Genomic DNA, 56,158 nt, shown 5'->3' with positions numbered 1-56,158 from the left:
GACCTCCTGGATCGTGTGGCCGCTGCAGGCAGTCCCGGTGACCGTGGCCCGCTCGATGCGCGACACGGTGAACCATCGCATCGCGTTGCGCAGTCGGCACCACCCGACCAGGTACCACTGGCCGTTCGTGGAGGCGAACAGCACGGGTTCGACGTCGCGGGTGGTCGTGGTCCCGCCCCTCGAGGTGTAGCGAAGACGAACCACCCGCTGCTCGGTCATCGCCTCCTCCAGCGAGGACCTGATCCTGCGCGAAGAGGTGGGGGGCGCATCGACCCAGACGCGGCCGGCCAGCTCATCGGCTCCCGCCCGGGCCCGGGGATCGAGGACGTCCAGGATCTTATGGATCCCGGCCGCTGCCAGATCGGCGTAGGGAGCATCAGGCGCGGCGGACACGGCCGCCATGAGCGCCACGGCCTGTGCCGGAGACAGGCTGACAGGCGGCAGGGACGCACCGTCGGCCAATCCGTAGCCACCGCCCGGACCGGGGCGCGACCATACGGGGGCGCCGCTGATCTCGAGCGCGGCGAGGTCCCTCTTGACCGTGCGCACCGACACGCCGAACTCTCGTGCCAGCCGTTCGGCAGAGCACCCCCGGGTTCCGTGACGGCGCAGCATCTCGGACAGGGCATGGAGGCGCTCCGCCCGCTTCACCGCCCCGCCCCCAGTAAATTCATGACACAGATAGTGACATACACCTGACCGCAGCGCCTGTCAGGGTGATGGCATGACACCTACGACGAGCAGTCCGACCATCCTTCTCATCGCCGGTCACTGGCTGGGCGCCTGGGCGTGGGATGAAGTCCTCGAACACCTGAGAACCGACCACTCCCGTGCCATCGCGATGACGCTGCCCGGCCTCGATGCGGACGATCCCGGGCGGGCGACGAAGACGCTCGACGATCAGGCCGCAGCGATTGAAGCCGTCCTCACCCGGGTTGGTGTCTCCGAGGATCAGCCGGCAACCCTCGTCGCCCACAGTGGAGCGAACGCCCCCGTCAGCCTCGTCCTCGACCGGCATCCCGAGCTCGTTCATCGGGTGGTGTGGGTCGACTCCGGCCCTGTGGCGACAGGAAGCGTCTTCGCCCCGGACCTTCCGAAGGGGCTGGAGGATCTTCCGCTGCCGTCCTTCGACGTCCTCGCACGGCAGGCGAGCCTCGACGGCCTGAGCGCAGAGGTCCTCGAGCGCTTCCGGGCACGGGCCGTCCCTGAGCCCGGCCCCGTGCTTCGCGGGCCCGTCGAGCTCACGAACGATGCCCGCCGCACGGTGCGGACCACCCTCGTGTGCTGCTCGATCCCGAGCGCGCAGGTGCTGGAGCTGGCCCGCGCAGGCCACGCCATGTTCGCCGAAGTCGCGCAGCTCGAGCACCTCGACGTCATCGACCTCCCGACGGGCCATTGGCCCATGTGGAGCCGTCCCCGCGACCTCGCCGAGGCCATCCACTCGGCGGGGTAGGCCGGGCGGGGCCCGACCGGTCCTCGCGCCCACATCACGAGCCGGACAGGACGATCGATCGATCGACGGGTCCGGTCAGGACACCTAGCGGATGCCCTGCGCATCGAGGATGGCGTCCTCTTCTTCTTCCGAGGACGGACGACGGCGCTGCCGGGCCGGGCGCTCGGGAGCGGTCCCGGCCTGTTCTGCATCACTCCTGCGCTGCTGGCGCGCGGCGTAGCCCAGCCCGACGAACGCCAGTACGCCGAATGCGAACCACTGCATGGAGTAGGAGAGGTGCGGCCCTTCATCGACGGAGGGCTTGGGCGCGGCCACCGGCGTCTGTGCCGCCGCCGGCCGCTCGAGTGCCAGGAGTCCGTAAGCGGCATCCTGCAACGGGTAGTCCAACCGCTCCGCGAGTGACGGTAGGTCGATCGACGCGACCTGGCCCTCCGGGGCGCCGCGGTTGACCGCGGGCTCGCCCGGCTTCATCCGGGCGGTGACCTCGACCCGGCCGGAGGGCGGTGCGGGGATCTCGTCCGGCCGTCCCGCTTCGACATTGCCGATGGGCAACCAGCCGCGGTCGATCACGACCGCTGTGCCGTCGTCGAGCCTGAGCGGCGTGAGTACCTCGTAGCCGGGCTGGCCGTTCATCGGCCGGTTCCGCACGACGACCTGCTGAGCGACGTCGTACGTCCCGGTGAAGGTGACGGGCGTCCACTCGCGGGCCGGGTCGTACCTGTCGAAGCCGTTCACGCCCGGCACGTAGCGCTCGGGCGCGGCATCGTAGTTCGCCTCGATGCGGTGGATGTTCTCCACGACCGCCTCACGGCGGTCCAGTTGCCAGCGACCGAGGCCGACGCAGCCGGCGGCCAGGACCAGGACCATGGCGAGCCAGCCGAGCCAACGCGCGGAGAAGAGGAAGCGGTACACCTAGCGGGTCTCCATCGGTCGGTCGGCGTTCAGGGGGAGCGTCTCCTTCCAGAGTCCGCGGTTCCGCAGGTACTCCTCGAACCACCCGACATGGGCGGGGCACGATGCCCAGGCCTTCCTGCGCTCCGCGGTATGGATGCGGGGGTTGTTCCACAGCACCTGCCACTCGGCATCGTTCCGGCAGCCCTTGCGCGAACACACAGGACTCCCGTGCCGCCCGCCCTGCGGTGTCGCGAACAGGCCGAGACCCGCGGGCGGCAGGCCGCCCGCGGGTCCCGGAACCGGTGGGACGTCAGGCATCGGCATTCGTGGGCCGGACCGGTGCGGCTGCATGCGAGCCGTACTGCGCCGGCCCGGTGTCGTCCAGGATCTCTCCGCTGAGGACGTCGTCGCCGTCCTCTGGATCGGAGGCCACCACCCGTGCTTCGATCTCACGGACCGGGGCGCGGTCGATCAGCGCATCGCTGTGTCGGATATTGCTGGTGTCGCTGCCGCCGTTGGCGACGATCACGGCGAAGTACGGCAGGAATACCGCTCCGGCGATCATCACCCACTGCAGCCATACGTAGGGCACGACGAAGACCAGGACGAAACAGACGAGACGGATACTCATCGAGACGGTGTACCGGATCATTCGTGTGCGCATTTCCTCGCTGTGTGATTCACGAGCGTCGGAGATGCTGTGGACGTCTGTGTTGTGCTTCGTTTGTTTACTCATCACACTCCAAGAAGACTCCCTCCATTGTCTCACTCCGGGTCCCGTTCCCGAAGTCGAGGGATGCGCCGCTAGGATCGTCGGGATAGTTTGACGGGTAGCCGCGGACAGGGTCCGAGGGGCGGTTGCGCCCCGCCGGATCGTCCGCCGGATCGCCGGGCTCGAACTGGACATCGAACAACGTGGACCCCTTCCGGCCCGCAGATAGAGGAGTTTCCCCTTGGCATCTGGTGCAGACAGCAAGACGACGGCGTCCGGCCGCAGCGTCCTCATTACGGGAGGCAACCGGGGTATCGGCCTTGCCATCGCCAAGGTATTCGTAGCCAACGGCGACAAGGTTGCCATCACGTACCGAAGTGGTGACGTCCCCGACGGGATGCTCGGCGTCAAGGCCGATGTCACGAGCGAGGAGCAGATCGACGCGGCGTTCTCGCAGGTCGAGGCGGAGCACGGGCCCGTGGAGGTCCTCGTCGCGAACGCGGGCATCACGCGGGACACGCTGCTCATGCGCATGACGGAGAGCGACTTCACCGACGTCATCGACACCAACCTCACGGGCGCGTTCCGCGTGGTCAAGCGGGCGTCCCGCGGGATGATCAGGATGAAGCGCGGCCGCGTCATCCTGATCTCGAGCGTCACGGGGCTGTACGGAGCACCAGGGCAGATCAACTACTCCGCGTCGAAGGCAGGGCTCGTGGGCATCGCCCGATCGCTGACGCGCGAGCTCGGCTCGCGTGGCATCACGGCCAACGTCGTGGCCCCCGGATTCATCGACACCGACATGACCGCGGAACTGCCGGAGGATACCCGCAAGAGCTACCTCGCCACCATCCCCGCCGGCCGCTTCGCCTCCCCGGAGGAGGTCGCCGGTGTCGTCTCATGGCTGGCCGGTGCCGACGCCGGGTACATCTCCGGTGCGGTCATCCCCGTGGACGGCGGCCTCGGGATGGGGCACTGAGGTCCAGCCAGCAGCAACCGCCAGCACCCAGCACACAGCACCGTCCAGTTCTGAGCAGAAGGAGCACCATGGCCACCCTCGAGGGAACCACAGCAATCGTCACCGGCTCGTCCCGCGGCATCGGCGCGGACGTCGCGCAGCAGCTCGCCGCGCAGGGCGCGGCCGTCGTCGTCAACTACCGGCAGAAGGCCCCGCGCGCCAACAAGGTCGTCTCGGGCATCGAAGCGGCGGGTGGCCGGGCCGTCGCCGTCGGTGCCGACCTGACCACACCCGAGGGCCCTGCGGCACTGGTCGACGCCGCCGTGTCCACGTTCGGCGGGCTCGACCTGCTGGTGCTCAACGCCTCGGGGGGCATGGAGACCGGCATGGGGGAGGACTACGCACTCAAGCTCAACCGTGATGCGCAGGTCGCCATGCTCACCGCTGCCGTCGAGGTCATGCCGGCGGGCTCGCGCGTCGTGTTCATCACGAGCCACCAGGCGCACTTCATCGAGAAGGTGGAGACCATGGACGCCTACGAGCCCGTCGCACGCAGCAAGCGGGCCGGCGAGGACGCCCTGCGCGCCCTCATCCCGCAGCTCGACGAGAAGGGGATCTCACTCGTCGTCGTCTCCGGCGACATGATCGAGGGAACCGTCACGGCGACCCTGCTCGACCGCGCGACCCCCGGCGCCATCGAGGCGCGCCGCCAGGAGGCGGGCCGCCTCTACTCGGTGGCCGAATTCGCCACCGAGATCGTCCGCATGGCGACGGCGGACGTCCCTACGGGCCACACGGAGTACGTGGGCGGCGCAGAGGACTTCCTCGCCAAGAGCTGATCCGCAGTGATCGCGGGCGGCCGCCGCCCGCGATGCGTGAAGGACCGACGCGTGAAGGACCAGGGGCCTGCCGCGAGAATCACGGCGGGCCCCACCTGCAGGGGATGCGACGGCCTGCTACAGGCCGGCGAGGTGGCGGACGACGTCGAGGTCCGGAAGATCCAGCGCCGCATGCGCCACCGCGCGGACGGCGGGCTTCGCGTTGAAGGCGACGCCGAGGCCCGCCGCGGCCAGCATGTCGAGATCGTTCGCGCCGTCCCCCACGGCGAGGGTCGCAGCCAGAGGGACGCCCGCCCGCGAGGCCTCGGCCCGCAGCACGCGTTCCTTCTCCCGGCGGTCGACGACGGGCCCGGCCACGCGCCCGGTCAACGTCCCGTCGACGATCTCGAGGTCGTTCGCGCGGGCGAAGGAGAGCCCGAGGCGCTCCGCGAGCGGCGCGAGGACCTGGGAGAAGCCGCCCGAGACGACGCCTGCCCGGTGACCGGCGGACAGGTAGGCCGCGACAAGCTGCTCCGCGCCATCGCTCAGTTCGATCCGGCCGACGACCTCGTCGATCACGGTGGCAGGCAGCCCCTCCAGCGCGCGCACCCGGTGGTGCAGGGACTGGGCGAAGTCCAGTTCGCCCCGCATGGCGGCCTCCGTGACGGCCGCCACCTCGGCTTCCCGGCCGGCGTGGGCCGCGAGCAGTTCGATGACCTCCTGCTTGATCAGGGTCGAGTCGACGTCCATGATCAGCAGCTTCGGTCCCGGCGCGTACACGGACTGCCCGACGAGGGCCGCCCCGATGCCCGACACCGCCGTCCACCCGGACAGCCCGGCCCGCACGGGTGCGGAACCGGCGGGGAGGGTGACATCGAACGTCAGGACCTCGTAGGTCGACGTCCCGGTGGCCCGTACGTCCTCGACGTCGGCGCCGAGGGTCCGCAGGGTGTCCGCCAGGTCGTCGCGGTGACCGTCGTCGAAACGCCGCCCGTAGGCGACCACCCTGGCCTTGTCCGCCATATGCCTGCTCCTGTCCGCGCCACTGTGGGCGTCTCCGTGTGTCCGTGCCATCGCGCGTCGGCGCGATCGGCGCGCAGCCGCCGGTCCCTGCCGCATGGTGTCTCCGGCGCCGGCCGTGAGAGGCGACACCCCGCCGGGACGGCCGGGCGCGGGAGGACGCCCGGTTTCGCCACGGAGCCGCTCCTTAGCCTAGTGTCTAGAAGCATGAGTGACGTTCTGGAACTGGCGGGAGTGAGCCTCGTCAGGGGCGGCAAGACCCTCCTGGCCGACATCGACTGGCAGGTCAGCGAGGGCGAGCGCTGGGTGGTGATGGGCCCCAACGGAGCGGGCAAGACCACGCTGCTGCAGCTCGCGGGGGCGCGCCTGCACCCGACGCGCGGCGTGGTCGGCATCCTCGACGAGGTCATGGGCGCCGTCGACGTCTTCGAATTGCGTCCGCGGATCGGCCTGGCGTCGGCGTCCCTCGCGTCGCAGGTCCCGGATCACGAGACCGTCCTGAACGTCGTCGTCACGGCGTCCTACGGTGTCACCGGGCGGTGGCGCGAACAGTACGAGCGCCTCGACGAGCGCCGGGCATTCCGCCTGCTCGATGCCTGGGGCATGTCCCGCTTCATGAACCGCACCTTCGGCTCCCTCAGCGAGGGCGAGCGCAAGCGCGTCCAGATCGCACGCGCACTCATGGCGGACCCGGAACTGCTGCTCCTCGACGAGCCCGCGGCCGGCCTCGACCTCGCCGGCCGCGAGGACCTTGTGAAGCGACTCTCGGAACTGGCCCGGGACGAGGATGCCCCGGCGATGGTGCTGGTGACCCACCACCTCGAGGAGGTTCCTCCGGGGTTCACGCATGCGCTGCTCCTGCGCGACGGCGCGGTGGTGTCCGCCGGGCCGATCGGCGGCGTGCTGACCGAGGAGAACCTGAGTGCGGCGTTCGACCTCGACCTCAGGGTGAGCGAGGACAGCGGCCGCTACAGCGCGGTCGCCAGGGCGTGAGCCTGCGGGGCGCCGACCGCCCTGCGGGTCCGACGGGACCCTGATGCCCCTCATCGACGTCGACAGCGTCGACGATCCCCGGCTCGCGGACTACCGGAACCTGACCGACGTGCAGTTGCGGCTCGCGAAGGAGCCCGTCGAGGGCCTCTACATCGCCGAGAGCTCGAAGGTCCTGCGCCGCGCCCTCGACGCGGGCCACGTCCCGCGCTCCTTCCTGCTGGCCCCCAAATGGGTCCCGGACCTGGCGGACGTCCTCGCCAGCTTCCCGTCGGTGCCGGCCTTCGTGGCTCCCGGGACCACGCTCGAGGCGATCACGGGCTTCCATCTCCACCGCGGCGCCCTGGCGGCTATGCACCGGCCCGAGCCGCTTCCGCTCGCGGAGGTCCTGGCCTCCGCACACCGGGTCGCGGTGATCGAGGACATGGTGGACCACACCAACCTCGGCGCCGTGTTCCGTTCCGCGGCCGCACTCGGCATCGACGCCGTCCTCGTGAGCCCGCGCAGCGCCGATCCGCTGTACCGGCGGGCCGTGCGCGTGAGCATGGGCAGCGTCTTCCAGGTGCCCTGGGTGAGGCTCGACTCCTGGCCGGGCGGCCTCGCCACCATTCGGAGCGCCGGCTTCACGGTCGCAGCCCTGGCCCTGGTGCCCGGCGCCGTGGCCCTCGGCGCCTTCGCTGCGCGGGAGCACGAGCGCCTGGCACTCCTCCTGGGCACGGAGGGGGACGGCCTGAGCGCTGGTGCGCTCGCCGAGGCCGACGTCGCGCTGACCATCCCCATGCACGGCGGCGTCGACTCGCTCAACGTCGCCGCCGCTGCGGCCGTCGCCTTCTGGGAGTGCCGGTACGACGACGCCCGGCCGGTGCTTTAGCGTCGGGGCGCCTCCTGCGTTAGTATTACAAGCTGGCGCCATCGCCAACTCAATTTTCCCCTGCCTGGCAAAATCCAGGCAACCAGAGAAGGTAGTCCCCGTGAAGTCTGATATCCACCCCAAGTACCAGTCGGTCGTGTTCCGCGATCTGGCCTCCGACAAGGCGTTCCTGACCAAGTCGACGGTCGGCTCGGCCAAGACCATCGAGTGGGAAGACGGCAACACCTACCCCCTCATCGAGGTCGAGATCTCCTCGGAGTCCCACCCGTTCTACACGGGCAAGCAGCGCATCATGGACTCCGCCGGGCGCGTCGAGCGCTTCAACGCCCGCTTCAAGGGCTTCGGCGCCAAGAAGTAGTCCCGCTCCGCACGAGCATCGGACCGACGGCCCCGTGCCTTCCGTCCCCGAAGAGAAGCCACGCCGGATCGGCGTGGCTTCTCTTTCTGTTAACGGCACCCGTCCAGCATCATCACCGGCCCCCTCCGGGGCCACCACCGAGGAGGGCCCCATCATGGCGCACGCACCGCACACCGGCCGCCTGCACGGCGAGTTCAAGACGCCGGGCGGCAAGCTCACGGCCGTGGATCTCGAGGTCCGGAACGGGCACCTCGCCGACGTCTCGGTGAACGGCGACTTCTTCCTCGAACCGGACGAGGCCCTCCTCGACATCAATGCCGCGCTCGAGGGCCTTCCCGCGGACACCACGCCCGGGGAACTGGCCGCCGCCGTGACGGCACGCCTGGATCCTTCGGCGGTCCTCTTCGGGTTCTCACCCGAGGCCATCGCCACCGCTGTCCGCAGGGCCCTGGGCAGGGCCACGGGCTTTGCGGACCACCAGTGGGAGATCATCCCGCCGACCCCGCTGTCCACGGCCATGCACGTCGCCATGGACGAGGTCCTGACACACGACGTCGGCACGGGCGCCCGCAACCCGACGCTCCGGTTCTGGGAATGGCAGTCGCCGTCCGTGGTGATCGGCAGCTTCCAGTCCATGCGCAACGAGGTGGACCCCGAGGGCGCCGACCGGCACGGGGTGACGGTGGTGCGCCGGATCAGCGGTGGCGGTGCCATGTTCATGGAGCACGGCAACGCCATCACCTACTCCATCTACGTCCCGCAGTCGCTGGTGGACGGGTTGAGCTTCGCCGAGTCCTACCCGTTCCTCGACGCGTGGGTCATGGACGCCCTGCAGAAGCTGGGCATCGAGGCCTGGTACCAGCCCCTGAACGACATCGCCACTGATCTCGGCAAGATCGGCGGCGCGGCGCAGAAGCGGCTCGCCAACGGGGGCATGCTGCACCACGTCACCATGAGCTACGACATCGACGCCGACAAGATGCTCGAGGTGCTGCGCATCGGCAAGGAGAAGATGTCGGACAAGGGCACGAGGAGCGCGAAGAAGCGCGTGGACCCGCTGCGCCGGCAGACCGGCCGGACGCGCGAGGAGATCATCGATGTGATGATGTCCACCTTCCGCCAGCGCTACGGCGCCGTCGACGCCACCCTGTCCGACGACGAGCTACGGCGCGCCGGGGAGCTCGTGCACAGCAAGTTCGGCACCGACGAGTGGCTCTACCGCGTGCCCTGAGCCTGCGCCCTCAGGGAGCGCAGCAGATGGTCCCGCTCCTCGACGACGATACGGCGGAGCGCGGCGGGGGCGTCGGTGTTCGCCTCCAGCCACGCATCGGTCCTCGCGATCACCGGATGGCGTTCGGGAGCGCCGTCGAGGTCCTGGTGGCCCGGGAACAGTCCGCGGACGATCCTGCTGGCCATCTCGATGCCACGGGATTCCCAGACCCCGCGCAGCGCCTCGAAGTACGGCTCCTCGTACCGGCCGAGCAGGTCGTGCGGACCGAGCTGGAAGCCCTCGATCGCCGCGCTGAGCAGTTCGTTGGACAGCCGCTCGCCGTGCACCGCCTCCTCCCACGTCGCCTTCTTGATGGCGGCGTCGGGAATGGCGGCGGAGGCCAGGGTGAAGCCCACCCTTCCTGACGCCGTCGCGTCCGCGGCCCGTTCGGCTTCCAGCTCGCCGGGGAGTACGCGCTGCTGGGCGGCCAGCGCCTGGAGGAAGAGCCAGCGCAGTTCGGCATCGAGGGGAAGCCCGGGGATCTTCTCCTCGCCGTCGAGCACAGCCCGGACCGCGTCCGCCGTGCGGGCCGAGGTCCGCGCGGCGGAGGCCAGCGCGCGGGCCCAGGCGAGCTGCAGGTCCGAACCCGCTGCCGCCGAGCACAGCCCGTCCCAGAGGAAGGCACCGACGCGGTCGCGCATCGCAGGACGCTGCTGCGCCGGGGCGAGACTCTCGATGGCGGTCCGTGCAGTGGCCAGCAGGACCTGCAGCACGCCCACCCCGCTCTCGGCGGGAGCGGCGAGCAGCACGGCGTCGAGGTAGGAGCCCACCGGCAGGCGCGCATCCCGCGTGCTGGACCAGAGGGCGGTCAGGGACGTCGCCCGGGCCAGCGGGTCCTGGAGTCGGTGCACTGACGTCAGCAGTGTCGCCAGCGACCGTTCGTCGAAGGAGAGCTTCGCGTAGGTGAGGTCGTCGTCGTTCACCAGGAGCAGATCGGGCTGGGTCGCACCCACGAGCGCAGGCACAGGCGTGTGTCGGCCCTCCACCGTGATGGCCTCTGCCCGTGTACGGACGAGCCGGCCCTCCGCATCGAACGAGTACAGGCCGAGCCGGATGCGGTGGGGCCTCGGTTCCTCGCGCTTCGTCACCGGATCCTGGGCGTCCTGCACGATGGTGACGTGGGTGAACACGCCGTCCTCCACGGCGACGTCCGCCTGCAGGGCCGGGACGCCGGAGGTCTGCAGCCACGAGCGCGACCACGCGGCGAGGTCACGACCGGTCGAGGCGGCGAGCACGTCGAGGAGGTCCGCGAGGGTCGTGTTCCCGTACTCGTGCTTCCGGAAGTACTGCCGGGCGGCATCGGTGAAGGCTTCGCGGCCCACGAAGGCCACGAGCTGCTTCAGGACGGAGGCGCCCTTGGCGTAGGTGATTCCGTCGAAGTTCTGCTTCGCGGCCTCGAGGTCGGGGATGTCCGCAACGATCGGGTGCGTCGTCGGGAGCTGGTCCTGCACGTAGGCCCAGGACTTCCGGCGGTTGGCGAAGCTGACCCAGGACGTGCTCCACCGGGTGGCCTCCGCCACCGCGAGCGCGCCCATGTAGTCGGCGAAGGACTCCTTGAGCCACAGGTCGTCCCACCACCGCATCGTCACGAGGTCGCCGAACCACATGTGCGCCATCTCGTGCATGATCGTGTTAGCCCTCGCCTCGCGCTGCGCCTCCGTGGCGGCGGACTGGAACACGTAGTTCTCGGTGAAGGTCACGAGCCCTGGGTTCTCCATGGCACCGAGGTTGTACTCGGGCACGAACGCCTGGTCGTACTTGCCGAAGGGGTACGGGTAGTCGAACAGGTCGTGGAAGAAGTCGAGGCCGCGCCGTGTGGTGTCGAAGATCTCCTGTGCGTCGAAGGATGGCGCGAGGGAGCGGCGGCAGAACAGGGCGAGCGGTACCTCGAGGCCTTCCGCCACTGTCCCTGCCGCGCCGGCCCAGGCGTCCGTCTCCCGGTGGTAGGGGCCGGCCAGCACGCTGGTGATGTAGGTGGAGATGCGGCGCGTGGGCTCGAACGTCCAGCGCGCGGTGGCGGCACCGGTCTCCTGGAAGGGCTCCACCTGCTTCTCGGCCCCGTTGGAGGCCACGATCCAGTCCGCCGGCGCGATGACGCTGAAGGAGAAGGATGCCTTCAGGTCCGGCTGCTCGAAGTTCGCGAAGACGCGGCGGGCGTCCGCCGGTTCGTATTGCGTATAGAGGTAGGTCTCGCCGTCCGCGGGATCCACGAACCGGTGGAGTCCCTCGCCGCTCGTGCTGAACAGGGACCGCCCGTCCACCCTCACGGTGTTGTGCTCGGCGAGGTCATCGAGCAGGATCCGCGCGCCGTCGCTGGCGACTGCGTGATCCAGGATCCTCCCGTTCAGCTCCAGTCCCGTGACCTCGCCGATGAAGTCGAGGAACGTCGAGCTCCCCGGCTGCCGGCACGAGAAGACCACGGTGGTGGTGCTCCGGTACGTCGGCTCGGAGGCATCCCTGGCGTTCGAGAGGTCCAGTTCGACCGCATAGCTCTCGGTTTCCAGCAGGGCCGACCGGGCGGCGGCCTCGTCGCGGCGCAGGTTCTCGTTCTCCATCCGGTCATTCAATCACGCACCCAGCCGGCTTCGTTTCGGGCACGTTAACGATGTGTGCACCGGCGTGTGCGGCTGTGTACCGAGGCGTGGTCCATGGCACTGTTGTCCCATGTCCGAGCTCTTCGCTGACTATGCAGCCGCCGCCCGCAAGACGCCCGCCTTCGACGAGATGTTCGACGTCGGGCACGTGCCGCGCGCCGAGTACGGGCAGGTCGCGGCCGCCCTGGACGAGCTCGACCTGGCCGCGGTGACCGCCCGGGCCGACTCGATGGCGCGCACCTTCCTCGACCGCGGCGTCACCTTCGACTTCGCGGGGGAGGAGCGGCCGTTCCCGCTCGACATCGTGCCCCGCGTCATCGCCGGCAGCGACTGGGAGGTCCTCGAGCGCGGCGTCGCGCAGCGCGTGAAGGCGCTCGAGGCGTTCCTCAGCGACGTCTACGACAGGATGGCCGTCGTGTCCGACGGCGTCATCCCGCGTCGCCTGATCACCTCCAGCGCCCATTTCCACCGCGAGGTGGCCGGGTTCGCCCCTGCGGGCGGCGTGCGGGTCCACATCTCCGGGATCGACGTCGTCCGCGACCAGCAGGGCACCTTCCGGGTCCTCGAGGACAACGTCCGGGTTCCGAGTGGCGTCAGCTACGTCCTGGAGAACCGCCGCGCCATGGCCAAGGGACTTCCCGAGGCGTTCGGCCAGCAGCACATCCGGCCGGTGGAGGAGTACCCCCGCCGGCTGCTCGCCGCGCTCCGCAAGACCGCGCCGCCCGGCGTCGAGGACCCCACCGTCGTCGTCCTGACCCCGGGCGTGTTCAACTCCGCGTACTTCGAGCACACGCTGCTCGCCGGCCTCATGGGCGTGGAGCTCGTCGAGGGGCGCGACCTGATCGTCCGCGGGAACCGCGTCTACATGCGGACGACGGCGGGCGAGCAGCGCGTCGACGTCATCTACAAACGCATCGACGACGAGTTCCTCGACCCCCTGCAGTTCCGGGCCGACTCCGTGCTCGGGTGCCCGGGTATCGTCAACGCGGCGCGTGCCGGCATGGTGACGATCGCCAATGCGATCGGCAACGGCGTCGCCGACGACAAACTCGTCTACACCTACGTCCCGGACCTGATCCGGTACTACCTGAGCGAGGAACCGATCATCGCCAACGTCGACACCTACCGGCTCGAGGACGCGGACGCCCGTGAGCAGGTGCTCGACCGTCTCGACGAACTGGTCGTGAAGCCTGTGGACGGCTCCGGTGGCAAGGGTTTGGTGATCGGCCCGGACGCGACGAGGGCGGAGCTCGATGTCCTCCGCGCGAAGGTCCTGCAGGACCCCCGCGGCTGGATCGCCCAGCCGGTCCTGCAGCTCTCCACGGTGCCCACCATGTCCGGCGGGCAGTTCAGCCCCCGCCACGTGGACCTGCGGCCCTTCGCGGTGAACGACGGCGAGGAGGTCTGGGTGCTGCCCGGCGGGCTCACGCGCGTGGCCATGAAGGAAGGCTCGCTGATCGTGAACTCGAGCCAGGGCGGAGGATCGAAGGACACCTGGGTCGTCGACGGCGAGGTCCGCGGGACCCCCGGCGACGCCGCGCCCCAGGAACGCGCGGTGGTCACTGTCCGTGAGCACACCAGCGTGTGGCCGATCGAGACCAACTGGCAGGACAAGCAGTCGGAGCAGCAGCAGCAATGAGCGCCGGCATCCCTTCCCCCTGGACAGCATCCGCGACCACCGCCACGAAAGGCAGGCCCCATGCTCAGCCGCATCGCTGAATCACTCTTCTGGATCGGCCGCTACGTCGAGCGGGCCGACGGTACGGCGCGCATCCTGGACGTCCACCTGGAACGCCTCAACCAGATGCCGCTGGCCCAGCAGCGGGAGACCTCGCGTCAGCTGCTCGGCGTCATGGGAAGCAGGCCGGAGAAGGACGCGATCGACCTCTCGGACCTCCTGCAGGCCCTGGCCTATGACCGGTCCAGCGCCACGTCCATCGCCGGCGCCCTCGGAGCCGCCCGGGAGAATGCCCGCCGTGCCCGGGAGACCGTCTCCAGCAGCGTCTGGGAGAGCCTGAACACCACCTGGTACGGCCTCACCCAGCATCGCAAGGACGTCGTCGGGACCTACCGCTTCTGCCACTGGGTGGTGGAGCGTACGGCGATGGTGCGGGGACTCTCGGACACCACCATGAGCCACGACGAGTCCTGGCAGTTCCTCGTGCTCGGCCGGAGCCTGGAGCGCGCCGACATGACGGCACGGATGCTCTCGACCCACGACGTGCACGCCGCGGGCCTGTCCTGGGTCAACATGCTCCGGTGCGCCGGGGCCTACGAATCCTTCCTGCGAACGCGCAGGGCTTCCTTCGGGGATCAGCAGGCGGCGGAGTTCCTGCTGCTGGACCGGCTGTTCCCGCGCTCCATCGTCTACGCCCTGAGCGACGCCGAGAAATGTCTCACCCAGCTCAACCCCGCCTACCAGCGGGTCGGGTTCATCAACGACGCGAGCCGGATCGTGGGCCAGGCGAGGACGTTCCTCGAGTTCCACCAGACCCAGGACCTGATGTCCGAGCTGCCCGAGCACATGGAACGCGTCCAGAAGGCCTGCGCGAGAGCCTCCGACGCCGTATCCCGTACGTACTTTTCCCAGGCGGACGAGCTGTCCTGGGTCGGAGAGGTCTCATGACACGCCTGCTGATCGAGCACCGCACCGGCTACGACTACCCCCGCCGCGTCCTGCTGTCCTACAACGAGGCCCGCATGACCCCGCTCACCGACTCCCAACAGGTCGTCCTCGAGTCCACGCTGAAGGTGAACCCCTCGAGCGCGGCGGTCTCGACCTACCGAGATTACTGGGGGACCCGCGTGACGTCCTTCGACGTCCATGCGCCGCACGAGCACCTCGAGGTCACCGCCGTCTCCACGGTGGAGGTGAGCAGGGTGGAGCGTGTGCCCGGCGAGGACGAGATCCTCACCTGGCAGGAGCTCGCGTCGCCGGCCCTGACCGACGAGTTCGCCGACTGGCTGAGTCAGACCGGTCTCAGCGAGCCCGGGGAGGAGGTGCGTTCGCTCGTCGCCGGGCTCGTCCGCGACCGCGACCCCCACCAGGCGGCACGCGCCGTCTTCGACTGGCTGAGGACCCAGATGGACTACGTGCAGGGGGCCACCGGCGTCCAGACCAACGCGCAGGACGCCTGGGCCGAACGCAAGGGCGTCTGCCAGGACCTCGCGCACGTCGCCATCGGCGCCCTCCGGAGCCTCGGCATCCCCGCGCGGTACATCTCCGGCTACCTGCACCCGCGGCGCAGCGCGGGGATCGGCGAGACCGTCGCCGGGCAGTCGCACGCCTGGGTGGAGTGGTACGACGGCGAGTGGCGCGGGTGGGACCCGACCAACAGCAGCCCGGTCAGCGACTTCCACGTCTCCGTGGCGCGGGGCCGCGACTACCGCGACGTCTCGCCGCTCAAGGGCATCCTGTCCGGTGGCGGGGGGTCCACGCTCAACGTGACGGTCGCCATCACGAGGGTCGCCTAGCCCCTCCTGCGTCTCGGCCGGCCGGAACGCAGGGAGGGGCCCCGGCAGCTGCCGGGGCCCCTCCCACGTCCGTCCCGGTCAGGCGGGTGCGACGAACTGACCCTTGCTCACGATCGTCAGCCCGGAATCCGTCACGGCGAAGCCACGGCGGCGGTCCAGGTCCGGGTCCACCCCGATCTGCGCGCCGGCGGGGATCCGCACGTTCTTGTCGATGATGGCGCGACGCACCACCGCTCCGGGCCCCACATTGACCTTGTCGAGGAGGACGGACCCGGTGACCTCGGCCGCCTCGTCGATGAACACGTCCGTCGCGAGGATGGACGTGTCCACGGCCCCGCCGGAGACGACGACGCCCGCGGAGACGATCGAGTCGTGCGCTTCGCCGGAGCGGCCGGAGGCACTGCGGACGAACTTCGCCGGCGGCGACACGCTCTGGCGCGTGTAGATGGGCCACTGCAGGTTGTAGAGGTTGAAGAGCGGCAGCGGTGAGATGAGGTCCATGTTGGCGTCGTAGTACGAGTCCATGGTGCCGACGTCGCGCCAGTACTGGCGGTCGCGGTCGGTGGCACCGGGGATGTCGTTCGTGGTGAAGTCGTACACCGCGGCGTCATTGCGCTCCACGAAATAGGGGATGATGTCACCGCCCATGTCGTGTTTCGTATCCAGGCGCGCCGCGTCGTCCTCGAGCGCCCTGACCAGGGCCTCGGTGGTGAAGACGTAGTTGCCCATGGAGGCGAGGAAGCTGTCGGGATCGTCGGGCAGCCCCGGCGTGCTCTTCGGTTTCTCCACGAAGGCCGCGATCCGCCCGCGATCGTTCTGGTCCACCTCGATCACGCCGAACTGGTCGACGAGGTTCATGGGTTGGCGGACGGCGGCGACGCTCACCGATGCACCGCTCTTCACGTGGGCGTCGACCATCTGTTCGAAGTCCATGCGGTAGACGTGGTCCGCACCGATCACGACGACGATGTCCGGCTGTGCGTCGTGGATGAGGTTGAGGGACTGGTAGATGGCATTCGCGCTGCCGAGGAACCAGCTCTTGCCGCGCCGCTGCTGCGCGGGCACGGAGGCGATGTACTGCTGGAGCTGGGTGGACATGCGCCAGGTCTCGGAGATGTGCCGGTCGAGGCTGTGGGACTTGTACTGCGTCAGCACCACGATCTGGAGGTAGCCGGAGTTGACGAGGTTCGACAGGGCGAAGTCGATGAGCCGGTAGCTGCCGGCGAACGGTACGGCGGGCTTGGCCCTGTCCGCGGTCAGCGGCATCAGCCGTTTGCCTTCTCCTCCTGCCAATACGACGGCAAGTACTTTCTTCGGTGCCACTTCTGACCCCCCGCTCTTCCTTGAGTGTTCTGCAATCCCGATTGGTCGTCGATCGAGCGTAGGTCCACATCCCGGAACCCTTCCGGTCACTTCACACTAGAGGACTCCGACACACTGCACTACGTTGATCTAGTGCGAGTAGACATTGTGACCAAGGAATTCCCGCCCGAGATCTACGGTGGCGCGGGGGTGCATGTAGCCGAACTCAGCCGTGTCCTGGCGCCGCAGGTGGACCTCCGGGTCCACGCGTTCGGTGCGCCGCGGGCCGAGGACTACCACGGCGCCTCGGTGCTGTCCTACGGAGTTCCCGAGGGCCTCACCGGGGCCAACGCGGCAGTCCAGACCCTCGGCACCGACCTCCAGATGCTCGACGCGATCGGAGGAGCGGACCTCGTGCACTCGCACACCTGGTACGCCAACATGGCCGGGCACCTCGCGTCGCTCCTGCATGGCATCCCGCACGTCCTGAGTGCCCACAGCCTCGAGCCCCTCCGGCCCTGGAAGGCCGAGCAGCTCGGCGGAGGCTACGCGCTCTCGTCCTGGGTGGAGAAGACCTCCTACGAGGCGGCGGCTGCGGTGATCGCCGTGTCGGCAGGCATGCGGGCGGACATCCTGCGCAGCTACCCGGACGTCGACCCCGGCAAGGTGCACGTGGTCCACAACGGGATCGACGTCGCCCTGTGGTCGCGCGACGCGGACGACGACGCCCTCCGGGCCCACGGCATCGACCCGAACCGCCCGAGCGTGGTCTTCGTGGGCCGCAACACCCGCCAGAAGGGCGTGCCGTACCTGCTCCGTGCGGCAGCCTACCTGCCCGCCGATGTGCAGCTCGTGCTCTGCCTCGGCGCCGCCGACACCCCCGAACTGGCCGCCGAGACGGAGGTGCTCATCTCGGACCTGCGCGAGCGGCGCGGCTCCGTGGTGCTGATCGAGAAGATGCTGCCGCGCCGCGAGGTCGTCCAGATCCTCAGCCACGCCACGGTGTTCGCGTGCCCCTCCATCTACGAACCCCTCGGGATCGTCAACCTCGAGGCCATGGCTTGCGGCGCCGCGGTCGTCGCCTCGGCCACCGGGGGCATCCCGGAGGTCATCGACGACGGCGTCACCGGCACCCTCGTACCCCTGGAGCAGGTCCAGGACGGCACCGGGACCCCCCTGGACCCCGAGAAGTTCGTGGCCGACTTCGCCGCCGCGCTGAACACGCTCGTCGGGGACCCGGCGAAGGCGTCCGCCATGGGAGCGGCAGGCCGCGAACGGGCGGAGCGGCACTTCGACTGGGGTTCGATCGCCGAGACCACCCTGGGCGTGTACCGCAGCGTCCTCTGACGATCGGGCCGAGCGGCGGGGCGTGCGTCGCTAGCGCTTCGCGCGCGCCTTGGCGGCTTTCGTGGTCTTCTTCGCCTTGGCCTCGCGGGCCAGGAGCGTCTTCTCGTCGATGGGAGCGTCACCGCTCGCGCGGCGGCGGCGCGTGTAGTCCGCCGCCTCCTCCTGCCGCTGCTGCTCCGCCCCGCTGGCGATGGCCGAGCGCAGGTGCTCCGGGCCGTAGCCGAAGGCCTCCACCAGATCGAGCACGTGGGGCCGGATCTTGGCCAGGAGGCGGTTGATGTAGCCGTCGAGGGTCCGGGCGCGCTGCGAGGAGAGACGCCCGTTCATGAGGAACCAGGCCAGGTCCTTCTCGATCAGGCACAGTCCGAAGAGGTCGCGCAGGCGCGTGAGGACCTCCCGGGTCCCGGGATCTTGGATCTTGCCGAGCCCGCGCGTGAACGCCTCCCACTGCAGGAGCTCCGCATGGGCGTGGGCCACCTCGATGAGTTCGTTCTGGTGCTCGTTGAAGAGGGAGGCCGACTTCTCCTGCGACATGCCCTTCGCGCCCCGGAGCACGGCGGCGAGGTCGGTGACCCGGGACTGCACGCGGTCCGAGAGCAACTCGCGCTGCGTGTCCTCGTCGCGCAGCGCGATTGCGGACTTCTTCTCGGACCCGGAGTCCGCGACGGTCTGGGCCACCCGGCGGAGGCCCGACCGGTGCAGCGTCTTCCCGGCGGCCTGCGAGACCGCGTAGCGCGCCAGCACACCGATGTCGACTCGTGTGAACTCCTTTGCGTAGTCCGTCAGGAGGCGCTTGGCGACGAGCTGCAGCAGGACGTTGTTGTCCCCCTCGAAGGTGACGTAGACATCGAGGTCGGCACGCAGCGATGCGAAACGGTTCTCGATCAGGAAGCCCTGGCCACCCGTGGCTTCGCGGCACTCCTGCAGCGTGTCGAGGGCCAACCAGGTGCTGAGCGGCTTGAGGGCGGCGGCGAACGTCTCGAGGTCCTGCCGGTCCTCGTCGGTGTCATGCTTCCCGGAGAAGACGTCGTCGAACTTCTCGAGGAGTTCCTCGTGCGCGAAGGACGCCGCGTAGGTCGCGGCGAGGCGCGGGAGGAGCCTGCGCTGGTGCCGCTGGTAGTCCATCAGCACCTCTTCCCTCAGATCCGAGGACGCATTGAACTGGCGGCGCTGGGTCGAGTAGGTGATCGCGGCGGTCAGGGCGAGCTTGCTAGCGGCCACGGCTGCGCCGTCGAGCGAGACGCGGCCCTGCACCAGGGTGCCGAGCATGGTGAAGAAGCGGCGGCCGGGGGACGCGATGGGTGAGGTGTAGGTGCCATCCGGGGCGACGTCGCCGTAGCGGTTGAGCAGGTTGGTGCGCGGCACGCGGACGCCGGTGAAGTGCAGGCGGCCGTTGTCGATGCCGTTGAGGCCACCTTTGATGCCGTCGTCCTCCCCGCCCACGCCGGGCCGGAAGGTGCCGTCGGCGTCGCGCAGTTCCACGTAGAGCCCGTGCACCCCGTGGTTCACGCCGTTGGTGATCAGCTGCGCGAAGACGACGGCGGCGCGGCCGTCGATGGCGCCGTTGCCGATGTAGTCCTTCCAGGCGGCCCGGAAGGGGGTGTCGATGACGAACTCGTCGGTGGCCGGGTCGAAGGTCGCCGTGGTGGCGATACTCGCGACGTCGCTGCCGTGGCCGGTCTCGGTCATCGCGAAGCAACCGGGGATCTCCATGGTCATGATGCCCGGCAGCCACGCCTCGTGGTGCATGTCCGTGCCCAGGTGCATGACGGCGGAGCCGAAGAGACCCCACTGCACGCCGGCCTTGATCTGGAGCGAGGGGTCCGCGACCACGAGCTCCTCGAAGCCGGCGATGTTGCCGCCATGGTCGTCGTCGCCGCCGAAGGCCTTCGGGAAGGCGCGGTGCACGGCCTGCTGCTCCACCAGGTAGTGGAGCTGGTCGAAGCAGCGCAGACGGTGGTCGGTGTGCGTCAGGCCCTCGATCTTCTGCACCTCGGGACGGCCGGCGAGGTCGCGGGCGATACGCCGCACGTGCGCCCACTTGCCGAGGAGCAGCTCGCCGAGCTCGGCGGTGTCCACGGTCGCGCCCTCGTCGTCCCTGATGTCGGCCGAGGCGGGGATCTGCTGGGGACGGGAGATGGTCTGGGTCATGGCGTGTCCTTCGCTGATGGGCGGATAGGGGTGGGGAGTACGTCGGTGGACGGCACGAGAGCCTCGAACCGGCTGATGCCGTCGAAGAGCCATCCGGAGATGTGCCGGGCCATCTGCTCCTCCGTCGGTTTGCCGGCTCCGTCGGGAGTTGCCAGCCATTGCTCGCCGGCTGCCCGGACCATCCCGATCGCTGCCGCGGGCCAGTACTCGGGCGCTGCGTCGTCGGGACCGGCCGGACGGTCGGGGGAGAGGAGGTAGGCGCGCATCGGCCGCGAGATCATCTCCGTGATCGCGGCGAGGAAGTGGGCGAGGGTGTCCTGGTCGCCGTCCTCGGCCGCGCTGGTCTCTGCGATGCCCACGCGGGTGACGAAGGCGTAGACGTTCGGTGAGGTCTGCGCCATCTGCAGGTAGGCCAGCACCATGGAGTGCAGCCCTTCGCGGGGGGTGGCAGCTGCTTTCGCCGCGTCGATCACCTTCTGCTGCATCTGGCCGATGACCACTTCGGCCATGGCCCGCTGCAGTCCGGTCTTGTCGCCGAAGTAGCGGTAGTACACCGATTTCGAGGTGTCGGCCGCGGCGGCGATGTCCTCCATCGACGCCTTCGGGCCGAGTGCGCTGACGGCGCGCCGTGCGGCCTTGATGAGCTGTCGGCGCCGTTCCGCCCGGTGCTCCTCCCAGCGGCTGGAACGCCCGTCGGGAGGAGCGGCCGTGACGCCGGACGCCTCGGAGGAGGCTCTCTTGAGGACGGGCGCAAGCTTCATGATACCCAGCGTATCAGGTACGCTAGGTATCGGTAATCCATCTCACGCACCAGGAGTCCTTCCATGACAGATCAGGCCGGGGCACAGAACGCTGCCCAGTCACTCCGCACGGCAGTCGTCATCGGCGGCAACCGCATCCCCTTCGCCCGATCCGGCGGCGCGTACGCCTACTCGTCCAACAAGGACATGCTGATCGCGGCCCTCGACGGACTCGTGGCACGCTTCGGCCTGCAGGGGGAGCGGATCGGCGAGGTCGCCGCAGGAGCCGTCCTCAAGCACTCCCGCGACTTCAACCTGACGCGCGAGGCGGTCCTCGGTTCCGCGCTGTCAGCGGAGACGCCCGCCTACGACCTGCAGCAGGCCTGCGCCACCGGACTGGAGACCGTGGTGGGGCTGTCGAACAAGATCAAGCTAGGCCAGATCGACTCGGGCATCGCAGGCGGCGTCGACTCCGCCTCGGATGCGCCGATCGCCGTCAGCGAGGGGCTGCGCCGCGTGCTGCTCGACCTCTCGCGTGCCAGGACCACACAGCAGAAGATCAGGACCCTCAGCAAGCTCCGTCCGAAGGACCTCTCACCGAACGCCCCCACCACGGGCGAGCCCCGCACTGGGCTGTCCATGGGCGAGCACCAGGCGCTCACGACGGCGGCGTGGCAGATCACACGGGAGGCACAGGACGAACTCGCCTACCGCAGTCACCACAACCTCGCGGCAGCCTACGAGCGCGGATTCTTCTCCGATCTCATGACGCCCTACCGCGGCCTCACGAGGGATGCCAACCTCCGCGTCGACACGTCGTTGGACAAGCTTGCGGCGCTCAAGCCCGTGTTCGGCAAGTCCCTCGAGACTCCTGCGACGATGACCGCGGGAAACTCGACACCCCTGACCGACGGCGCCGCCCTCGTCCTGCTCGGCAGTGAGGATTACGCCACCGCCAACAACCTGCCGATGCTCGCGAACATCGTCGACGCCGAAGCGGCCGCGGTGGACTTCGTGCACGGCGAGGAAGGGCTGCTCATGGCGGGCGTCCACGCCGTGCCCCGCCTGCTGGAGCGCAACGGGCTCACCATCGACGATTTCGACTTCTTCGAGATCCACGAGGCCTTCGCCGGGACGGTGCTCAGCGCGCTGGCCGCCTGGGAGGACCCGGACTACTGCAAGCGGGTCCTGGGACTCGACGGAGCCCTCGGCAGCATCGACCCCTCGAAGCTCAACGTCAACGGCTCCTCGCTCGCGGCCGGACACCCCTTCGCCGCGACCGGCGGCCGTATCGTCGCTTCGCTCGCCAAGACGCTCTCGCAGCAGGGTGGCCGGGGCCTCATCTCCATCTGCGCCGCCGGTGGGCAGGGCGTCGCCGCGATCCTCGAGGCGCGCAACTGATGGCCGACAAGTACCTGGACCTGGTCAACACCCCGCTGCCGGGGAGACTCGCCAAGGCCCTCGGGCTGCCGCGACCCTCGGTCCTCCGGCGCTACACGCCGGGCGAGGCCATCGCATCCCGGCCGGTCCTGGTCGCGGGCTCCGGCGCCGGGGCTGATGCGCTCGCCGAGGTGCTCCTGGGGTGGGACATCGACGTGCGGCGCCACGTCCTGCCCGGCGAGAACCTGAGTGCCGCCGTCGTCGTACTCGACGCCGTATCCGCGCCGGCGGACCTGGCTGGTCCCATGCTGGAGCTCGGGCAGGCGGTGAAGCTGCTGGTGCCGGGCGGACGCGTCGTCGCGCTGTTCCGTTCATCCGCGGACACCACCGATCCCGCCGCGGCTGCCGCCCGGCAGGGCATCGACGGCGCCATCCGATCGGTGGCGCACGAGGTGCGCGGGGGTGCGACGGCCAACGGCATCATCCTGCGCGGCGACGCGACGACCACGGACCCCACCGCCCTCGGCGCGCTGCGCTTCTTCCTTTCCGGCAAGAGCGCCTACGTGGACGGCCAGTTCGTCGAGGTGTCGGCCACTCCCGCCGAGAGCATCGCCGGCCTCGCCGCCGCGACGACCGCGGCGGGGGAGGGCGTGCCCGACCAGCCGCTGGCCGGCAAGACCGCGGTGGTCACCGGAGCCGCGCGCGGTATCGGTGCCAAGATCGCCGAGATCCTCGCCCGTGAGGGAGCCCGCGTGGTCGCGGTCGACGTACCGGCGGCCGGCGAGCAGCTCGCCCAGGTGGCCAACAGGGTCGGTGGCACGGCACTCCAGCTCGACATCACCGCTCCCGACGCCGCCGCCCGGATCCTCGAGCACGCCGGGCAGCGCTTCGGCATGCTCGACATCGTGGTGCACAACGCGGGCATCACCAGGGACAAGCTGCTGGCCAACATGGATGCATCCCGGTGGGACTCCGTCATCGCCGTGAACATCGCCTCCCAGCTGCGCATCAACGAGGAGTTCCTCGCCTCGCCGGTCTTCTCCGACACCGCCCGGATCATCAGCCTGGCGTCCACCAGCGGCATCGCGGGCAACCGGGGGCAGAGCAACTACGCGGCGTCGAAGGCCGGCGTGATCGGCATGGTGCGCGCGCAGGCCGCGGCGTTCGACGCCGCGGGCCGCACCATCAACGCGGTGGCCCCAGGATTCATCGAGACCGACATGACCGCGAAGATCCCGCCGCTGACACGCCAGGTGGCCCGTCGCCTGAGCAGCCTGCAGCAGGGCGGCCTCCCGGTGGACGTGGCCGAGACCGTCGCCTTCCTCGCCTCCGATGCCGCTGCCGGTATCAACGGACAGGTGGTCCGGGTGTGCGGCCAGAACCTGGTGGGGGCGTGAGCGGGACTGCTCCGGACGACGTGATGCTGCCCGGCGTACCGGCACTTCCCGGGCTGTACCGCCGGGCCCTCGCGCTCGCCGTACGCCGCAGGATCGGGCGGGTGGGCACGCCGTCCGTCCTGCCCGGCGTCCGGCACCGGGCTCTCGGAGTCCCCGTCGATCCGGAAGCCCTCGGCCGGTACCAGCAGCTGCTCGGATCCGCCGGACGGGACCAGCTCCCCTCGGCCTACCTCCACACGCTCGCGTTCCCCGTGGCCCTGAGCGTGCTCGCCCGGGAGGACTTCCCGCTGCCGCTGCTGGGCATGGTGCACCTGAGCAACGAGGTGCACCAGGAGCGGCAGGTGACCGTGTTCGAGGAGCTCGACGTCGTGGCCTGGGCGGAGGATCTTCGTCCCCACCCGGCCGGCACGCAGGTCGACCTCGTGACGGAGGTCGGCATCGGCGGCGAGCGCGTGTGGTCAGGCCGTTCCGTCTACCTGGCCCGGGGTGTCAGGCTCTCCTCGGGGGACGGGGAGCGGCACACCGAGGACCGCGCGGCGTTCTCGGTGCCCCGGCCGACGGGCGTCTGGCGGCTCGACGCCGGAACCGGACGCCGTTACGCCGCGGTGTCGGGGGACTGGAACCCCATCCACCTCAGCGGGCCGACGGCGAAGGTGCTCGGCATGAGGACGGCGATCGCACACGGAATGTACCTCGCCGCGCGCATGGTCGACCAGGCCGTGCCGGCCCCGTCCGGCGGCCTGCACTGGCGGATCGACTTCGCCGCGCCGGTCCTGCTGCCCGGCGTCGTGACGACATCGTTCACCCGCACCGGGGACGACTCGGGCGGACGCGTCGACGTCGTCGGCTGGTCCGCCGAGCGACGGCGGCCGCATTTCACGGGGTGGGTGCGCGCGGAATAGTTCCATGCCGTGATGACCCTGTCCAGAGAGGCGATGGTATTCGGGGGAGTTTCAGCCGAGGTCGCCGTTTCCGCTGGGCAGGGCGCCAGCCGTCAGGGCAGACTCCAGGCACCAGCCGACCACGGCCGGCACCACTGTATGGAAAGAGGAGTCTCGTGAACTCTAGAGGTCTCACAGGCGGCATGATCGCCGCTTCGGCCCTGCTGGCATCGGCGCTGATGGCAGCAGGGCCAGTCCAGGCCGCACCCGTCGTGGGAGCGGTCGGAACCGCCGTAGCGGGCACCACCGCGTCCCATGTGCAGGACGAGAGCCAGGCCGCCCTCGACGCCTACTGGACGGAGGACAGGATGAAGGGCGCGAAGCCCGCCAACACCATCAACTCCGGCTGGGCCGCGGAGGGCCGCTCGATCATGCCCAAGGCCGGGCAGGAGTCGGTCACCAGGGCTCCCAGGGAACCGGTCGTCGGCGCCCGCGCCACCGCGCAGGCGCCGGTCCCCCGCATCGGCAAGGTGTTCTTCACCATGAACGGCCAGAACTACGTCTGCTCCGGGAACGCCGTCCAGAGCGGGAACCAGAGCACCGTCGCCACCGCGGGCCACTGCACGCACGAGCTCGCCTCCGGCTGGGCCACGAACTTCGTCTTCGTCCCCGCCTACAGCAACGGGGCCGCCCCCTACGGCAAGTGGACCGCGCGCTCGCTGCACGCTGCCACCGAGTGGGTCTCGCGCAACGACATCAACTACGACGGCGCCTTCGCCGTGGTGAACACGCTCGACGGCCGGACCCTCGCCGCGACCGTCGGTGCTTCCAGCATCGGGTTCAACATGGCCCGCAACCTCACCTACAGCGCCTACGGGTACCCCGCCGCGTCCCCGTTCAACGGCGAGCGGCTCTACAGCTGCTACGGCACCGCCTCCGCTGACCGGATCGGCGGTACACAGTCGCAGGGTATCCCCTGTGACATGACCGGCGGCTCCTCGGGAGGTCCCTGGTTCGTCGGCTCGGGCGCAGCCGGCACGCAGAACTCGGTCAACAGCTTCGGCTACAGCACCCAGAAGAACGTCATGTACGGTCCGTACTTCGGCACTTCCATCCAGTCCGCCTACTCCACGGCGGCCGGCCGGTAGCCTCCGCCTGTCGTTCTCGAGCGATCATCTCCGGCCGGCGGTGCGCGGGCGGTTCCCTCCGTGGGGACCGCCCGCGCACCGCGGCTGCGGGTCAGACGACGCCCGCGACCACCGCCCTAGACTGGGGCCATGAGCGCTTCCACCCTCCTCGACCGCGCGGCTGCCCTGGACGCCGCCGATCCCCTCGCCCAGCACCGCACGCTCTTCCTCGGCACCGCGGAGGGGGCGGTACGGTCCTACCTCGACGGCAATTCCCTCGGCCGGCCGCTCGCGACGACCGTGGAGAGCCTCACCGCATTCGTCCAGGACCAGTGGGGCGGGCGCCTGATCCGCGGGTGGGACGAGGGCTGGCTCGGCCTGCCCGGACAGATCGGCGACCAGCTGGGCCGGGTTGCACTCGGAGCTGCCGCAGGGCAGTGCATCGTGGCGGACTCGACGAGCGTCCTGCTCTACAAGCTCGCGCGTGCGGCCGTCGCTGCGCGGCCGGAGCGCACCGAGATCGTCGTGGACCGCGACAACTTCCCCACGGACCGCTTCATCGTCGAGGGCATCGCGCGCGAACGCGGACTGACGCTGCGCTGGATGGACGTGGCCTACGACGGCGGTTCCACGCCTGCCGACGTGGCTGCCGTCGTCGGCCCGCAGACCGCGCTCGTCCTGCTCAGCCACGTCGCATACCGCTCGGGCTTCATCGCGGACGTCCCGGGAATCACGCAGATCGCCCATGACGCCGGAGCCCTCGTCCTGTGGGACCTCAGCCACTCCGTCGGCTCCGTCCCCGCGGACCTGGACGCGTGGGGCGTCGACTACGCCGCCGGCTGCAGTTACAAGTACCTGAACGGGGGGCCGGGCGCGCCGGCCTGGGCGTATGTGGCGGAGCGGCACCTGCCGGCCCTCGAACAGCCGATCCTCGGGTGGCTGGGAAGCGCCGATCCCTTCGCGATGGGTGCCGAGTACCAGGCGGCGGAGGGCATCCGGCGCCTCGTGTCGGGCACTCCGCCGATCGTGGGCATGGTGGCCATGCGCGAGATGCTGGCGCTCATCGAGCAGGTAGGCATGGCCGCGGTGCGGGCGAAGTCCGAGCTGCTCACGAGCTTCGCCGTCGAAGCGGTCGACGCCGTGCTCGCTCCCCACGGGGTCACGCTCGCCTCACCCCGGGACCCAGCCGCCCGGGGTGGCCACATCACGATCGACCATCAGGCGTTCGCGGGAATGGTCCCGGAACTGTGGGAGGAGGGTGTCATCCCCGACTACCGCAACCCGAACGGGATCCGGCTGGGCCTCTCACCGCTGTCGACGTCGTTCCACGAGGTCGCGGTGGCGATCGAGGCCATCGCAGCGCGACTGCCCCGCAGCGGGAAGGGGGCGGCGGACCAGCCATGGACCGCATGATGGACCGGATGACGGGCCGGCCGATGCACCGTTCGACGAGTTCGTGATGCAGGATGCGCTGGGCCCGTTCTGGGAACGGCTCATGGACGGCCTGGCCCGGGCGTCGCCTCCCGTGATCGGCGTCCCCGGTCTGGTGGCCATCGTGGTGGTGGCCATCGCGCTGTCGGTACCCCGGCGCTCCTGGCGGTTCTTCGGCCTCTTCGTCACCGTGGTCCACGAACTCGGCCACGCGGTCGCGGCCCTCCTCACCCTGCAGCGCGTCACCGGGATCACGCTACGCCTCGACCATTCGGGCACCACGACGAGTCTCGGTCCGCGCGGGTGGCGCGCCGCCTTCACGACCTTCTGGGGCTATCCCGTGCCCTCCGCCGTCGGTGCGGCGCTCGTGTGGAGTGCCGCCTACGGCTGGGCGCCCGCCGCGCTGTCCGTCGGCGCGCTGGCCCTGATGGCCGCGCTCGTCCTCATCCGGAACCTCCAGGGCGTCCTCATCCTGGGGATCACTGCGGCCGTATCGCTGGCTCTCGTCCGGTTCGGTGAACCGGCGTCCGCCGGGTACGCCTGCCTCGTCCTCGGGATCGCCCTGCTGGTGGGCGCCTGCCGGGACTGGGGCAAGGTGGTGCGCGTCCACGTCCGACGGCGGAATCTCGCCTCGTCCGACGCCTACCTGCTGGCTGGGACGACACGCATCCCCGCTCCCGTCTGGCTCGGGCTGTTCGCGCTCTCCATCCTCGGAGCGCTGGCCCTGACCCTGCAACCACTGGCCGTCATCGCGCAGGGTGCCGTTCCGGTCCGGTGACTGCTCAGTCGCTGCAGCGCCGGACGTGGCCCGAACTGTAGGGCGCCCCCTGCTGCCGGCACAGGTCGTCGAACAGTTCGTTGACGGCCTGGGCGATGCAGTCCCGCTCGTGTTCGGGCAGGTGGATCAGGCCGTGCAGATACGCGTTGACCTCGTACTCATCCACTCCGCCGCCCATGCTGAAGTAGTGGAGCCAGAGCTCGCCCGTCGAGATGTTCGCACGCTTCATCGCCTCGTACGTCAGGGCGTACTGCTCCTGGTCGGGGTTCGTGTGGTCCACGTCATCCATTCCCGGCACTGGGGCACCTCCTTGGTAGGGGTGGCTGGTGAGGCCAGCATACGCAGGCCGGACAGTCCCGTGAGCCCGGTCGGGAGCAGTTGCCGGTCCGTCCGTCTCCCGTGTAGGGAGCCTGCCCAACCCGCGCCGAAGCCGGCGCCCGAGTAGGGGCGGAGCGCGCCCGGCGTCTGCGCAGGCCTGCCGATTCAACAACTCGGGCGATCTCGTGGTAGTGTTTCTCTCGTTGCTTTCGCCGGTTTCTACGGTGAAAAACCACCCGCGCGGGTGGCGGAATGGCAGACGCGCTAGCTTGAGGTGCTAGTCCTCTTATTGAGGGTGGGGGTTCAAGTCCCCCTCCGCGCACAAAGAAAACCCCGGTTCGCCGGGGTTTTTTTGTGCCCTGGACCACGCGAAGTGCGATCTCGACCACGTGGATGCCGAAATTCACCACCCGTGGGAGCACGACTCGCATAGTTCTTCGTATGGCGAACATCGAGAAGAGATCCCGCAAGAACGGCCAGACGGCCTACCTACTGCGGTGGATCGACAAGCGGACCCGTGAGCGGAAGTCTCAACGGTTCGACGACGAGCACGATGCACGGCGAATGCTCCTGGTACTGGAGGCTCATGACCATGACACGGAGCAAGCGCTGGAGAACGTGCGGAGACACTACCAGGCGGTGTACACAGTAAGCGACATGGTGAGCGATCATATCGAGATGCGAACCGGCGCGAACGGCTATACCGTCCGGCGATACAAGGGCATACTTCATAAGCACATCGATCCAACGTTCGGCAGTCTTGCTGCCGCTGACGTCGACTATCGCGATGTCGTTCGGTGGATCAAAAGCTTGCAGGAAAAGGGTCTTGCGTCCAAGTCTGTATCGAATGCTCACGGTCTGCTGTCGGCTTCTTTCAAGTCCGCGGTACGCGAGAGAAAGAGGCCGGACAACCCTTGTCAGGGCGTGACCCTGCCGCGGGACAGAAGAACCGAAGAGCCGGTCTCCTTCCTCACACATGCGGAGTGGGCGCTACTGCACGGGCGTATTGAAACTCACTATCGCCCCCTGTTCCGCTTTCTAGCAGCTACCGGAACGAGGTTCGGCGAAGCTACTGCCCTCTACGCTCGAGACTTCTCAAAGGATGAGGACGGGCGAACTTCTGTTTCAATCACTCGGGCCTGGACTCGGGATGAGCAGAATCGGCCCGTGATGGGGCCGCCGAAGACGAACAAATCGAGAAGGGTCGTCACACTCGAAGACGGTGCTGCTGTCGCCCTGTCTGAGCTACTTTTGCAGTCCCATCAAACCGGCCAGCACGTCTTTTCGAGCATCACCGGTGGCCCAATTGACCACCGACGTGCGTGGGAGGCGTGGGATCGAGCCGTTAAGGATTCGCAGCGATCCGGGCTCTCTAAGCAGCCGCGTATTCACGACCTCCGTCACTCGAATGCTTCGTGGCTGCTGCAGGCAGGTCTGGACATCTTCAAGCTCCAGATACATCTGGGGCATGAGTCCATCACCACCACTTTGGACCGGTATAGTCACCTTCTCCCTGAGGGAAGGGCGGAAATTGCCGCTGCGATGCACCGCGCCTTCGGTGCTTGAGTCCCGCCTCGAACTGTATTTGATTTCCGCTCGTGTGCTTCGGGTTGTTCGGCCTTACTGCGCCTAGTGCTCGAGAGATGAAATGCAGTTCTGGTACGGCATACCAATGGGTGCTCGCGCTTAGGCGGGCACACTAGGGGAAGCGTTGGAGAGTGAGAGACTCGCGCTGACCGCGGGTACGTGTGGGACTGCTGAAGGTTTGGTTGATTCCTGACCTGTGAGGATGAGCCTCGCGGGTGGAAGGATGTTCATCATGCCGAAGGCTTTTCCCGAAGAGTTCCGCCGCGACGTGGTCGCAGTCGCCCGTAAAGGCGAAGCACCGCTGACCAGGATCGCCAAAGACTTCGGCGTCTCACCAGCCGCCCTGCATCGGTGGCTGAAGCAAGCCGACGAAGAGGACGATCCCAAGGCTCAAGCGGCGAAGGAGGAGTCCGCCGAGCTGCGCGAGGCCCGCAAACGGATCAGGCTCCTCGAGCAGGAAGCCGAGGTGATGCGCCGGGCCGTCGCGTATCTCTCCCGAGACGTCAACCCAAAATGATGTTCCCGCTGGTCCGTGAACTGGCCGCTGACGGTGTCCCCGTCACGGTGACCTGCCGGGTACTTGGCTTCTCCACGCAAGCCTTCTATAAGTGGAAGGCCAACCCAGTCCCAAACCGGGCCTGGGAGGAAGCGCATCTGATCAACGCCGCCTTCGCTGTTCACGCCGATGATCCAGCGTTCGGGTACCGGTTGATCGCCGACGAGCTCAACGCCGGCGCAACCCAGGTGGCCAGCGAGCGGCGTATCTGGCGGCTGTGCTCGGCCAACGGCATCCTTTCGGTCATCCACCGCAAGCGGGTCGGCGGACGCCAGGCGGGCCCGCCGGTCCACGATGACCTGCTCGAGCGGGACTTCACCGCCGCTGCCCGGGATACCCGGTGGGTCACGGACATCACCGAGCACCGTACCGACGAGGGCAAGCTCTACCTCTGCGCGATCAAGGACCTGCACTCGAACCGCATCGTGGGCTACTCCATCGACGGACGCATGAAGGCCTCCCTCGCCGTTGCAGCGCTGGCCCACGCCGTAGCGCTTAGAAACCCCTCGGGAACAATCGTGCACTCGGATCGAGGCAGCCAATTCAGGAGCCGGAAATTCGTCTCCGCGCTGCATACCAGCGGGCTGCAAGGCTCGATGGGCAGAGTCGGCGCGTGCGGTGACAACGCAGCCATGGAATCGTTCTTTGCCCTGCTGCAGAAGAACGTCCTGAACCGCAAACGCTGGGAAACCCGACAGGAACTCCGCCTTGCCATCATCACCTGGATCGAACGGACCTATCACCGCCGGAGACGGCAGAAAGCACTCGGCAAACTCACGCCGATCGAGTTTGAGACAATCAACAACATGGCGCTAGCCGCCTAGAAACTATCAACCCCACGAGTCAACCAAACCGTGGGCAGTCCCGAACGGCCTTCGGCGTCCGTATGAACGGCGACTACATTGTTATTGGACCCGTTCCGGCGCCTGCTTGACCGCCATCCAGAGCAGGTAGATCGCCGGATAGCCTGGCGAACGACGGCCACGGTTCAGGCGAGTGTAGGAGTACCCCAACACCCCGAAGAGGTGAAGGGGGAGCAAAACGCACTGTCGTGGCGTTCAGAGTAGTCAGTCATAGCGGCCGTCGGCTTGCCACACGTTGGACACGGCCAGTGGGGACCCGAGCAGGTCCGGCTGTTGTGTCCTTCAAATCCGCACGATGCGCAAGCCATGCTTCGGATCCTAAACTAATTTGTGCTCTACGCCCTTGCCAGGCACTCGGATGCTACGGGCGGTCATCTGATTCGCTTCGGATTGCGGCCGATGAGCCGCACGATGCTTTTGAAGGGATCGCCGGTCTTCTTTGTTCCGACGTAGTTGCCCTTCCTGTCGTACTTCTCCCAGAGCCCACTCTTCGTGTTCTGCTTTTGGTACCGATCCTTGATCAGTCCGACCCGCGTGCCCCTGCCCGTGTTCTTCGCCACGACGACCCCCTTCTCCGCGCTGATCATATCGGCAGGTGGGGGGCTGCGCAGCCCATCCTGTCGGTGCCAGACTGTGGCCGCTGGGGGGCTCTAACCTCTGAGGTCGAAGTCCAGGTCGAGGCACTCCGGGCTGGACAACTCGCGCCAGGTTGAGGTCACCTGTGCACTTGGCAGTGCTGCGGCGATCGGCATCCGGTCCACGGCGATCAACTGTGCCAGGTCCAGACCGGTCAGCGCGGCGATGTCGCGGATAGGGACCTGGAAGGTGCGGAACGGGCCCAGCGGGGGAGCGTCGCCATCATCGACGGCCCCCGGCCGTGGCACGTCCGGGAGGTTTTTGAGTTGCGGCGTCTGATCAACCACGTAGCCCGTGGCGGCCAGCGACTCGCTCTCGAGGAACACGGCGACCTTGAAGAACCGCAGCGGGATCTCCACGTCGCGATACATGGGGCCGACGTCGCTGAAGATGGGTCCGGTGAACACGATCAGGCGCCGGCCGTTGTCGGCGGCGTTCTCCAGCAGGTACGACTCCAGGCCCAGCCAGAGCTCGAGGCCCTGGTTGAACTTCGCGGCCTGCGGGGCGGCGTTGGTGTAGTGGAACGTGTCCTCGTTCGCGGTGGCGGCCTCGGCGCGGGTGTCGCCCCAGACGGCGGATGCCCGGCGCACGAGGTGCCCGCGGTCAATGGCATTGCGCGAGTAAACTCTCTCGCCGGTCTGCTGGTCCTCCGGCAGCCGAGGATCCAGCCGCCAGTCGATGCCGGAGCGGTCGAGATCCATCAGCTTCGCCCCGTCGATGCCAAGGGCCGTGATGGCAGTGAGGCACTTGTCGGGGCGCATCATGACCGAGAAGTGGGTGTAGGGCAGCAGGACCGTCTCGACGTCATCCAGCATCGGCACGGGCACCGGAATCCCCAGGAACTGCTCGTCGAAGCCTTCACGGCCCGAGAGATCCTCGGCGGTGGCTGCAGTAGCGATGCTTCGCGGTTCGGGCAGGGTGGCATCCATCGGCCGAAGATACCAGCGCCAGATGACGGGCGGGTGAACGCGCCCATTAGGATCACGCGCGGCAACTCCTTTAGCACCAGAATCAATTCTTTCGAAGACTTTGTCCTAGAAGACGGTAATGACTTGATCGCCGGGCGCAGCAACTGCCAGTGAGCCCGGGTCGTGAGAACGGTGCGCGGGGATAGCCCGGGCAGGGGCTGTGGCTGCTTCTCGCGGTGAGGGGCTGTTAGGGAGACGGTGAGGTTCCCATTGAGCGCCCTACACATGTCTTTCGTCAGTTTTGGAACACCCCGGGAAATGGACGTGAGACTTCTCCGGGAGAATTTCCCCTTCGGCCTGCCAAGCTAACCCCGGGGAATGACGGAAGGAATTGAATGAGCGCCCGTGACGACGACTTCATCGCTTCACTGGAGGCGGAGCTGCTTAGCGCCGAGTTGAATGTCGTGCTGGACCAAGAAGAATCGGATCGCGCATTCTTGGAGCTGCTCGAGCTGCTCGCGGGGGCTGTAGGGCGACCGGTCGGCATTCCGGGGGCACTGAACCCGAAGTTTCGTGTAGTTCTGCCGCGCGGCCACCGACCGTTCCAGCCTCCTGCAGATGGCCCAGTGGCGGAATAACCACCCAGCCGAAGCCTGTGATTCGGTGCAGGGTGGTGTCTCTTCACGTGGACCCTCGCCCTGCCCGCCCCGCTAGGTCTGAAACTTAGGCGACTGGTACTGGCCGTTGCCAACCCTAGCGGGGGACTGGCCGAAGTGACGATACGGTCACCCGCGCCATGACCCCGATGCTGGACGCAGCTGAGGCGGCGGCCATGACGAAGTACGCGAAACGCAAACTCTGCAATCGTGGGGGCTGAACAGAAGGACCGTCCAGGCGGTCCTTCTGGGCTTAGTTGCCGCTGCCACGTCCAGGTCGCGGAATTCGTCAGGAGGTCAGATGTCTTCGACGGTCAAGACGCTCAACGGAACCTTCAGTAGGATCGCGTTGTGATTGAACTGGGCATTCCGACCAAGAGACTGCTGAATGTTCAGTTCCAGTGGGGTGTTCAATTACCCGAACATCGAGCAGCTCGATCCGCCGAACCCAGGCGATCGCTGAGGCCAAGGGCGTAAGAGTCGCCATACGTCGATCTCTAGGTACCTCCGCGGCGAACCCCAAGGCCCCAGCGAATCGGTGCTCACCGCCTTCTCCTTGGCGCTCAATGTGCCGTCGACGACACTTCGCGAAGCCGCAGGCCTGCCGCCGGGGGAGCCCGACCCGTTCGTGCTGCCAGAGTCCGCTAAGCGCCTGAACTCACGGCAGCGGAAGCTGGTGCTACACACCGCGCGGGTATTGCTCGACGAGTAGGCGGCGGGCAGTAGATTTACTCCTGCGCTCGATTGTGATTGAGAGCACCAGCGTCAGGAGACGGTATGTATATCTGCTGACGCTCACCTGTCCCGAATTCATCGTCGCCTTAGCAACGCCGCGAGCTCTTTCGCTGCATCGCGTGACGAGCGGGAGGCTGGCGTCACACTGCCGGGCTGAGCGGATGAACGAACTATTTCGAGGACGTGTTCTTCCGTGAACCTCATCGTCCTGCCATCCAGTCTCAGATGGGGCCATTTTCCTTGATAAACCTTTTCACGCACGGCTCGAACCGAGATGCCTAGCCGGTCAGCGACCTGCTCAGGTGTAAGGAATCTGCCCTGCATCTCGGTGTACATTTACACGTCCTCTTCGTGGTTGCAGGCTCTGAAAGGCCTGATACCAATACCTATGCGGACCGACCCTTGACGGCCGAAGCTTCTACCCGCAACGCCGCGCTGAGTGGCCTCTTCGACGCGTTGCGTACAGCGGCGATGACCGGTCGCTTGGGCCCAGACGGGCGCAGAAGCGAAGGCGCTTAGTCGCGTGGTCGGCGTGGTTGAAGACGGCGTCGATTGAGGCAATAAGAAGGAACATAGGGTGCTAAATCCTCGTGATTACAGGCGTTCTGTCTCGAACGACACGCCGAGAAGGGGGTTCAAGTCCCCCTCCGCGCACAAAGAAAACCCCGGTTCGCCGGGGTTTTTTTGTACCCTCGACCGGGCGAAGGGCCATCCTGACCAGGCAGGTTCCGAGATCCACCGGCCCGCAGCAGCATTCGCGCCGCGCTCCTGCTGGCGGGCAGACCGCTGCTGGCCGTGGCCGGCACCACGGACCACCTGTCGCTCTACCCCTTCTCGCCCGCCGTCATCGGCACCGTGGCGGCGGAAGCCGTGCACCGGGCGGCCCTCCGACAGTGTGCTGTCGGTAGCCTGCACATCGAGCCTCGTGCGAAAGTGGCGCCATGACTCTGGATGATGAACTCGACCTGATCGTCGAGCGTCGGGACCGCGACGACATGCAACCGACCATCGATGCCCTGCTTCCCTACTACGCCGCCCATCCGGAGGATGCGCGAGTGCTGTACGAAGTCGGCGGCGCCTACGACACCGCGGGACAGGAAGGCATCGCGCGGGGGTTCTACGAGCAGGCTCTTGCTGCCGGTCTCGCCGGCGATCTGCTGCGCAGGTGCTACGTCCAGTACGGGTCGACGCTCCGGAACCTGGGCGAGTACGAGAAGTCGCTGGAGGTCTTCGCAGCAGCCCGCGCAGCGTTTCCCGACTCCCCGGCCCTCGGGGTCTTCCGGGCCATCACCCTGCATGCGGCGGACCGATCGCATGAAGCCGTCGCGTCGTTGCTCGATGTGGTGGTGGACTTCGTCCGCGCCCCGGACATCGAGCGGTACAAGCCGGCCATCAGCGGCAATGCGTCCTCCATCCGCGCTCTCGACGGCGAGCACTTGTGACGGGCTGTTCCCAGGACGGGACCACGGTGCACCCGTCACCAGCGAGCCTCGAAACGATGCCGGACGCAGGTGTCGACGAAGGCGCACGCCTTCCGTCACTGTTCACTCCTGCGTGTCGGTGTCCGGGTTGTACCACCGGACCTGGGTGCCGGCATGGTGAGCCCGGATCAGGGCCTGGTGCAGTGATCCGGCATGCTGGAGCGCCGTCTGGAGCTCGAATGCCGCTTCCAGTACGCCGTCGACGCTTTGCTTCTGATCCGCGCAGTCCGTGCCGGCCTGCACCTGCTGGTGCCACTGGCACAATCCATGCAGGACGTTCACCAGGTGCTGCTGCACATCGATCAGTTCCCCCAGGGTGGCATGGGACTCCGCCGGCCGGGCGAATCGTGCTCTGCAGTGGGACAGGTCGATGGCAGCGGCATGCAACGCCGCTGCGGCCCGATATGTTTCGGAGGGCGTTCCATCCGGGCCTTCCTGCGGACCTGCCTCTGGGGTGTCGCTCATGACTCCTCCTCCACGGGCCGGCGGAACCCACCTGCGGAGAAGGTGGGTCCTGCCCGTGGCGGTCACTCCAGAAGCCCTCACGGGCCAGTCCGACCGTGATCCCAGTCCACGATCGTCGGCGACATCACCACTTCCGTTCCGATGCGCGAGGTCACAGGAGCAGCAAGCGGGGTAATCTGCGGCCGCCCCGCCTTCCAGCGCTGTTGCCGGCGTGTCTAGCCTTCGCACTCGGCGCAGTACTTGTCGCCGTTGCTCTCGCGGGCGAGCTGGGTGCGGTGACGGACCAGGAAGCAGGACATGCAGGTGAACTCGTCCGTCTGGATGGGGACGACCTGGACCTGCAGTTCTTCGTCGAGGATCGCACCGGGCAGGTCGAACCCTTCGGCGGTGTCGACGTCCTCGGTGTCGATGGCGGCCGTCTGCGTGGTGGAGCTGCGCTGGGCCTGGATCGCCTCGAGGGATTCGTTGGCGGGCTCGTCTTCGGCTCGGACGCGCGGGGCGTCGTAGTCGGTTGCCATGGTTTCTCGGTCTCTCTGTCGTGGGGGCGTCGCAACAGGTTACCTGCGGCGGCGATGCCTGAGCGGGGCTGCCTCGACGCCCACGCCGGCGGCGCTCGATGTATCCTGTCCGGCGTCCGTAGCCGCTCGTGTCCGTCGGGCGCTGCTACTCTGGCGCCACCGGACCAAGGAGCGCAGTGGCAGAGTCGATCGACCCGCAGAACCTCACGCCCAGGCAGATCGAACTGATCAACGAAGGCCGGAAGCTCGAAGGCATCGAGCTTTCCCTGTTCGGCTACTTCGGCGGCCCCGAACTGCAGGGAGCGTGCATCGGGCGGATGCAGCTCGACGAGGACGGTCGGCTCCCGGCCTACAACTACGACTCGCCCGAGGACCGGCTGAGAGCCCTGGTGATCGCGCAACTCCTCCGCGGAGCCCTGCGCCAGGCGATCCCGCTCGTTCTGGACGGAGTCTTCGACGACGTCTTCGCGATCCGCACTCTCGAGGCTGCGGAGGGCGACGTCCAGGAGTTCATCACCTCGGCCGGGGCGCAGGTGGTCGACCTGCTGCCGCCGGCGCACCGGCGTTCCTACACTGCGGGATTCCTGCAACGCTTCGCCGTCGTCGTGGCCGAGGTGTCCTCGGATCTCGAGTCGGGCTGGCACGGTGCCCGCACCTTCGCGCATGAACTCGCCGCGTACTGCATCGCCAAGAAGGGCATCCGGCACGCGGATACCGAGTACGGCGCGAATCTGGGAGCGATCAACCTCGACCGCGCGACAGTCGGCCTCCTCGGGGACAGCTCCGTACTCGAGGAGGCCTACCGCCCGGCGGCCGACCGTGAACAGCCCGACCCCCAGGGCTGGTTCGTGCCCTATGACCCGGCGTCCCGCGTCAACGCCTTCCTCTACCCCGAGGGCATGCCCACCACCGAACAGGTCGACCTGCTCGAACACCAGCTCACGAGCGAGGTACCGGAGAAGTATCCGGGCCCGGCCCGTCGGCAGGCGCTTTCCAGCGGGCACCTGCAGGACATCAGCCCGTACGCCTCCCGCCACTACTTCCTGTGCCCGGTCGCCGTCGAGAAGGCGGTCGTGGACGCGCTCGGGTACTCGAAACTGCCGGCCGAGGCCGAGTGGGAGGACCTGCTGCTGCAGATCGCCTGGCACGGCGCCGCTGAGCACCCCACCTGGAGGAGCTACGACTATCTCGCCCCCGGTTTCGATGGCGAGCACGTGTACGTCGCCCTCGTGGCCGGCACCGACGAGAGTGAATCGCCGGTGCTGACCATCCAGTACCTCGGTGAGGTCGTCGATGACCCGGAATCCGCGGAATGACGGTCCCGGGCGGATCCGGCAGGCAGACCTGCCCGAGCCGCTAGAGCGGCAGCAGCCCGGCGGTGCCCGGAGCCCTGGCCGTACCCGGCCCGGTCTCTCGGTAGGCTGGAGGCGCAACCGCTACCGAGGAGGACCACGTGGGCATCTCACCCGAAGATGAAGTCGTCAGGATCTGCCAGGAACTGATCCGCATCGATACCTCGAACTTCGGGGACAACGTAGGCCCGGGGGAGCGGAAGGCCGCCGAGTACACCGCCGGGCTGATCGAGGAGGTGGGTCTCTCCACACAGCTCTTCGAGGCCGCGCCCGGCCGCACGTCCGTCGTCGCCCGCATGGAGGGCTCGGACTCCTCGCTGCCGGCGCTCGTGGTGCACGGCCACCTCGACGTCGTTCCGGCCCAGAAAGAGGACTGGACCGTCGATCCCTTCGGCGGTGAGGAGAAGGACGGCCTGATCTGGGGGCGCGGTGCCGTGGACATGAAGGACATGGACGCCATGATCCTGTCCGTCCTGCGCTCCATGCAGCGGGACGGCCTCACACCGAAGCGGGACCTGATCTTCGGGTTCTTCGCCGACGAGGAGGCAGGCGGAACCTACGGCGCCTCCTGGCTCGTCGACAACAAGCCGGAGGTGTTCGAAGGCGCCACCGAGGCCATCTCCGAGGTCGGCGGGTTCTCGGCGACCATCGGGGGCCAGCGCACGTACCTCCTGCAGACCGCGGAGAAGGGCATCTCCTGGCTCCGGCTCGTCGCTCACGGCCGCGCGGGCCACGGCTCGCAGATCAATACCGACAACGCGGTCACCGCCCTGGCCCGTGCCGTCACCCGCATCGGCGACCACAGGTGGCCCATCGAGCTGACGCCCACCACGCGGCAGTTCCTCGACGGCGTCACCGAGCTCACCGGCGTGGAGTTCGATCCCGACAACCCGGACATCATCCTGAAGGAACTGGGCACCGTGGCGAGGTTCGTGGGAGCAACCCTCCAGAACACGGCCAACCCCACCGTCCTGAAGAGCGGCTACAAGCACAACGTCATCCCCGGCACCGCCGAGGCCCTGATCGACGTCCGGACGCTGCCGGGCCAGCAGGACCAGGTCCTGGAGATCATCCGGGGCCTCGCGGGCGAGGCGGTGGACGTGACCTACGAGCACAAGGACACCTCGCTCGAGGTGCCCTTCGCGGGCAACCTCGTGGACTCCATGATCGACGCGTTGCACTCGGAGGATCCGGACGCGAAGGTCCTGCCCTACACGCTGTCCGGGGGCACTGACAACAAATCGCTGAGCCGGCTCGGGATCACGGGGTACGGCTTCGCACCCCTGCAGCTCCCCGAGGAGCTCGACTTCACCGGCATGTTCCACGGCGTCGACGAGCGGGTGCCGGCGGAGTCGCTCCGCTTCGGCGCGAAGGTGCTCACCCGCCTGCTGACCACGTACTGAGCTGCGGGCATCGGCCATGGCGACGACGTCGGAAAGGTCCTCCGGTCAGCTCCTGCCCCACGGGATGCTCGAGCGCTTCCGGGACAGGGCCGCGGGGTACGACGCCGCGAACTCGTTCTTCGTCGAGGACTTCGATGAGCTGAGGGCGTCCGGCTACCTCCGGATGCTCGTGGAGGCACCACCTGGTGATGCAGGTGGCATGAAACGGGCGTCAGGGGCGCAGCGGCTGCTGGCCGCGGCCGCTCCGGCAACCGCCCTCGGAGTCAACATGCATCTGGTCTGGACAGCGGTCGCCGGCCTCCTCGCGGACCGCGGCGATGCCTCGCTCCGGTTCGTCCTCGACGACGCAGCGCAGGGGGAGGTCTTCGCCTTCGGCGTCTCGGAGCCGGGCAACGACGCGGTCCTGTTCGATTCGCTGACCCGGGTGGACCGTCTGCCCGGCGGTGGCTACAGCTACACGGGCACGAAGGTCTTCACGAGCCTCTCGCCCGTCTGGACCCGGCTCGGGATCTTCGGCAAGCTCGCGGGGGAGGGCGGCGAGGAGGATGCGATCCTGCACGCGTTCGTTCCCCGGGGCACGCCGGGAGTGGAGACGGTCGAGGACTGGAACCCCCTCGGGATGCGCGCCACACAGTCCAACACCACCCGGCTCTCCGGGGTGCGGGTGTCGCCGGAGGCCGTCTTCCGGCGGGTTCCCGTAGGTCCCAGCGCAGACCTGCTGGTCTTCGGGATCTTCGCTTCCTTCGAAAGCCTGATCGCCGCGGTCTACCTCGGTATCGCGGACCGGGCGCTCGACCTCGCGGCACAGGCCCTGACGCGGCGTCGCAGCCTCGTGGCGGACCGTCCGCTGTCCGATGATCCGGTACTGAGGAACCTCCTGGCCGGAGCGGGAATGAAGCGGACGGCGGCGGAGGCGCAACTGCGCACCGTGACGGAAGACCTCGACGCCGGAACCGATATCGGTTCCGGCTGGTTCTCCCGGCTGGTCACGCTCAAGACCGACGCGGTCGACGCCGCGGTCGCGGCGACGTCGGCTGCGCTCCACGTCGGAGGCGGCTCCGGCTTCTCCGCGTCGTCCGAGGTGGTGCGTCTGCACCGCGATGCGCTGGCGGGCCAGTTCCACCCCTCCACCGAGGAAGCGGCCCGGGCCACGGTCGCCACGGCCCTGCTCGGTCCGCCGTCGAGCTGAGCCTCTCCGTGAGTCCTGGCGGTGCTTGTCGTCCTCCAGGATCCTGGCGGACGCTCAGGCGGTCCGCTCGACGCGCAACACCCGTCGCCTCAGCCAGTACCGCCTGCTGCCGCCCATGTAGATGCAGCTGCGCTCGAGTTCCCACTTGCCGTATTCGGCGTGTTCGGTGAGGAGTTTCCGGGCTGCCGGCAAGGGCTCGCCGGCATGGACGGTGAGTACCAGGTACTCGTACTGACGCCCATAGTCACGCTCCCGGACGGCCGTCGCATTCAAAAAATGTTCTCGCATATCCCTCCAATTCTGACCACTTTACCGATAGCGTCTAGGCCATGAGCATAGATCCGCGTGTCGCGCTCCAGTCCCTCGTGACGGCCTTGGAAGAGCATCTCGCAGCCTCGTCCGCACGACGGCGGGAGGATGATCCGGCGGTGGAAGCGGCGTATCTCGCCATTGCGGACGCCTTCGAGGTCTATGAGGAGGCCCTGTACGACGCCTTCGGGGAAGTGACCCCGCTCGAGATATACGAGGAGTCCGACGACGACGAGGACGACGACGAGGGTCCCGAGGACGAAAGCGCCGAGGATGACGAGGACCCCGACTACGCCTCCGATCTGGTCGAGGCCGAAGTAGAACACTGACCGCGTTGCCGCAGCACGGAGCCGTTGCACGCCCGGTACGGCAGATGGGGACAATCCGCCCGCGCGGTCGGTACAGGGTCCGTCAAGGCGCCAGTTGCGAGACCTCGTCCAGGACTTCCGCGATGGGCTCGGCCACCGGGGCACCGCTGGTCTGCAGGATCTCCTTGAGCTGCTGCGAGGTCCGTGCGCCGACGATCGCCGAAGCCACCCCCGGGCGGTGCAGGAGCCAGCGCAGTGCGAGTTCGTGCGGCTGGAGATCGAGCCCCCTCGACGCGGTGCACAGCGCCTCCGTGATGCGTTGCGGTCTGCCCGAGAGGTAGGGCTCGACGTACGGCGCCCAGACGTCGGAGGCCCCCCGCGACTCGGAGGGGATCCTGCCGCGGTACTTGGCCGTCAGGACACCCCTGCCCAGGGGACCCCAGGCCAGGATGGCCGCACCGAAGGCCTCGGTGGCCGGCAGGACGTCGCGCTCGACGCTGCGATTGAGGAGCGAATACTCGACGTCGTTGACCAGGATCGGGAAGGACGCCGTCGCCGCGGCCCGCGCGAACTCCCACCCGGAGTAGTTGGACACGCCCACGTACCGCGCCCGTCCGGTGGCATACGCGGACTCGAGGGCGCTGAGGGTCTCCTGGAGCGGCACGGCCGGATCGGGTGAGGGCGCGAGCCACACATCGACGTGGTCCGTGCCGAGCAGAGACATCGACGCGTCCAGCGAATCGAGCAGGCCACGTCGGGATCCGTCGAGCCGCCGGCTGCCGGACCGGGTGGTGCCACCCTGGACCACGAGAACGAGCTCGGAGCGTGCCACGGTGTCGCCGATGAAGCTGCCGAGCATCGCTTCGGCCTGGCCCTCGCCGTAGCGGGCGGCGGTCTCGACGAGGGTTCCTCCGGCGTCGGCGAAGAGGCGGAGCTGCTCACGTGCGGCCTCCTCGTTGACCTCCTGGCCCCAGTTCATGGTGCCGAGTCCCAGAGCCGAGACGATCAGGCCGCTCGTTCCCACATTTCGCCGTTGCATACCGCCAAGCCTAAAGCCTGCCCCCGGCCGCATGGCTTAGGGTCAGAAGCGTGAATTGGATAGAAGCGATCATCCTGGGATTCGTCCAGGGCCTTACCGAGTTCCTACCCATTTCATCGAGCGCACACCTGCGCATCGTGGGCGAGCTCCTGCCGAACGCGCAGGATCCGGGTGCGGCCTTCACCGCCATCACCCAGCTGGGCACGGAGACCGCCGTCCTCGTCTTCTTCTGGCGCGATATCGTGCGCATCGTGAAGGCGTGGTTCGGTGCGCTACGGGGCAGGGTCCCCCGGAACGACCCGGACGCCCGCATGGGGTGGCTGGTCATCCTCGGCAGCGTGCCGATCGTCGTGCTCGGACTCCTGTTCCAGGAACAGATCGAGGGCACGTTCCGGAGCATGTGGATCGTCGCCACGATGCTGATCGTCTTCGGCCTCATCCTCGCGGTCGCCGACCACGTCGGACGGCAGGCACGGGACCTCCAGAGCCTCACCTACCGGCACGGCATCCTGTTCGGGCTCGCGCAGGCGCTTGCCCTGGTCCCGGGCGTGTCGCGCTCCGGTGGCACCATCACGGCCGGCCTGCTCATGGGCTACACCCGCGAGGCCGCCGCACGGTACTCGTTCCTCCTGGCCATCCCCGCGGTGTTCGGCAGCGGCGTGTTCCAGCTCGCCAAGAGCTATGACGAGACCGGCCCCTACGCGTTGCCGGAGACCGCCCTGGCCACGGTCGTCGCCTTCGTGGTCGGTTTCGCGATCATCGGCTGGTTCCTCAAGTTCGTCACGACGCGCGGGTACGGGCTCTTCGTGTGGTACCGCATCCTGCTCGGCCTCGCGCTCTACGTGCTCCTCGGCTTCGGGGTCATCAGCGCCTGACGCAGGGCCGTAAGGTAGAACGTGTGATTGCGTGGAACTCGACTCCTGTCCCAGAACTCGACGGCACCCAGTCGGGCATCGTCCTGTTCGACACGGCGCTCCAGGAGCCCGCACCGCTCGCGGCGCATTCCGAGCGCAGCCTCTACGTCTGCGGCATCACGCCCTACGACGCCACCCATCTCGGCCATGCGTCCACCTACGTAGCCTTCGACCTCCTCAACCGCACATGGCGCGACGCCGGGTCGGCGGTGTCCTACGTGCAGAACGTGACCGATGTCGACGACCCCCTCCTCGAGCGGGCGACGGCGACCGGCGTGCAGTGGCAGGACCTCGCCGCCGAACAGATCGCCCTGTTCCGCCAGGACATGGAAGCACTGAACGTCCTGCCGCCGGACCATTACATCGGGGCTGTCGAGGCCATCGGATGGATCGTCCCCGCGGTGGAGGACCTGGTGCGCCGCGGCCTCGCCTACACGGTGCCCGGCGAGGGGGAGGAGCCCGACGGCGACGTGTACTTCTCCCTGGACGCGGCCGCCGCGCTGCACGAGGACGACCCTGCGCGCTGGTTCCTGGGGCAGGTATCGCACCTGGACGTCGACGCGATGCTCGAGCTCTCGGCCGAACGCGGCGGGGACCCGGCCCGGCCCCACAAACGCAACGCCCTCGACCCGCTGCTCTGGCGGGCGGCCAGGGTGGGGGAGCCCAGCTGGTCCGGCGCCTCGCTCGGGGAAGGCCGTCCCGGCTGGCACATCGAATGCGCTGTGATCGCGCAGCGCTTCCTGCCGTCCCCGTTCACGGTGCAGGGCGGCGGCTCCGACCTCGTGTTCCCCCATCACGAGATGAGTGCTTCCCACGCCTGGGCGACCGGCGGCACGCCGCTGGCGCAGCACTACGCCCATGCGGGGATGGTGGGGTACGACGGCGAGAAGATGAGCAAGTCCCGAGGGAACCTGGTGCTGGTCTCAGCACTGCGCACCTCGGGCGTGGAGCCCGCAGCGATCCGCCTTGCCATCCTGGCCCACCACTACCGCTCGGACTGGTCCTGGACGGACGGAGTGCTCGTGCAGGCGGTGGACCGCCTGGATGCGTGGCGCCGGGCCGTGGAGCATGCGACGGCGGAGGACGTCATGACGGTACGGGAGCGGATCCGCGCCTGCCTCGCCGAGGACCTCGACGCGCCGTCCGCACTCGGGGCCGTGGATGCCTGGGCTTCCGGGACGGGGGACCATGGTGGAGATCCGACCGCCCGGCAGGGCATGGCCGACGTCCTCGACGCGCTGCTCGGCGTCAGGCTCTAGGGCCCGCCCTCGGGCCTACTGCTCGCGACGCCGCTTCTTGAGGTAGCGCTCGAACTCGCGGGCAATGGACTCGCCGCTCGCCTCGGGGAGGTCCACCGTGTCCTTGGCCTCCTCGAGCTGGCGCACATATGCCGCGACCTCGGGATCCTCGGTGGCGAGCTCGTCGACGCCGCGCTCCCAGGCTTCCGATTCCTCCGTCAGGACGTGCGTGTCCACGGCGATCTGCAGTATCTCCTCGAGCTTGTTCAGCAGGGCGAGCTGCGCCTTGGGAGACGGCGACTGTCCCACGTAGTGGGGCACGGCGGCCCAGAGGGACATCGTGGGGATGTCCGCGAGCAGGCCCATCTCGGCCAGTACGCCCACGATGCCGATGGGCCCCTCGTAGGTCGACGGCTCGACCTCGAGGCTCTCGCGGACGAGATCGTCGTCCGAGGTCACCGTCACGGGGATGGGACGCGAGTGCGGGACGTCGGCGAGCAGTGCGCCGACCAGGACGATGCAGTCGACGCTGAGCTCCTTCGCCAGCGCGACGAGTTCGGCGGTGTAGGCGCGCCACTTGTAGGACGGCTCCACGCCGTTCACCAGGATCAGGTCGACACTGGAGTTCGGCACCACGGCCTTGCTGATGCGGGTGTTGGGCCACTTGATGCGCCTCTGGCCCGAGGAATTCCGTTTGATCATCGGGCGGGTGAACTGGAAGTCGTAGAACTCGTCGGCGTCGATGGTGGAGATCCGCTCACTGCCGAAGAACCGGCCCATGTACTTCAGTGCGTCGCTAGCCGCCTCGCCGGCGTCGTTCCAGCCCTCGAAGGCCGCGAGCATGATCGTGACGCGCCGCTCGGGCTCGGCGGCGTCCTGGAAAAGGTCCTGCACGCCGGTCGGCTGGTTCTCTTCGAAGCTATCCACGTTCTCACCCTAAACCCCGGCGCGCGGCGATGTCAGGCGAGGTTCCGGCGCTACGCGCAGAGCAGACGTGCGGGCGTGTCAAGGGGTCACCGTAGACTTGGGAGCATGGCCAACCACCCCACCGGCACCGTTCAGACCCCCTCCGATCCCGCATCATGGCGCAGCGGCTCCGCCCATGGCGGGAACCTCCACGGGCTGCAGGGCGTGCTCTGGGACATGGACGGGACGATCGTGGACACCGAGCCCTACTGGATCCGGGCGGAGAAGGAACTGGTGGAGTCCCATGGCGGGACGTGGACCACGGAGCAGGCCACCGGCCTCGTGGGCCAGGCCCTCACGTACTCCGCGGGGCAGCTCCAGCAGGCCGGTGTCGGCCTGGGCATCCGCGACATCATCGACCACCTCACCGACCGCGTCGCGGCGGACGTCCGAGCAGCCGTGCCCTGGCGCCCGGGAGCACGGGAATTGCTCGCGGCACTGCGTGCGGCGGGTATCCCGTGCGCCATGGTCACGATGTCCGAGGGCCTCCTCGCGGGCGCGGTCGCCGCGCAGCTACCGGACGGCACGTTCTCCCACCTCGTGACCGGCGACCGCGTGAGTGCCGGCAAGCCGGACCCCGAGGCCTACCAGTTGGGCTTCGACCTCCTCGCTGCCGACCACCCGGGCATGAGCAAGGACCGCGTGGTGGCGGTGGAGGACTCGCTGCCCGGGGTCACATCGGCGCTGGCCGCCGGCCTGGTCACGCTCGCCGTCCCCCACTTCGTCGCGCTGCCGCCCGACGAGCGCCGCACCGACTGGCACACACTCGAGGGCCGGACGCCCGCCGACCTCGCGGCGCTCCTGCCGGCCCCGGGGCAGGACGCGTGGCAGGGCTCGTGGCAGGATGCCGGGCACGACGCCGGCCACGACTGGGTGCGTGACATCGCGTGAGCACCAGCCCGAAGCCTCCCCGCGCCGAGGCGAGCCCTGGCCTGTCCCTCGGCCGGATCACCGGGATACCGGTCGTCCTCGCGTGGTCGTGGTTCGTCATCACCGTGTTCATCGTGGTGGTCTTCGGACCACGCGTCGCGGCCGCCTTCCCGGGCATCGGCCCGGGCGCGTATGCCGTGGCCCTCGGCTACGCCCTGCTCCTGGCCGCGTCCGTGCTGATCCACGAACTCGCGCACGCCCTGACCGCGCGGGCCTTCGGGTGGCCGACCACCCGGATCGTGCTGAACCTCTGGGGCGGCCATACCCAGTTCGCGAGCTTCAACGCCTCGCCGGGGAGGTCGCTCCTCGTCGCTCTGGCCGGACCCGCAGCGAACTTCGTACTCGCGGGGCTGGGCTGGGGCATCCTGCAGGTCCTGACGCCCGGCACGGTCTCCTACCTCCTCACGACCATCCTCGTCTGGGCCAATCTGCTCGTCGCGCTGTTCAACGTGCTGCCGGGCCTGCCACTCGACGGTGGCCGCCTGGTGGAGAGCGCGGTCTGGAAGGCGACGGGCAGCCAGGAGAAGGGCACGGTGGCGGCCGGCTGGGCAGGCCGCATCATCGTCATACTGCTGCTCGCGGTCGTCGTCGGCCTGCCGCTGCTCCAGGGCCGGGGTCCGGACCTCGCCGTCATCCTCATCGCCGTGGTCATGGGGGCCTTCCTGTGGATGGGCGCGACGGCGGCCATCGAGAACGCGAGGATGCGCCTGCGCCTCCCGGCCATCAGCGCGGGACGGTTGCAGCAGCGCGCCATCGGCCTGCCCGCGGGTACCACCGTCCTCGCTGCACGCCGCCTGCTCCGCGAGAACCCGGGCGCCGCCGTCGTCGTGACCGGCACCGCCGGGGTGCCGGAGGCCGTCGTCGACGAGGGCGCGCTCCTCGCCGTACCGGAGGAGGCGGCCGGGACGACGTCGGTCAATGCGACCGCTCGGCGTCTCGCCGCAGGAGCCTACGTCCCCGAGTGGGCGGAGGGCCAGGAGCTGGTGCAGTTCCTCGCGCGCCTCGAAGGCAACGAGTACGCCGTCATCGACCGCCGGGGTGCCGTCAGCGGCCTGCTCCACCAGCGGACGGTCGTCCAGGCCATCACGGGCAAGGGCACGCCCGGTTCCTGACGTGCCCTCGACCCCGCCTGCCGGCGCAGGCTCTCCCGGCGGTGAAGGCGACGACGACGCGGCGAACGCCGTGCCTCTCGAACCTTCCCGCCCCGACCGATCCGCCTCCCACCCCAGCTCCAGCCCCCATCCGCGCCGGTTCCGCCGGCCCCTGCCGAAGGACCACCCTTGAGTACCCTCCCCACACCCGACCCCACCACAGCTTCCGCCCCCCACGGCGCTGCCGCCCGCCGAGGGCCGTTCCGGCCCGGCGAGCGCGTCCAGCTGACGGACGAGAAGGGCCGGATGAACACGATCACCCTGACGCCGGGCGGGGCGTTCCACACGCACAAGGGCTTCCTGCATCACGACTCCCTCATCGGCGTGACCGAGGGCACCATCCTCGAGAACACCAGCGGGCAGCTCTATCAGGCCCTGCGGCCGCTCCTGTCCGACTTCGTGCTGTCCATGCCGCGCGGTGCCGCCGTCGTGTACCCGAAGGACGCCGGGCAGATCGTGACCATGGCGGACATCTTCCCCGGTGCCCGCGTCGTCGAGGCCGGAGTGGGCTCGGGCGCCCTCTCCATCTCACTCCTGCGGGCCGTGGGCGACGCCGGGTACCTCCACTCCTTCGAGCGCCGCGAGGAGTTCGCCGACATCGCCCGCGGCAACGTCGAGACGATCTTCGGCGGTCCGCACCCGGCGTGGCAGATCACCCTCGGCGACTTCCAGGAGCAGGTGGTGGAGCAGGAGGAGCCCGGATCCGTGGACCGCGTCGTCCTCGACATGCTCGCGCCGTGGGAGTGCCTGGACGCCGTCGCGACCGTGCTGGCTCCCGGCGGTGTCTGGATCAGCTACGTGGCCACCGTGACGCAGCTCTCCCGCACCGCCGAGGCCATCCGGGCGGACGGTCGGTTCACGGAGCCCGAGGCGTGGGAATCCATGGTGCGCGGATGGCACCTCGAAGGGCTGGCGGTCCGGCCCGACCACCGCATGGTCGCCCACACGGGATTCCTGCTCACGGCCCGCAGGCTGGCGGACGGCGCCGTCGGGTTCACCCCCAAGCGGCGTCCGTCGAAGACGGGCTTCAGCGAGGAGGACCTGAACGCCTGGACCCCGCAGGCCGTCGGTGAACGCGACGTGTCCGACAAGCGCCTCCGTCGAGTGGCGCGTGATGCCGCCTCGACGATCCAGCGCGGTTCCCTCCCACCGGAAGAGGCACAGGCACGCCGCGATGCCATCGCGGACGGCGGCACGGTCGAGTAGGTCGCGCAGGACGAGTGCAGGGCGGACGAGCTGTCGGCGGTGTGCGAGGGCGGCGCGGGGTGCGGGGGAGAAGCCCACGCGCCGTGGCCGTTAAGACTGCACACCGCGGACGTGCGTCTGCGCTAAGGTCGAAAGACAGCTGACGGAAAGAACCTAAGGTGGCGAACCGACATGCCGGAATCCGAAGAGAACGCTTCTTCCGCTGATCCGCGGGGTTTCACCCCGCCACCCGTCGACCCCGTGGCCCAGCGCCAACTGAACGTGCTGCGCGACAAGCTCCGTCATATCGACCGCCAGCTGGCGTCGGCGACGCAGAACAACGGGAAGCTCGTCTCCGCCCTGGAATCCGCCCGGACGGAGATCGTGCGGCTCAAGGCGGCCCTCGAGAAGGAGGGCGCCGCGCCGTTCAGCTTCGCCACCGTGATGCAGGTGAACCCGAAGCGCCCGTCCGAGCCGGGCACCACCACGGAGGCGACGGTGCAGGACACCGCCGACATCCTGCAGTCGGGGCGGAAGCTCCGCGTGACCGTCAGCCCCCTCATCAGTGTCCGCCAGCTCGCGCCGGGCCAGGAGGTGCTGCTCAACGAGTCCCTCACGATCGTCGCGGCCCTCGGCTTCGAGCGGGCAGGGGAGATCGTCACCGTCAAGGAGCTCATGGGCACCGACCGTGCGCTGGTCGTGGGACGCACGGACGACGAACGCGTCATCAAGCTCAGCGGACCGCTCCAGGCCGAGAAGATCCGTGTGGGCGACGCCCTCGCCGTCGATACGCGGTCGGGCTACGGCCTGGAGAAGGTGCCCCGGAGCGAGGTGGAGAACCTCGTGCTCGAGGAGGTGCCGGACATCGCCTACGGGGACATCGGCGGTCTCGGCCCCCAGATCGAGCAGATCCGGGACGCCGTCGAGCTGCCGTTCCTGCACCCCGATCTCTACCGCGAGCACGGACTCAAGCCGCCCAAGGGGATCCTCCTCTACGGGCCTCCCGGCTGCGGCAAGACCCTGATCGCGAAGGCCGTCGCCAACTCGCTCGCAGCCCGTGCCGCCGAGCGCGCGGGCCTGGAGCAGATCCGCAGCTACTTCCTGAACATCAAGGGCCCCGAACTGCTGGACAAGTACGTCGGTGAGACCGAGCGCCACATCCGGCTGATCTTCGCCCGCGCCCGCGAGAAGGCGTCCGACGGCAGTCCCGTGGTCGTGTTCTTCGACGAGATGGACTCGCTGTTCCGCACGCGCGGCACGGGTGTCTCGTCCGACGTCGAGACCACCATCGTGCCGCAGCTGCTCAGCGAGATCGACGGCGTCGAGAAGCTCGAGAACGTGATCGTGATCGGTGCCTCCAACCGCGAGGACATGATCGATCCCGCCATCCTGCGGCCCGGGCGGCTGGACGTGAAGATCAAGATCCAGCGGCCCGACGCCGAGGGTGCCGCCGAGATCTTCGCGAAGTACATCACCCCGGACCTGCCGCTCCACGCGGAGGACCTCGCCGAGCACGGCAACGATGCCCACGCCACCATCTCCGAGATGATCCGCCGCACCGTCGAGCAGATGTACTCGACCGACAAGTCCAACGAGTACCTCGAGGTCACCTACGCCAACGGGGACACCGAGATGCTCTACTTCAAGGACTTCAACTCCGGAGCGGTCATCCAGAACGTCGTGGACCGGGCGAAGAAGTACGCCATCAAGGACCTCCTGCTCGACGGCTCCAAGGGCCTGCGCATCGAGCACCTGATGCGGGCCGTGGTGGACGAGTTCCGTGAACACGAGGACATGCCGAACACCACCAATCCCGACGACTGGGCGCGCATCTCCGGCAAGAAGGGCGAGCGCATCACGTACATCCGCACGATCGTGCAGGGCAAGGCGGGCCAGGAGCCTGGCAAGTCGATCGAGACGACGGCGAATACGGGCCAGTATCTGTGATGGACACGGGCGGACGACGGACCGGCCCGCCGGGCGGGACACCGCCGGTCGGTGAGGGCATCTCCGTCCACCGCGTGATGGGCACGGAGACGGAGTACGGCATCATCGCGCCCGCCCTGCCGTCCGCGAACCCCACGCTGCTGTCCTCGCAGGTGGTCAACGCCTACGCCGCCACGCTGCGCGAGGGGCTCGGCAACCTCGCCGGGACACGGTGGGACTACACCGACGAGACGCCGCTGACGGACGCGCGCGGCTTCCGCATGGAGCGCAGCAGCGCCCATCCGAGCCAACTGACGGACGAGCCGGCCGAGCTCAGCGCGGAACAGATCGCCCTCGAACGGGGCGAGCCCGCCGAAGCCGCAGTGCTCATGAACCTCGTGCTCAACAACGGTGCCCGGTTGTACGTCGACCACGCCCACCCGGAGTACTCGTCGCCCGAGGTGACCAACCCTCTCGACGCCGTCCTCTGGGACCGGGCGGGGGACCACGTGGCCGTCGCCGCGATGCACCGGATAGGTGCCACGCCCGGCTTCTCGCCCGTGATCCTCTACAAGAACAACACCGACAGCAAGAGCGTCTCCTACGGCTCCCACGAGAACTACCTCGTTCCCCGGAGCGTCCCCTTCTCGAGGCTCGCCGAGGCCCTGATCCCCTTCTTCGTCTCCCGCCAGGTCATCTGCGGCGCGGGACGTGTCGGCATCGGCCCGCTGAACCAGGGCTCCGGCTTCCAGATCAGCCAGCGCGCGGACTTCTTCGAGAACGAGGTCGGCCTGGAGACGACGGTCCGGCGCCCCATCATCAACACCCGGGACGAGCCGCACGCCGTCGCCGAGAAGTACCGGCGGCTGCACGTCATCATCGGCGACGCCAACCTGAACGAGGTGTCGAACTACCTGAAGGTGGGGACCACCGCCCTCGTGCTCGCGCTCATCGAGCAGGGCCTGGCTCCGGTGCCCGTGCTCGAGGACCCGGTCGAGGCGCTGCGCACCGTCAGCCACGACCCCTCCCTGCAAGCCACCGTCCGGCTGACGGACGGCCGGAACCTGACAGGGCTGGAACTGCAGGAGCTGTACTGCGACGCCGTCTCCGCGGCACTCCCGGCGGATGCGGACCAGCAGACGCGCGACGTCGTCGAGCGCTGGCAGTCCCTGCTCGGGACGCTGCGCGAGGATCCGATGGGCGCCTCGCGCCAGGTGGACTGGATCGCCAAGCTGAAGGTCCTGGAGGCCTACCGGGCCCGGGACGGGCTCGCCTGGACGGACCCGCGCCTCGCACTCGTCGACCTGCAGTACGCCGACCTCCGGCCGGAGAAGGGCATCTACCAGCGGCTGGCACGCCGCGGGGATGTCGAGCTGCTCGTGACGGACACCGAGGTGGCCCGTGCCGCGGTCGAGCCCCCGCGCGACACCCGCGCCTACTTCCGCGGACGCTGCATCTCGGAGTACCCCGCGGAAGTGGTCGGGGCGAGCTGGGACTCGCTCATCTTCGAGCTCGCGGGGGAGCGGCGCCTGCAGCGCGTCCAGACACGCGAACCGCTCCGCGGCACCGCCCTGCTCACCGAGGAGCTGTTCGACCTGGCAGCCGACGCCGGCGATTTCCTCGGGCGATTGTTGAGCGGGCCGGATCGTCGCGTGGCACCATAGGAACCAGATCACCGAAGTGGTCACGAACACGGAAAGGGCGGCCATCATGGCTACACAGGACCGCATCAACACCAGCGGGTCATCCTCGAAATCCGAGGAGGAGATCCCCGAGCCCGCCCCCGCAGCTCCCGCGGCCCAGGACTCCACTCAGACGCAGGGAGTGGACGACCTGCTCGACGAGATCGACGGCGTCCTCGAATCCAACGCCGAGGAATTCGTGCGAGGGTTCGTGCAGAAGGGCGGCCAGTAGCGGATGCTTCCGGACGATGCAGCAGCGGCGGTTCCCCGGGCGGCCTCCACGTCCTTCACCGACTACCTGGGCGCGCACCACCCCGGGCTGCTGCCGTCGAACCGGACATTCGGCACGGTGAGCTCGTCCACGGACACCTCGCGCCTGGCACCGCATGCGACGACCATCGTCTCGCTGACCTTTCCCGGCGGCGTCCTGATGGCCGGCGACCGGCGTGCCACGATGGGCAACGTGATCGCCAGCCGGCACATCGAGAAGGTGTTCCCCGCTGACGTCTACTCGGTCCTGGGGATCGCCGGGAGCGCCGGTATCGGGCTCGACCTGACCCGCCTGTTCCAGGTGGAGCTGGAGCACTACGAGAAGATCGAGGCGACGATGATGAGCCTCGACGGCAAGGCCAATCGGCTCGCCGCGATGGTCCGGCAGAACCTCCCCATGGCGATGCAGGGCCTCGCCGTCGTGCCGCTCTTCGCCGGGTTCGACACCGACCGCCACGTAGGGCGGCTGTTCTCCTTCGACGTCACCGGTGGTCGGTACGAGGAGCACGAGCACCACTCGGTCGGTTCCGGTTCGGTCTTCGCGCGCGGAGCGCTCAAGAAGCTCTGGAACCCACGCCTGGACGAAGCCTCCGCGGTGCGCGTCGCCGTCGAAGCGCTGTACGACGCCGCCGACGACGACTCCGCGACCGGCGGGCCGGACACTGTCCGCGCGCTGTGGCCCGTGGTCTACGTCGTGGACGGCGCGGGCGCGCGCCGGATCCCCGAGCGCGAACTCGAAGCCGCAGCGCACTCCATCATCGACGCCCGCTCCGCGACAGGCCGGGAGGCATAGGCCATGACACAGCAGTTCTACGTCTCGCCCGAACAGCTGATGAAGGACCGCGCGGACTTCGCGCGGAAGGGGATCGGCCGAGGCCGGTCCGTCGTGGTGATGAGCTGCAGGGACGGGATCGCACTCGTCGCCGAGAACCCTTCACCCTCGCTGCACAAGCTCGGCGAGATCTACGACCGCATCGCCTTCGCGGCGGTGGGCAAGTACAACGAGTTCGAGAGCCTCCGGCAGGCCGGCGTGCGCTACGCGGACGTCCGCGGCTACTCCTACGCCCGCGAGGACGTGACCGCCCGCGGACTGGCCAGCGTCTACGCGCAGAGCCTGGGCGCGGTATTCACTGCGGAGAGCAAGCCCTTCGAGGTCGAACTCGTGGTGGCAGAGGTGGGCCGTACCCGGGACGCAGACCACCTGTACCGGCTGACCTTCGACGGCTCCATCGCGGACGAGTCCGGCTTCGTCGTCATGGGCGGCGCCGCGGACGCCGTCGTCGACGCGCTCCAGGGCACCTGGTCCGCCGACCTCAGCCTCCAGGAAGCAGTCCGCGCCTCCGCACGGGCCCTCAGGAGCGACGGCGGCGCCGCGCAGGCGCCGGCCGTCACGAACGGCAACCGCCCAGCAGCGCCGCCGCTGGGTCCGTCCCTCCTCGAAGTCGCCTTCCTCGAACGGGACCCCGACACGCTGCGCGGGAGCCGGAGAGCCTTCCGCCGGATCGGCGGACCGGAGCTCGAGAACCTGCTGCAGCACGAACAGGACACCTGATGGACCGCCGCATCTTCGGAGTCGAGACCGAATTCGGCATCTCCTACTCCGGGCCGAACTCCCGGCCTCTCTCCCCGGAGGAGGTGGCCCGCTACCTCTTCCGCAAGGTCGTCAGCTGGGGGAGGTCCTCCAACGTCTTCCTGACCAACGGTTCACGCCTCTACCTCGACGTCGGCTCGCACCCCGAGTACGCGACGGCGGAGTGCGACGACCTCGCGCAGCTCATCGCCCACGACCGCGCCGGGGAACTGATCCTGGAGGATCTCGTGACCGAGGCGCAGCGCAAGCTGGCGCAGGAGGGCTACGACGGCAAGATCTTCCTCTTCAAGAACAACACCGATTCCGCGGGCAACTCGTACGGGAGCCACGAGAACTACCTCATTCCCCGGAAGCTGGAGTTCGCGCGGCTCGCGGACATCCTCATCCCCTTCCTCGTCACGCGGCAGCTCCTCGTCGGGGCGGGCAAGGTCCTCAAGACGCAGACGGGCTCCATCTACGCGTTCTCGCAGCGGGCGGACCACCTGTGGGAAGGCATCTCCTCGGCCACCACCCGCTCCCGGCCCATCATCAACACCCGGGACGAGCCGCACGCCGACGCCGAGCACTACCGCCGGCTGCACGTGATCGCCGGGGACTCGAACATGTCCGAGACCACCACGCTCCTGAAGATCGGCTCGGTGGACCTGCTGCTGCGCATGGTCGAGGCAGGCGAGCTGATGCGGGACTTCCGCCTGGAGAACCCCATCCGCAGCATCCGGGAGATCTCGCACGACCTCACAGGACAGCAGCTCCTCAAGCTCGCCAACGGCCGGCACATGACGGCCCTCGAGATGCAGCGCGAATACCTCGCCCGTGCCACGGCCTTCGTGGAGCAGCGCGGCGCGCACAACGCGCACGTCCCCGCGGTCCTCGGGCTGTGGGAGCGTGTGCTCGACGCCGTCGAGACCGGGGACACCAGAAGCATCGATACGGAGGTGGACTGGGCGATCAAGAAGAAGCTGATCGACCGCTACCTCGCCCGCTCGGGCGGGGACCTCGATTCGGCCAGGGCAGCCCAGCTCGACCTCACGTACCACGACATCTCACGGTCGCGTGGCCTGTTCTTCCTGCTGCAGGCCCGCGGGGAGGCTGCGCGGGTCGTCGACGACACCGCGGTGAAGGAAGCGGTGGACGTGCCGCCGCAGACCACGCGGGCCCGCCTGCGCGGCGAGTTCGTCCGCCGGGCGAAGGAGGCGAACCGCGACTACACCGTCGACTGGGTGCACCTGAAGCTCAACGACCGGGCGCAGCAGACCATCCTCTGCAAGGACCCCTTCACCTCGGTGGACGAGCGCGTGGAGGCACTCCTCCAGCAGCTGTGAGGGACGGAATCCGGACTCCGGTGCGGCGTGCCGGCGGTCGAGAGGGCATTCCCGGGAGGAACCGCGGCTCCGCAGCCGTTAGGCTTGTCAGGGCCCTTTGTTCTGCGGGCAGCCTGGACTGGTCATCAATCTGAAAGTGGTTCTGTGCGAAAAGTACTAGCAATCCTCCTTCCGCTCCTGCTGTTGCTGACAGCCTGCGGCGGCACGACGACGGGGAATTCGGCCGGCGCCGCCGAGGTCTTCGACACGGTCGAGGTGAGCGGCGGATCCGACGAGGAAGCACCGACCGTCGAATTCGAATCACCCCTGGACATCACCGGCGTGGCCGCGAAGACGGTCGCGGACGGCGACGGCGACGAGGTGCAGGCCGGTCAGCAGATCCGCTACCAGCTCGTCTCGCTCAACGCCGAGGACGGCGAAGTCCTCGGTGACACCTACAGCCAGGGCGAGCCCCAGGTGCTGCCCGTGGACGACATGCTCAAGGAGCAGGACAGCGAGCTCTACGAGGTGCTCGTCGGTACGAAGGTCGGTGCCCAGGTGGCCTACACGCGTCCCTCGCCCGAGCCGGCGGAGGGCCAGACCGCCGTACCGCAGCAGCTGATCGTCCTGAAGGTCATCTCGGCCGAGCAGCCTCCGCCGGAGCCTGAGGCCCTCTCGCCCGAGGACGTCAAGAAGCTCGACGACGAGGGCCGCCTGCCCACCTTCACCTTCGGG

General features: G+C 68.6%; 54 protein-coding genes, 1 tRNA gene and 1 pseudogene (2 of these 56 only partly in view). 38 read left to right on the top strand and 18 right to left on the bottom strand.

Annotation, left to right across the window (positions count from 1 at the left end; genetic code table 11):
• Positions 1-651 carry the 5' portion of a helix-turn-helix transcriptional regulator gene (locus tag AC1MFI_RS14565; RefSeq protein WP_479817764.1) on the bottom strand. It extends 48 nt beyond the left edge of the window, so 651 of the gene's 699 nt are visible here — the first part of the coding sequence; it begins with the start codon at positions 649-651; its stop codon lies off the left edge, out of view.
• 73 nt (positions 652-724) lie between these two features.
• Here AC1MFI_RS14565 and AC1MFI_RS14560 point away from each other — a divergent pair, with 73 nt between their 5' ends.
• Entirely contained in the window at positions 725-1,453 is a 729-nt protein-coding gene (locus AC1MFI_RS14560; protein WP_479817763.1) for an alpha/beta fold hydrolase, read from the top strand.
• An 84-nt stretch (positions 1,454-1,537) separates the two neighbouring features.
• On the opposite strand, the gene AC1MFI_RS14555 is transcribed toward AC1MFI_RS14560, so the two are convergent.
• The 3 genes from AC1MFI_RS14555 to AC1MFI_RS14545 are packed head-to-tail and all read right to left on the bottom strand — an operon-like array spanning position 1,538 to position 3,083.
• Positions 1,538-2,365: an SURF1 family cytochrome oxidase biogenesis protein gene (locus AC1MFI_RS14555; protein WP_479817762.1), complete on the bottom strand. Its 828-nt coding sequence runs from the start codon at positions 2,363-2,365 to the stop codon at positions 1,538-1,540.
• Positions 2,366-2,665: a hypothetical protein gene (locus AC1MFI_RS14550; RefSeq protein WP_479817761.1), complete on the bottom strand. Its 300-nt coding sequence runs from the start codon at positions 2,663-2,665 to the stop codon at positions 2,366-2,368. It abuts the gene before it with no gap.
• Positions 2,658-3,083 carry a DUF3099 domain-containing protein gene (locus AC1MFI_RS14545; RefSeq protein ID WP_479817760.1) on the bottom strand — a complete coding sequence of 142 codons (426 nt, stop codon included), beginning with the start codon at positions 3,081-3,083 and terminating at the stop codon, positions 2,658-2,660. Before AC1MFI_RS14545 ends, AC1MFI_RS14550 begins: the two co-directional genes overlap by 8 nt.
• A gap of 217 nt (positions 3,084-3,300) precedes the next feature.
• On the opposite strand from AC1MFI_RS14545, the gene fabG reads away from it, so the two are divergent.
• Both fabG and AC1MFI_RS14535 read left to right on the top strand, forming a co-directional pair.
• Positions 3,301-4,038, top strand: a complete 738-nt coding sequence (fabG, locus tag AC1MFI_RS14540) for a 3-oxoacyl-ACP reductase FabG (protein ID WP_479817759.1) — start codon at positions 3,301-3,303, stop codon at positions 4,036-4,038.
• A 68-nt stretch (positions 4,039-4,106) separates the two neighbouring features.
• Positions 4,107-4,856 (top strand): SDR family oxidoreductase, encoded by a 750-nt coding sequence (locus tag AC1MFI_RS14535; RefSeq protein ID WP_479817758.1) that lies wholly within the window; start codon positions 4,107-4,109, stop codon positions 4,854-4,856.
• A 117-nt stretch (positions 4,857-4,973) separates the two neighbouring features.
• Here AC1MFI_RS14535 and serB read toward each other — a convergent pair whose 3' ends face one another.
• Complete coding sequence (gene serB / locus AC1MFI_RS14530; protein WP_479817757.1) at positions 4,974-5,858, bottom strand: phosphoserine phosphatase SerB; 885 nt, start codon at positions 5,856-5,858, stop codon at positions 4,974-4,976.
• 204 nt (positions 5,859-6,062) lie between these two features.
• Here serB and AC1MFI_RS14525 point away from each other — a divergent pair, with 204 nt between their 5' ends.
• From AC1MFI_RS14525 to lplAB, 4 genes are all read left to right on the top strand, one after another.
• Positions 6,063-6,848 (top strand): ABC transporter ATP-binding protein, encoded by a 786-nt coding sequence (locus AC1MFI_RS14525; RefSeq protein WP_479817755.1) that lies wholly within the window; start codon positions 6,063-6,065, stop codon positions 6,846-6,848.
• A 43-nt stretch (positions 6,849-6,891) separates the two neighbouring features.
• The gene (locus AC1MFI_RS14520; protein ID WP_479817754.1) at positions 6,892-7,716 is read left to right on the top strand and encodes a TrmH family RNA methyltransferase; all 825 of its coding nucleotides are present in this window, start codon (positions 6,892-6,894) and stop codon (positions 7,714-7,716) included.
• A gap of 100 nt (positions 7,717-7,816) precedes the next feature.
• The gene (locus AC1MFI_RS14515; RefSeq protein WP_104051131.1) at positions 7,817-8,074 is read left to right on the top strand and encodes a type B 50S ribosomal protein L31; all 258 of its coding nucleotides are present in this window, start codon (positions 7,817-7,819) and stop codon (positions 8,072-8,074) included.
• A 154-nt stretch (positions 8,075-8,228) separates the two neighbouring features.
• Positions 8,229-9,305 (top strand): lipoate-protein ligase LplAB, encoded by a 1,077-nt coding sequence (lplAB, locus tag AC1MFI_RS14510; protein ID WP_479817752.1) that lies wholly within the window; start codon positions 8,229-8,231, stop codon positions 9,303-9,305.
• On the opposite strand, the gene pepN is transcribed toward lplAB, so the two are convergent.
• Positions 9,290-11,899, bottom strand: coding sequence for an aminopeptidase N (pepN, locus tag AC1MFI_RS14505; RefSeq protein WP_479817750.1), 2,610 nt, complete (start codon positions 11,897-11,899; stop codon positions 9,290-9,292). The two genes, lplAB and pepN, sit on opposite strands and share 16 nt — an antisense overlap.
• A gap of 109 nt (positions 11,900-12,008) precedes the next feature.
• On the opposite strand from pepN, the gene AC1MFI_RS14500 reads away from it, so the two are divergent.
• The 3 genes from AC1MFI_RS14500 to AC1MFI_RS14490 are packed head-to-tail and all read left to right on the top strand — an operon-like array spanning position 12,009 to position 15,412.
• Positions 12,009-13,577 carry a circularly permuted type 2 ATP-grasp protein gene (locus tag AC1MFI_RS14500; RefSeq protein WP_479817749.1) on the top strand — a complete coding sequence of 523 codons (1,569 nt, stop codon included), beginning with the start codon at positions 12,009-12,011 and terminating at the stop codon, positions 13,575-13,577.
• Positions 13,578-13,637: 60 nt separating this feature from the next.
• Positions 13,638-14,564: an alpha-E domain-containing protein gene (locus AC1MFI_RS14495; protein ID WP_400484071.1), complete on the top strand. Its 927-nt coding sequence runs from the start codon at positions 13,638-13,640 to the stop codon at positions 14,562-14,564.
• The gene (locus AC1MFI_RS14490; RefSeq protein WP_479817747.1) at positions 14,561-15,412 is read left to right on the top strand and encodes a transglutaminase family protein; all 852 of its coding nucleotides are present in this window, start codon (positions 14,561-14,563) and stop codon (positions 15,410-15,412) included. The genes AC1MFI_RS14495 and AC1MFI_RS14490 overlap by 4 nt, the downstream gene beginning before the upstream one ends.
• A gap of 78 nt (positions 15,413-15,490) precedes the next feature.
• Here AC1MFI_RS14490 and glgC read toward each other — a convergent pair whose 3' ends face one another.
• The gene (gene glgC / locus AC1MFI_RS14485; protein ID WP_479817745.1) at positions 15,491-16,735 is read right to left on the bottom strand and encodes a glucose-1-phosphate adenylyltransferase; all 1,245 of its coding nucleotides are present in this window, start codon (positions 16,733-16,735) and stop codon (positions 15,491-15,493) included.
• A gap of 132 nt (positions 16,736-16,867) precedes the next feature.
• Here glgC and glgA point away from each other — a divergent pair, with 132 nt between their 5' ends.
• Positions 16,868-18,061 (top strand): glycogen synthase, encoded by a 1,194-nt coding sequence (glgA, locus tag AC1MFI_RS14480; RefSeq protein WP_479817744.1) that lies wholly within the window; start codon positions 16,868-16,870, stop codon positions 18,059-18,061.
• Between the two features lie 30 nt (positions 18,062-18,091).
• Here the strand turns inward: glgA and AC1MFI_RS14475 are convergent, their stop codons facing one another.
• Positions 18,092-20,212 carry an acyl-CoA dehydrogenase family protein gene (locus tag AC1MFI_RS14475; protein WP_479817743.1) on the bottom strand — a complete coding sequence of 707 codons (2,121 nt, stop codon included), beginning with the start codon at positions 20,210-20,212 and terminating at the stop codon, positions 18,092-18,094.
• Positions 20,209-20,973, bottom strand: a complete 765-nt coding sequence (locus tag AC1MFI_RS14470) for a TetR/AcrR family transcriptional regulator (RefSeq protein WP_479817742.1) — start codon at positions 20,971-20,973, stop codon at positions 20,209-20,211. Before AC1MFI_RS14470 ends, AC1MFI_RS14475 begins: the two co-directional genes overlap by 4 nt.
• Positions 20,974-21,036: 63 nt before the next feature.
• Here AC1MFI_RS14470 and AC1MFI_RS14465 point away from each other — a divergent pair, with 63 nt between their 5' ends.
• From AC1MFI_RS14465 to AC1MFI_RS14440, 6 genes are all read left to right on the top strand, one after another.
• Positions 21,037-22,353 carry an acetyl-CoA C-acetyltransferase gene (locus AC1MFI_RS14465; protein ID WP_479817740.1) on the top strand — a complete coding sequence of 439 codons (1,317 nt, stop codon included), beginning with the start codon at positions 21,037-21,039 and terminating at the stop codon, positions 22,351-22,353.
• A complete protein-coding gene (locus AC1MFI_RS14460; RefSeq protein WP_479817739.1) occupies positions 22,353-23,729 on the top strand; it encodes a 3-oxoacyl-ACP reductase in 1,377 nt (458 codons plus the stop codon). The genes AC1MFI_RS14465 and AC1MFI_RS14460 overlap by 1 nt, the downstream gene beginning before the upstream one ends.
• Positions 23,726-24,631 carry a MaoC/PaaZ C-terminal domain-containing protein gene (locus AC1MFI_RS14455; protein ID WP_479817738.1) on the top strand — a complete coding sequence of 302 codons (906 nt, stop codon included), beginning with the start codon at positions 23,726-23,728 and terminating at the stop codon, positions 24,629-24,631. Before AC1MFI_RS14460 ends, AC1MFI_RS14455 begins: the two co-directional genes overlap by 4 nt.
• A 155-nt stretch (positions 24,632-24,786) precedes the next feature.
• Positions 24,787-25,758 carry a trypsin-like serine peptidase gene (locus tag AC1MFI_RS14450; protein WP_479817737.1) on the top strand — a complete coding sequence of 324 codons (972 nt, stop codon included), beginning with the start codon at positions 24,787-24,789 and terminating at the stop codon, positions 25,756-25,758.
• Positions 25,759-25,887: 129 nt separating this feature from the next.
• Positions 25,888-27,150, top strand: a complete 1,263-nt coding sequence (locus tag AC1MFI_RS14445; protein ID WP_479817736.1) for a kynureninase — start codon at positions 25,888-25,890, stop codon at positions 27,148-27,150.
• A gap of 46 nt (positions 27,151-27,196) precedes the next feature.
• A complete protein-coding gene (locus AC1MFI_RS14440; protein WP_479817735.1) occupies positions 27,197-27,946 on the top strand; it encodes a M50 family metallopeptidase in 750 nt (249 codons plus the stop codon).
• A gap of 4 nt (positions 27,947-27,950) precedes the next feature.
• Here the strand turns inward: AC1MFI_RS14440 and AC1MFI_RS14435 are convergent, their stop codons facing one another.
• The gene (locus tag AC1MFI_RS14435; protein WP_479817734.1) at positions 27,951-28,244 is read right to left on the bottom strand and encodes a hypothetical protein; all 294 of its coding nucleotides are present in this window, start codon (positions 28,242-28,244) and stop codon (positions 27,951-27,953) included.
• A gap of 258 nt (positions 28,245-28,502) precedes the next feature.
• Between AC1MFI_RS14435 and AC1MFI_RS14430 the strand changes: the two genes are divergently transcribed.
• From AC1MFI_RS14430 to AC1MFI_RS14420, 3 genes are all read left to right on the top strand, one after another.
• Positions 28,503-28,586 (top strand) — tRNA-Leu (locus tag AC1MFI_RS14430).
• Positions 28,587-29,188: 602 nt separating this feature from the next.
• Positions 29,189-29,830: a site-specific integrase gene (locus AC1MFI_RS14425; RefSeq protein ID WP_479820898.1), complete on the top strand. Its 642-nt coding sequence runs from the start codon at positions 29,189-29,191 to the stop codon at positions 29,828-29,830.
• A gap of 253 nt (positions 29,831-30,083) precedes the next feature.
• A protein-coding gene (locus AC1MFI_RS14420) for an IS3 family transposase (RefSeq protein ID WP_479820887.1) occupies positions 30,084-31,231 on the top strand; the annotation gives its coding sequence in 2 pieces (ribosomal slippage) (positions 30,084-30,363 and positions 30,363-31,231; 1,149 coding nt in all).
• A 410-nt stretch (positions 31,232-31,641) separates the two neighbouring features.
• On the opposite strand, the gene AC1MFI_RS14415 is transcribed toward AC1MFI_RS14420, so the two are convergent.
• Both AC1MFI_RS14415 and AC1MFI_RS14410 read right to left on the bottom strand, forming a co-directional pair.
• The gene (locus AC1MFI_RS14415) at positions 31,642-31,857 is read right to left on the bottom strand and encodes a hypothetical protein (protein WP_479817733.1); all 216 of its coding nucleotides are present in this window, start codon (positions 31,855-31,857) and stop codon (positions 31,642-31,644) included.
• 63 nt (positions 31,858-31,920) lie between these two features.
• Positions 31,921-32,835: a DNA/RNA non-specific endonuclease gene (locus tag AC1MFI_RS14410; protein ID WP_479817731.1), complete on the bottom strand. Its 915-nt coding sequence runs from the start codon at positions 32,833-32,835 to the stop codon at positions 31,921-31,923.
• Between the two features lie 374 nt (positions 32,836-33,209).
• On the opposite strand from AC1MFI_RS14410, the gene AC1MFI_RS14405 reads away from it, so the two are divergent.
• Entirely contained in the window at positions 33,210-33,452 is a 243-nt protein-coding gene (locus AC1MFI_RS14405; protein WP_479817730.1) for a hypothetical protein, read from the top strand.
• An 828-nt stretch (positions 33,453-34,280) separates the two neighbouring features.
• On the opposite strand, the gene AC1MFI_RS14400 is transcribed toward AC1MFI_RS14405, so the two are convergent.
• Positions 34,281-34,529, bottom strand: a complete 249-nt coding sequence (locus AC1MFI_RS14400; RefSeq protein ID WP_479820896.1) for a helix-turn-helix domain-containing protein — start codon at positions 34,527-34,529, stop codon at positions 34,281-34,283.
• Positions 34,530-35,146: 617 nt separating this feature from the next.
• Between AC1MFI_RS14400 and AC1MFI_RS14395 the strand changes: the two genes are divergently transcribed.
• A complete protein-coding gene (locus AC1MFI_RS14395) occupies positions 35,147-35,647 on the top strand; it encodes a tetratricopeptide repeat protein (RefSeq protein ID WP_479817729.1) in 501 nt (166 codons plus the stop codon).
• A 102-nt stretch (positions 35,648-35,749) separates the two neighbouring features.
• On the opposite strand, the gene AC1MFI_RS14390 is transcribed toward AC1MFI_RS14395, so the two are convergent.
• Positions 35,750-36,151: a hypothetical protein gene (locus AC1MFI_RS14390; protein ID WP_479817727.1), complete on the bottom strand. Its 402-nt coding sequence runs from the start codon at positions 36,149-36,151 to the stop codon at positions 35,750-35,752.
• 215 nt (positions 36,152-36,366) lie between these two features.
• On the bottom strand, positions 36,367-36,669 hold the full coding sequence (locus AC1MFI_RS14385; RefSeq protein ID WP_479817726.1) for a DUF4193 domain-containing protein: 303 nt from the start codon (positions 36,667-36,669) through the stop codon (positions 36,367-36,369).
• A 176-nt stretch (positions 36,670-36,845) separates the two neighbouring features.
• Here AC1MFI_RS14385 and AC1MFI_RS14380 point away from each other — a divergent pair, with 176 nt between their 5' ends.
• The 3 genes from AC1MFI_RS14380 (at position 36,846) to AC1MFI_RS14370 (ending at position 40,613) form a co-directional block, all read left to right on the top strand.
• A complete protein-coding gene (locus tag AC1MFI_RS14380; protein WP_479817724.1) occupies positions 36,846-37,985 on the top strand; it encodes a hypothetical protein in 1,140 nt (379 codons plus the stop codon).
• A 137-nt stretch (positions 37,986-38,122) separates the two neighbouring features.
• Positions 38,123-39,424, top strand: a complete 1,302-nt coding sequence (locus tag AC1MFI_RS14375; protein WP_479817723.1) for a M20/M25/M40 family metallo-hydrolase — start codon at positions 38,123-38,125, stop codon at positions 39,422-39,424.
• A 16-nt stretch (positions 39,425-39,440) separates the two neighbouring features.
• Positions 39,441-40,613, top strand: a complete 1,173-nt coding sequence (locus AC1MFI_RS14370; RefSeq protein ID WP_479817722.1) for an acyl-CoA dehydrogenase family protein — start codon at positions 39,441-39,443, stop codon at positions 40,611-40,613.
• Between the two features lie 54 nt (positions 40,614-40,667).
• Here AC1MFI_RS14370 and AC1MFI_RS14365 read toward each other — a convergent pair whose 3' ends face one another.
• Positions 40,668-40,901 (bottom strand): DUF5703 family protein, encoded by a 234-nt coding sequence (locus AC1MFI_RS14365; protein WP_479817721.1) that lies wholly within the window; start codon positions 40,899-40,901, stop codon positions 40,668-40,670.
• Positions 40,902-40,942: 41 nt separating this feature from the next.
• Between AC1MFI_RS14365 and AC1MFI_RS14360 the strand changes: the two genes are divergently transcribed.
• On the top strand, positions 40,943-41,251 hold the full coding sequence (locus tag AC1MFI_RS14360; protein ID WP_479817720.1) for a hypothetical protein: 309 nt from the start codon (positions 40,943-40,945) through the stop codon (positions 41,249-41,251).
• An 82-nt stretch (positions 41,252-41,333) separates the two neighbouring features.
• On the opposite strand, the gene AC1MFI_RS14355 is transcribed toward AC1MFI_RS14360, so the two are convergent.
• The gene (locus tag AC1MFI_RS14355) at positions 41,334-42,269 is read right to left on the bottom strand and encodes an aldo/keto reductase (protein ID WP_479817718.1); all 936 of its coding nucleotides are present in this window, start codon (positions 42,267-42,269) and stop codon (positions 41,334-41,336) included.
• 50 nt (positions 42,270-42,319) lie between these two features.
• Between AC1MFI_RS14355 and AC1MFI_RS14350 the strand changes: the two genes are divergently transcribed.
• Together AC1MFI_RS14350 and mshC are read left to right on the top strand one after the other, a co-directional pair.
• A complete protein-coding gene (locus tag AC1MFI_RS14350) occupies positions 42,320-43,144 on the top strand; it encodes an undecaprenyl-diphosphate phosphatase (RefSeq protein ID WP_479817716.1) in 825 nt (274 codons plus the stop codon).
• A gap of 23 nt (positions 43,145-43,167) precedes the next feature.
• Positions 43,168-44,442, top strand: a complete 1,275-nt coding sequence (gene mshC, locus AC1MFI_RS14345) for a cysteine--1-D-myo-inosityl 2-amino-2-deoxy-alpha-D-glucopyranoside ligase (RefSeq protein WP_479817715.1) — start codon at positions 43,168-43,170, stop codon at positions 44,440-44,442.
• Between the two features lie 15 nt (positions 44,443-44,457).
• Here the strand turns inward: mshC and AC1MFI_RS14340 are convergent, their stop codons facing one another.
• Positions 44,458-45,348, bottom strand: coding sequence for a PAC2 family protein (locus AC1MFI_RS14340; RefSeq protein ID WP_479817713.1), 891 nt, complete (start codon positions 45,346-45,348; stop codon positions 44,458-44,460).
• 105 nt (positions 45,349-45,453) lie between these two features.
• Here AC1MFI_RS14340 and AC1MFI_RS14335 point away from each other — a divergent pair, with 105 nt between their 5' ends.
• The 10 genes and pseudogenes from AC1MFI_RS14335 to AC1MFI_RS14290 form a co-directional block, all read left to right on the top strand.
• On the top strand, positions 45,454-46,278 hold the full coding sequence (locus tag AC1MFI_RS14335; protein ID WP_479817712.1) for an HAD family hydrolase: 825 nt from the start codon (positions 45,454-45,456) through the stop codon (positions 46,276-46,278).
• Positions 46,275-47,429 carry a site-2 protease family protein gene (locus tag AC1MFI_RS14330; protein ID WP_479817711.1) on the top strand — a complete coding sequence of 385 codons (1,155 nt, stop codon included), beginning with the start codon at positions 46,275-46,277 and terminating at the stop codon, positions 47,427-47,429. The genes AC1MFI_RS14335 and AC1MFI_RS14330 overlap by 4 nt, the downstream gene beginning before the upstream one ends.
• A 168-nt stretch (positions 47,430-47,597) precedes the next feature.
• Entirely contained in the window at positions 47,598-48,674 is a 1,077-nt protein-coding gene (locus AC1MFI_RS14325) for a tRNA (adenine-N1)-methyltransferase (RefSeq protein WP_479817709.1), read from the top strand.
• Positions 48,675-48,914: 240 nt separating this feature from the next.
• Positions 48,915-50,600, top strand: a pseudogene (gene arc / locus AC1MFI_RS14320) (proteasome ATPase); the annotation flags it as partial.
• Positions 50,600-52,243 (top strand): depupylase/deamidase Dop, encoded by a 1,644-nt coding sequence (gene dop / locus AC1MFI_RS14315; RefSeq protein WP_479817708.1) that lies wholly within the window; start codon positions 50,600-50,602, stop codon positions 52,241-52,243. The pseudogene arc and the gene dop, both read left to right, overlap by 1 nt.
• A 46-nt stretch (positions 52,244-52,289) precedes the next feature.
• Entirely contained in the window at positions 52,290-52,493 is a 204-nt protein-coding gene (locus AC1MFI_RS14310) for a ubiquitin-like protein Pup (protein WP_479817707.1), read from the top strand.
• A gap of 3 nt (positions 52,494-52,496) precedes the next feature.
• Positions 52,497-53,324, top strand: coding sequence for a proteasome subunit beta (gene prcB / locus AC1MFI_RS14305; protein WP_479817706.1), 828 nt, complete (start codon positions 52,497-52,499; stop codon positions 53,322-53,324).
• Between the two features lie 3 nt (positions 53,325-53,327).
• Positions 53,328-54,083 (top strand): proteasome subunit alpha, encoded by a 756-nt coding sequence (prcA, locus tag AC1MFI_RS14300; protein ID WP_479817705.1) that lies wholly within the window; start codon positions 53,328-53,330, stop codon positions 54,081-54,083.
• The gene (pafA, locus tag AC1MFI_RS14295; RefSeq protein ID WP_479817703.1) at positions 54,083-55,444 is read left to right on the top strand and encodes a Pup--protein ligase; all 1,362 of its coding nucleotides are present in this window, start codon (positions 54,083-54,085) and stop codon (positions 55,442-55,444) included. The genes prcA and pafA overlap by 1 nt, the downstream gene beginning before the upstream one ends.
• A 144-nt stretch (positions 55,445-55,588) precedes the next feature.
• On the top strand, positions 55,589-56,158 hold the 5' portion of the coding sequence (locus AC1MFI_RS14290) for an FKBP-type peptidyl-prolyl cis-trans isomerase (protein WP_479817702.1). Its footprint extends 366 nt past the window's final position; the window shows 570 of its 936 coding nt (coding positions 1-570); its start codon is at positions 55,589-55,591; its stop codon lies beyond the right edge, outside the window.

This window comes from Arthrobacter sp. BC5 (assembly GCF_056680255.1).
This window is presented reverse-complemented; position numbering and strand designations above follow the sequence as displayed.

Coding starts and splice junctions, on each gene's coding strand:
- AC1MFI_RS14560 (WP_479817763.1), top strand. CDS start 725: ATGACACCTACGACGAGCAGTCCGACCATCCTTCTCATCGCCGGTCAC.
- AC1MFI_RS14550 (WP_479817761.1), bottom strand. CDS start 2,665: ATGCCTGACGTCCCACCGGTTCCGGGACCCGCGGGCGGCCTGCCGCCC.
- AC1MFI_RS14545 (WP_479817760.1), bottom strand. CDS start 3,083: ATGAGTAAACAAACGAAGCACAACACAGACGTCCACAGCATCTCCGAC.
- AC1MFI_RS14535 (WP_479817758.1), top strand. CDS start 4,107: ATGGCCACCCTCGAGGGAACCACAGCAATCGTCACCGGCTCGTCCCGC.
- serB (WP_479817757.1), bottom strand. CDS start 5,858: ATGGCGGACAAGGCCAGGGTGGTCGCCTACGGGCGGCGTTTCGACGAC.
- AC1MFI_RS14525 (WP_479817755.1), top strand. CDS start 6,063: ATGAGTGACGTTCTGGAACTGGCGGGAGTGAGCCTCGTCAGGGGCGGC.
- AC1MFI_RS14520 (WP_479817754.1), top strand. CDS start 6,892: ATGCCCCTCATCGACGTCGACAGCGTCGACGATCCCCGGCTCGCGGAC.
- lplAB (WP_479817752.1), top strand. CDS start 8,229: ATGGCGCACGCACCGCACACCGGCCGCCTGCACGGCGAGTTCAAGACG.
- pepN (WP_479817750.1), bottom strand. CDS start 11,899: ATGGAGAACGAGAACCTGCGCCGCGACGAGGCCGCCGCCCGGTCGGCC.
- AC1MFI_RS14500 (WP_479817749.1), top strand. CDS start 12,009: ATGTCCGAGCTCTTCGCTGACTATGCAGCCGCCGCCCGCAAGACGCCC.
- AC1MFI_RS14495 (WP_400484071.1), top strand. CDS start 13,638: ATGCTCAGCCGCATCGCTGAATCACTCTTCTGGATCGGCCGCTACGTC.
- AC1MFI_RS14490 (WP_479817747.1), top strand. CDS start 14,561: ATGACACGCCTGCTGATCGAGCACCGCACCGGCTACGACTACCCCCGC.
- AC1MFI_RS14475 (WP_479817743.1), bottom strand. CDS start 20,212: ATGACCCAGACCATCTCCCGTCCCCAGCAGATCCCCGCCTCGGCCGAC.
- AC1MFI_RS14470 (WP_479817742.1), bottom strand. CDS start 20,973: ATGAAGCTTGCGCCCGTCCTCAAGAGAGCCTCCTCCGAGGCGTCCGGC.
- AC1MFI_RS14465 (WP_479817740.1), top strand. CDS start 21,037: ATGACAGATCAGGCCGGGGCACAGAACGCTGCCCAGTCACTCCGCACG.
- AC1MFI_RS14460 (WP_479817739.1), top strand. CDS start 22,353: ATGGCCGACAAGTACCTGGACCTGGTCAACACCCCGCTGCCGGGGAGA.
- AC1MFI_RS14445 (WP_479817736.1), top strand. CDS start 25,888: ATGAGCGCTTCCACCCTCCTCGACCGCGCGGCTGCCCTGGACGCCGCC.
- AC1MFI_RS14440 (WP_479817735.1), top strand. CDS start 27,197: ATGCAGGATGCGCTGGGCCCGTTCTGGGAACGGCTCATGGACGGCCTG.
- AC1MFI_RS14415 (WP_479817733.1), bottom strand. CDS start 31,857: ATGATCAGCGCGGAGAAGGGGGTCGTCGTGGCGAAGAACACGGGCAGG.
- AC1MFI_RS14410 (WP_479817731.1), bottom strand. CDS start 32,835: ATGGATGCCACCCTGCCCGAACCGCGAAGCATCGCTACTGCAGCCACC.
- AC1MFI_RS14405 (WP_479817730.1), top strand. CDS start 33,210: ATGAGCGCCCGTGACGACGACTTCATCGCTTCACTGGAGGCGGAGCTG.
- AC1MFI_RS14400 (WP_479820896.1), bottom strand. CDS start 34,529: ATGCAGGGCAGATTCCTTACACCTGAGCAGGTCGCTGACCGGCTAGGC.
- AC1MFI_RS14395 (WP_479817729.1), top strand. CDS start 35,147: ATGACTCTGGATGATGAACTCGACCTGATCGTCGAGCGTCGGGACCGC.
- AC1MFI_RS14390 (WP_479817727.1), bottom strand. CDS start 36,151: ATGAGCGACACCCCAGAGGCAGGTCCGCAGGAAGGCCCGGATGGAACG.
- AC1MFI_RS14385 (WP_479817726.1), bottom strand. CDS start 36,669: ATGGCAACCGACTACGACGCCCCGCGCGTCCGAGCCGAAGACGAGCCC.
- AC1MFI_RS14370 (WP_479817722.1), top strand. CDS start 39,441: ATGGCGACGACGTCGGAAAGGTCCTCCGGTCAGCTCCTGCCCCACGGG.
- AC1MFI_RS14365 (WP_479817721.1), bottom strand. CDS start 40,901: ATGCGAGAACATTTTTTGAATGCGACGGCCGTCCGGGAGCGTGACTAT.
- AC1MFI_RS14360 (WP_479817720.1), top strand. CDS start 40,943: ATGAGCATAGATCCGCGTGTCGCGCTCCAGTCCCTCGTGACGGCCTTG.
- AC1MFI_RS14355 (WP_479817718.1), bottom strand. CDS start 42,269: ATGCAACGGCGAAATGTGGGAACGAGCGGCCTGATCGTCTCGGCTCTG.
- AC1MFI_RS14335 (WP_479817712.1), top strand. CDS start 45,454: ATGGCCAACCACCCCACCGGCACCGTTCAGACCCCCTCCGATCCCGCA.
- dop (WP_479817708.1), top strand. CDS start 50,600: ATGGACACGGGCGGACGACGGACCGGCCCGCCGGGCGGGACACCGCCG.
- AC1MFI_RS14310 (WP_479817707.1), top strand. CDS start 52,290: ATGGCTACACAGGACCGCATCAACACCAGCGGGTCATCCTCGAAATCC.
- prcB (WP_479817706.1), top strand. CDS start 52,497: ATGCTTCCGGACGATGCAGCAGCGGCGGTTCCCCGGGCGGCCTCCACG.
- prcA (WP_479817705.1), top strand. CDS start 53,328: ATGACACAGCAGTTCTACGTCTCGCCCGAACAGCTGATGAAGGACCGC.
- pafA (WP_479817703.1), top strand. CDS start 54,083: ATGGACCGCCGCATCTTCGGAGTCGAGACCGAATTCGGCATCTCCTAC.